The organism is Hyphomicrobium album (assembly GCF_009708035.1).
In the GTDB taxonomy this organism is placed as follows: Bacteria; Pseudomonadota; Alphaproteobacteria; order Rhizobiales; family Hyphomicrobiaceae; genus Hyphomicrobium_A; species Hyphomicrobium_A album.
The window spans coordinates 841949-895259 of sequence record NZ_WMBQ01000002.1; the positions used below are offsets into that span (position 1 = coordinate 841949).

Below are 53311 nucleotides of genomic sequence, written 5' to 3' on the forward strand. Positions count from 1 at the left end.
GGTGAGCTGGTGCGCATCGGCGTCGAACGTGGACGGGCGGTCAAGCCCGGATTGAAGGTCGGCATCTGCGGCGAGCATGGCGGCGATCCGAAATCGATCGCCTTCTTCGACAGCGTCGGCCTCGACTATGTCTCGTGCTCGCCCTATCGCGTACCGATCGCTCGGCTTGCCGCGGCGCAGGCGTCTATCGAAGCGCGCACCGGCAGCACGACCGCAGCTCGCGACTAGGACGCTAAAGGAGTCCGCTCTCTTCGCCGGCGTCGAGGCGCGGCTGGCGCGGGCGCACGCCCTGATAGCGCGGCAGCAGCAACAGGATCAACACGAGCGGCGGCAGCACGAAGCACCACGCCATCCACGACGAGTAGTCGCGGTTCTTCACGCCGGCGAGAATGCCACCGACCGCTCCGGAAGCGAGCGCGACGCCGCCCCAGATCACGATGCCACGTACGACGTCCATGGAAGTCCTCCCCTTGAGGACACGCCTCAGCTACGCAAGTGATTTGCGCAGCAACTGTGGCGAAATCAAGCGTCCAGCATATGACGCTAGGTCTGCGGGTGGAAGTCGAGCCCGATATCCAGCACCGGCGCTGAGTGGGTCAACGCGCCGACAGATATGTGATCGACCCCGGTTTCAGCGATGGCGCGCACCGTTTCCAGGTTTACGCCACCCGATGCTTCCGTGACGACACGCCCGGCGACCTCGGCCACTGCCGCGTTCAGCATCTCCAGGGGCATATTGTCGAGGAGAACGGCATCCGGATCGAGTTGCAGGGCATCGCCGAGCTCGTCTAGCGACGTCACCTCGATCTCGACCTTCACCGTGTGCCCGGCGTGGGCGCGCGCGCGTTGGAGTGCCGCGCCGACGCCTCCGGCGGCAACGATGTGGTTATCCTTGATAAGCACCGCATCGAACAATCCGAACCGGTGGTTAACCCCGCCGCCGCAGCGCACGGCAAATTTCTCAAGCGCCCGTTGGCCGGGCGTCGTCTTGCGCGTGTCGACGATGCAGGCGCGTGTGCCGGCAATGGCCGATACGTAGCGAGCGGTGAGGGTCGCGATGCCGCTCAGGCGGCCGAGGAAGTTGAGCGCGGTGCGCTCGGCCGTGAGGAGCGCCCGGGCGTCGCCGGCCACGCGCGCGATGATGCCGCCCGCCTCGACGCGGTCCCCGTCGCCGACGACCACCTCGAACTCGACGAACGGATCGATCGCCTTGAACGCCGCTGCGGCAAGCTGGACGCCGGCCACGGTGCCCGGCTTGCGGGCAGCAATGACGCTCGAAGCGCGCGTGCCGGCAGGGACGGTCGCCTCGGTGGTGATGTCGCCGCCCATGCCAAGGTCCTCGGCCAGCGCTTCGGCGACGGCCTTGTCGACGAGAGAGCCCGGGAGACGCAGCTCGTGCGCCGGGACGCTCATCGGGCGGCCCCGGCCTGCCATTCCCACGAACTCGGCGCGATGACCGATGCGCGCGCGCCGATATCGTCGATGTCGTCGAGGGTAAGGAATGTGCGTGCGGCGAATGACGCTTCCCCAGCCGGGAAGTCGCTACGGGCGTGCGCGCCGCGGCTTTCCTCGCGCAGCAGCGCGCCGACTGCAATAAAGCGTGCGGCAAGCGCCATATTGGCGAGCACTCGGTCGGCCCCCGCTTGGCGCTCGATGTCGCGCAACGTGGCGATCGCCTTCTTGAGGCCGGCGGCGGTGCGAACTACGCCGACGTGCTCGCTCATCGTACGGCGCAGGCGAGCGACGGCCGCCCCGCGCGCCACTGCATGATCAGCGGTGATGTCGCCGACGCGCTGCAGGTCGGTGCGCGGCGAGTGGCGGGTGCCGCGCTCCAGCTGGCGAACATCTGCCGCGGCGCGGGCGCCGAACACCAGCGCCTCGAGCAATGAATTCGAGGCGAGGCGGTTGGCGCCGTGCAAGCCCGTGGCGGTCACCTCGCCGACTGCCCACAGGCCCGGCACGCTCGAGCGACCGCGTGCATCGGTGGCGATGCCGCCCATGTGGTAGTGGGCCGCCGGAGCGACGGGGATCAGCTCGCGCGACGGATCGATACCCGCCTTCTGACAGAGCGCGTAGACCGTGGGAAACGCCGAGGCGAAGCGCGCGCCGATCGCTTCGCGGCAATCGAGGAAGGCGCCGCGGCCGGCCGCGATCTCAGTGAACACGGCTCGCGCCACAACATCGCGCGGCGCCAGTTCTGCGCGCGGGTCGATGTTCAGCATGAACCGCTCGCCGCTCGCATTGACGAGCGTCGCGCCTTCACCGCGCAGCGCCTCGGTTGCCAGCGGCGCCGGATCAAGCCCGACGTCAATTGCGGTCGGGTGGAACTGCACGAATTCTGGGTCGCCGATGACGGCACCGGCACGCGCGGCCATGGCGATCGCCTCGCCGCGCGCATACGTCGGGTTGGTCGTCACCGCATAGAGGGCGCCGACACCGCCCGTCGCCAGCACCAGGGCGCAGGCGGGGAAGTATTCGTAGACCTCCTTGCCGTGCGCAGCGGTGCGTACCAGGCGCACGCCTTCGACGCGGCCATCGGCCATGATCAGCTCGTCGGCCTCGTAGCCTTCCAGCACTCGAATAGACGGCGTCGCACGCACCCGGGCGATCAGCGCGTCGAGGATCGCCGCGCCGGTGCGGTCGCCTGAGACGTGCACGACGCGGCGGCGCGAATGCGCCGCCTCCTGGCTCAGCGCGAACGCACCGCCAGCATCGCGGTCGAACGGAACGCCATAGGCGACGAGATCGGCAATCCGCTCCGGCCCCTCGGCGGCAACGAAGCGAGCCACATTCGGATCGACGATCCCGGCACCGGCGGCCACGGTGTCGTCGGCATGCAGCGCGGGATCGTCATTGGAACCGACCGCCGCCGCAATGCCCCCCTGTGCCCAACCGGTCGATGATCCCTGGCCGAGCGGGGCCGCGGCCACGAGCGTGACGGGGATCGGCGCCAGCTTGAGCGCCGTGAACAGTCCGGCAAGCCCCGCGCCGATGATGACGACATCGCCGTCGGCGCCGAGCCGCTCATCGCGAGCAGGGCGGAAGGGTGTTGCGCCGGTAGGGAAGAATTCCTGTGCCATCGACATTCCCAGAGGGGTGGAATGTGGCGCCGGCGCGTGTGCCGGCGCTCAATCAGTTGGTGAGGTTGACCATGCGCTCTACGGCGCGGCGCGCCTTGGCAGCGACGATCGGGTCGACGTCGACCTCGTACTTCATGTCGCGCAGGGCCTCGTAGATGTTCTCGAGGCTGATGCGCTTCATGTGAGGGCACAGGTTGCACGGCCGAATGAACTCGACGTCCGGCGCTTGCACGGCAACGTTCGACGCCATCGAGCACTCGGTGATGAGCGCCACCTTGCGTGGCCGCTTGCTGGTCACGTAGTTGATCATGGCCGCGGTCGAGCCGGTGAAGTCCGCCACCGCGATTACCTCGGGCGGGCACTCGGGGTGTGCGATCACCTTCAGGCCCGGGTCTGCGGCGCGCATCGCCGCGATGTCGTCGGCGGTGAAGCGCTCGTGCACTTCGCAGTGGCCCTTCCAGGCGATGATCTCGACTTTCGTCTGCGTCTGCACGTACTTGGCGAGGTACTCGTCGGGAATGAGCAGCACGCGAGGCACGCCGAGGCTCTCGACGACTTTCACGGCGTTCGATGAGGTGCAGCAGATATCGCATTCGGCCTTCACCGCGGCCGAGGTGTTGACGTAGGTGACGATCGGCACCCCCGGGTACACCTCGCGCAGCATGCGCACGTCTTCTGCCGTGATCGATTCGGCGAGCGAGCAGCCGGCCAGCGGATCGGGGATCAGCACCGTCTTGTCGGGGCTCAGCAGCTTCGAAGTCTCGGCCATGAAATGCACGCCGGCCTGCACGATCACGTCGGCCTCGACGCGCGCGGCTTCCTTCGCCAGCTGCAGGCTGTCGCCGCGGAAGTCGCCGACGCAGTTGAAGATCTCTGGCGTCATGTAGTTGTGCGCGAGGATGACCGCGTTGCGCTTCTTCTTGAGGTCATTGATCGCCTTGATGAGCGGCGCGTAGGCTGGCCACTCCATTGGCGTGACGACGTGCTGGACGCGCGCATAGAGCGGCGCCATCTCGGCAGCGAGCTCGGGGGTGAAGGGCGGCAGTGCATGCGGCTCGCTCAGCGCGTGGGAGCGCTGGCGGCGGCCGGGCACGGTGCAGACGTCTAGGGTATCCATCGCTTGCCTCCATAGTCCGCTATTGCTCAAAGTGAGTATAAGCGGGCCATCAAACGAGCCGGCCCCAGGGCCGGTTACCTTCCATATAATGCTCTTTTTGAGCACTCCAAGGGTTGCAGAAAGATTACTCCATCTAGCTCGCCCTTGCCAGATAAGAGTAGGCCGGGACTAGCGAATCTGTTCCCCGGCCCATGCAACTTGCCTATGCGTTCGGCACCTTGATCAAACCTTGCCGGGCTTTACCCGCACACCCGGTGCCGGGCGTTCGAGTAAAACTTCACGGCGGAAGCGATAAAGTTTCGCCGGCCGGCCGCCCGTGCGCATCTTCACCTCACCGGTCGGCTCCACCAAGCCGGCACCCTCCACCAAGCGGCGGAAGTTTTGCTTGTGCAGATGCGGGCCCAGGATGGCCTCGACGGTCCGCTGCAGCTCGAACAGCGTGAAATCGTCCGGCATGAGCTCGAAGATCACAGGACGGTATTTGATCTTGGCGCGCACGCGGCCGATGGCGGTGGCGAGGATGCGGCGATGGTCGAAACGCATCGGCACGCCGAGGCGGGAACGGTCGCTCCATTGACGCGTAGCTTCGCGTCCGTCGCGGGCGGCTTCTTCCACTAGGCCCGCTTCGTAGAGCAACTCGTAGCGCTCGAGAACCTTCTCTTCGTCCCAAGCGGCGCCGTCGAGGCCGAAGCAGATGCGCACGCGCTCGTCACGGCTGATCGGCTGGGCCGCGGATGCCGAACGCTGCGCCTGAGTCCATTCTCGCAGGCGCGGCTCGATCGCGCTTTCCAGGATGTCCGGCCGTCCACGGCGCCAGTCCTCCCATGGGAAGTAGTGATACCAACTGCGCCACGCGCTGTGCTGTGTGTCAGAGACAGGCTTGGCCTGTGTCAGCGCCAGATAACCAATGGAGACGATATGCGGTCCGACGTCGCCCGCCTGAGCGTGGCGACCGCGGTCACCGAACGTATAGAGCTGCTCGGCGTATCCCAGCTCGAGGCCCGTCTGCCGCTGCACCCAGGCGCGTAGGCCGCCCTCGAAGGTGCGATGCTGTAGCGGGGAGAAGGGGCCGAAGGGCAGTCCGTCGCTCGCTCCGGCAGAGTCCGCCTCGCTACGGATAATGAGGACGACCGGTTCGTTGTCGGCAACGGCAACAATCGCCGCATTGAGGCCGATCTCAACCCCAGCGGTGGCGGCAGCGGACCCCGGATCAGGCACTTGGCCGTTCTCGACTTTCACCCGAGGCGTCGACTCCCTGAGCTGGCTATACGACATGGTTCCTCCAAGTGGTGTTGGAGACCCCCGCGATGGAGGCTTGTTTCGACCGTGGCGCTATCCCAACGCTTGGCGGCCCTACTCGTTCGCCTGGTCACAACGTTCAATGCTCAGAAACGTTCAATCAGAAGATTAAAGCGATTGAGAAAATCCCGCTGGGCGGCGTCTGCGGGCACCGGCGCAAGGGCGGCCAGCTTGGCCGTCAGTTCTGGTGCTAAGCCTTTGGGCTGCCCAAAATAAATAGTCGCCTCCGGCTCGCTGAAACCCGCCAATCTTGTCGCTTCGAAGTAGGCGGCAATGCGGTCGGCATTTTTGATCTGTGCCTGAACGTCGGTCGGCAATTCGGCAGGCAGGCCGTAGCGGGCGTGGATTGCGGCCAGTAGACGCAACTCGAACGCTTTGTAGTCGAGGCCGATGGCCGTCTTGAACGGGCTGATGAGGTCGCCGACGACGTACTCCGGGGCGTCGTGCAAGAGCGCTGCAAGCCGCCAAATTGCAGGCATTTGCGCGTCCGTTGCAGAGCCGATTGCAGAAAAGATGTCCTCGACGACCAAAGCGTGCTGGGCGACCGAGAAGGCATGCGCGCCAATCGTCTGTCCGTTCCAGCGCGCGACCCGGGCAAGGCCATGGGCAATGTCGTCGATTTCGATGTCGGCAGGCGAGGGGTTGAGCAAATCGAGACGGCGCCCCGACAGCATGCGCTGCCACGCACGCGTCGGGCGCGGCTGTTCATGACCCATCGGTACGCGCCGCGCGGCGCGGCTTGATCAGCAGCATCATCGGTTCAGCGATAGTAGCGAATGGTTCCGTACATCAGCTTCGGCGCCAGCGTGAAGTATTTTCCACGCATCTGCTGCGCGTCATCGGCGAAGTAGGAGAGTATGAAGTAGCCGACGACTTTTTCCGAGAGGTAGATCGTATATTCGGCCCGCAACTTTCCATCAACACAGGCTTGCGCCCAATCGCTTTCCCAATGGGCTTCGAGCTTCTGGCTCTGCCCTTGAACAACAGTGCACGTTCGCGTGCCATCGAACCTGACGCGCTCGCCCTGCATGGAAAGCGTGCACTCTCCAAAGTGCCGGTAGCCGGTATCGTCGTTACTCGATACCTCATAGCGCCACTGCCCAAGCATCGTCTTGGGATTGAATTCGCCCGAGCCGGCGGCCTTCTTTGCGACCACGGAGTTGCTCGCAAAGTCGGCTAGGGCCTTCTCCTTGACCCTCTGCTCGTAAACAACCCTGCGCTTGGCCAGTAGGTGCGTCCCGATGATCGTCATCGTTGCGGCGGTGATCGTCGCCATTGCGCCCATAGCGGCGGTGAACGGATCAAGCATCGAGCCCCCAAGATACAAACGGAGACATCGAGGGTTCGTACCCAAGATTGTCGAATGGGCTTACTAATACCAATGGTTGCGGTCATCGAGAACCGAGAAATTGCTTTTGCAGCTTGGCGCACTCCCCATAGCGGAAGCAGTCGACGAGATGATCGTTGACCATGCCCGAGGACTGCATGAAGGCGTAGACGGTCGTCGGCCCGACGAAGCGGAAGCCTTCCGCCTTCAACGCCTTCGAGATGCGCTTCGACAGTTCCGTCTCGGCGGGGATGTCGCGCATGGAGCGCACGCGGTTCTGTACCGGCCCGTCCTTGCCGAGGTGGTCCCACAGGAGTTTCCGCAGGGATGTGCGCTCGCGCAAGCGAAGGTACGCTTGCGCATTGTCGATCGTCGCCTCGATCTTGGCGCGGTTGCGCACGATGCCCGCGTCCGCCATCAGCCGGGCTATATCCTTCGCGCCATAGCGCGCGATGCGCTCGGGTTCGAACTTGTCGAAGGCGCGCCGGAAGTTCTCGCGCTTGCGCAGGATGGTGATCCACGACAGGCCGGCCTGGAAGCCTTCGAGCACCAGTTTCTCGAAGATGGCGATGTCGGTCTTCAGCGGAACGCCCCACTCCTCGTCGTGATAGCGCTGATACTCGGCATCGTTGCCGGCCCAGGTGCAGCGGAGCAGCGCTTTCGGGGCGGAGCTCATGCGGCCGAGCCCGCCGGTTTGGTATCGAGCGCAAAGCGCGCCCACGCCGGCAAGTCGATGCGCACCGCGACGTTGCCGGCGCGCAGGCCCTCGCCCTTCTGTAGCAACTCGGCGGCGCGATCGATCCGGATCTCCGCCAGGCCGCGCGTGCCGGACGTCGAGCCGAGGGTGCCGATCTCTACGTCGCCGGCGATGATCGCAGCACCGGTCGCCGGAAGCAGCGCTTCACCGACGAGAGGTACGATGCGCCGGCGCGCCGTGCCACGGTTCTGCATGCGCGACACGACCTCTTGCCCGACATAGCAGCCCTTTTCGAACGACACGCCGTTCAACTGATCGAACAGCGCCTCGTGCGGGAACGCGTCGCCGAACGCGTAATCTTTGCCGCCCTCAGGCACGCCGAGGCCGATGCGATGCGCGTGGTAGTCGTCTTGCGTCGCGCTCACCGCATCCTCGTCGCCGAGCGCCCAGTCGGAGCGCAGCGTCGTCAATTCGCGAAATCCCAGTCCCGCCAGGCGCGGATCGGGAAAGCGCAGCGGCGTATCGCCGAGCGGGCGGGATCTCTGCTCGCCGCCCGGCCAGATGGCGGCCACGGTGTAGTCGGACGAAACGTCCTCGATGTCGACCTGCGCCCGCAGCTTGTACAGCTTCAGCCGCTCGGCCAGCTCGGCCGCCTTGGCGCGCGCCGTCTCGAGGCAGAAGCCATCCGGGCAGGCCACCACGAAGAAATCGAACAGGATCTTCCCTTGGGGGCTCAACAAGCCGGCGTGCAACGCCGGCTGCGTGTCGATCAGGTCCATGTCGTTGGTGATCACGCCCTGCAGCAGCTTGCGGGCATCCTCGCCCGTAACGTTGACGACCCCGCGATCGGGCAGCAGCGCTATCTTCGTCTCAGCCATCTTTCCCCGCTCCGGTTGCAACCGGCGTCCGATTTACGTATGCGGGGCGCGGGCCGGAGGCAAGCCGCGGGTCGAGACATGAGCGCCACGTACGATGTCCTGGTGAAAGGTGGCACAGTCGTCAACCAAGACGGCGTGGGCGTGCGCGACGTGGGTGTCCGGGGTGGCCGCATTGCTGCTATCGGCAACTTGAGCGCCGCGACGGCGGGCGAGGTGATCGAGGCCAGCGGTCTGCACGTGCTGCCGGGCGTCATCGACAGCCAGGTGCACTTCCGCGAGCCGGGGCTCGAGCACAAGGAAGATCTCGAGTCGGGCTCGCGCGGCGCCGTGCTCGGTGGCGTCACCGCCGTGTTCGAGATGCCGAACACCAAGCCGCTGACGACGACCGAGGCGACCCTTGCCGACAAGGTGCGCCGCGCCCGCAACCGCATGTTCTGCGATTTCGCCTTCTACGTCGGCGGCACGCGCGAGAACATCGACGACATTCCGATGCTGGAGAAGCTGGAAGGCTCGGCCGGCATCAAGGTGTTCATGGGCTCGTCCACCGGCGATCTGCTGGTCGACGACGAGAGCTCGCTCGATCGCATCATCGCGCGCCTCGGCCGCCGTGCTGCATTCCATTCCGAGGACGAGGCACGCCTCATCGAGCGCATGAGCGTGCGCCGCGCCGGCGACGCCTCTTCGCATCCAGAATGGCGCGACGAGGAAGCGGCGATCATCTCGACGCGGCGGCTCGTGGGCCTCGCCGAGAAGCACAAGCGGCGGGCACACGTGCTGCACGTTTCAACGGCGGCGGAGATGGAGTTTCTCGCCGCGCACAAGGACTGGGCAAGCGTCGAGGTGACGCCGCACCACCTCACGCTGGTCGCGCCCGATTGCTACGAGCGGCTCGGCACCTACGCGCAGATGAATCCGCCGGTGCGCGACGAGCGGCATCGGCAGGCGATCTGGGCCGCGCTCGCGAGCGGCGTCGTCGACGTGCTCGGCTCCGACCACGCGCCGCACACGCGCGAGGAGAAGGATCACGCCTATCCCGCCTCGCACTCCGGCATGACCGGCGTGCAGACGCTGGTGCCGATCATGCTCGATCACGTGAATGCGGGGCGCCTGTCGATAGAGCGCTTCGTCGACCTGACGAGCCACGGCCCGCAGCGGCTGTTCGGCATTCGTGGAAAAGGGCGCATCGCCGCCGGCTATGACGCCGACCTCACCATCGTCGACCTGAAGCGGGAAGAGACGATCACCCACGCGCAGGTCGCGAGCCGCGCCGGGTGGACGCCCTATGACGGCAAGCGTGTCAAAGGCTGGCCGGTCGGCACCGTCGTGCGTGGCCGGCGCGTGATGTGGGACGGCGAGATCATCGGTGCCGCGCACGGCGCGCCCGTCGCCTTCTTCGAAGGCTTCTGACCGCTGACCCGACGCTACGCGTTCTCTGCGCTGCGATGTCCCCTCCTGACCCAAAGCTGACGTTGCGGTCATCGACAACAGCGTCAGCTGCTGTGCCCAAAGCGGACTTTCGTGGCGTCATGCCCGTTTCGAGCTCGCCGGCTACCGGTACCTCGCGGCGTGCCCGCGCCCGCTACCGGGTCCTCGAGTGACCGAGGCCTCCCCTGAGGCCGTCTATCGCTGCACCTCGCTACTCGCGGTCTGCCAAAAATTTATCATCAACTTCACACCAGACAGCGCTCGAAGTTGACCTTGACGGCAACGTGGTCGAGGCCTTCCATGCCACGAAACCTTGCCGCGGTTGGCGGCAATTCCTTTTTGCCTGTGCAGATCAAGTGCCATGACAGGTGCCCACGAAAAGAGCGTTCACCGCCTAGCCGGGCGCAAGGGCTACCGGCTCGACAAGGTGGGCAAAGGCCAACATCGGTTCGCAATGATTGACCTCGCCACCGGTGGCAAAGTCCCATCAGGTGTTGCTGGCCACGATTACTCCTTCACGCTCGAAGAAGCTGAAAGTTGGCTGGGCGGCCGCAACGACAAAGGCAACGCGTAGCGATTAGAACGTGCCGCTTACAGGAACTTTCGTGCCCACAAGATACTACCACGTGGTCGATACCGCGAAGGATTGGCACAAGACTCTGGAGGCACCATGCAAGAAGCTCGGATCGAACTCCTGCAACGCATGCCTATCTTCGGAGGAATTCACGCCGACACCCTCCAATTTTTGCTGACCTTCTGCCCGATAGTGTCGGTTGCAGCTAACGACTTCTTTTTCCGTGAACATGACCAAGGGGATTCAATGTTCGTCCTCGAACTGGGCAAGGCCACGGTGCTGAAATCATGGCGCGGTGAGGACTGTCTCCTGCAAACCCTGAAAGAGGGTGACTGCTTTGGAGAGATGGCTGTAATCGACCACTGCTCACGGAGCGCCACCGTCCGTGCGGTTGATGATTGCAGTGCAATCCGAATTTCAGCTGCCGACCTTCACCGAGTGTACGCGCGGGACCTCAAGCAGTTTGCGCTGATCCAAATGAATATGGGGAGGGAAGTTTGCCGTCGGCTCCGAGAAGCAAATGGCCGCCTGTTCAGCGCGAAGATGGGGATACCTTACACGGACGGAGATTTGTTCCTGGCCGCATGAAAGCACCTTCGGCCACCGCAGCTAAGGTGAGAGTGGTTCGGCAGCGGGCGGCGGATTGTCCGGGTCGATCGGTCCCGGCTCCTGGCTGACGATGATCGTGATGACAGCCAGCACAATCAGTGCGGAAATGGCGACGATAGCAGCTTTGAACGCTCCAAGCGTGATCTCCAAAGGTCGGGTAGCGGCCGGTGATAACCTAACTCGTCGGGTGTCCGGTCGGTCATAGGCCCAGCGTAGTCTGTTGTTCTCGTCAACCGCCGGTACTGTCTCAGTTTGCAATCTGAGACGCAAAAGGCCCCAGGGCTGTCGGCTGGGGCCTTGCGCGCCTTGCGGCGTTCCGATGGACGAAGGGGTAGGTTCATCGGCTGACCATCTACGCTGGCCTGAGTCTATTAATGCGGCGTAAACGGAATATGCGGCTCCGGAGCTTCAGCGGCTTCCCGCTCAGCCAAGTGTCGTGCCGGATCAGTCAACTCAACTCCCGGATGTCCGCTACTGGCGCTATGCGGACCTCGGCCAGCGCAGCCTTTGCGTTGGAGGTGAACGCGCGCGTGACCGTCGCCCGCCACGCGCTGCCTCAGTCCGACTGCTTGAACGTGTGACGGCTACAGCGGGTCGCCGTAGCGGTCCAGGCGCTCGTCCCGGTCATACGGTTCATAGAGGCGCGGATCCTCGTAGTCCGGCGGGAGATCGCGACCCGGCGCCTCACGCGCAAACGGTTCTTCTTCCGGCGCAGCCTCGACGACCGGCGGCCTCGACGGCCGCGCCGCAACCATCTGGTTCGGCAACTGCTTCACCACCGTCACGGGGGTGCCGACCTTGGCGAGGCTCGCCAAGTGCAGCACGTTCTCGTTCATCATGCGGAAGCAGCCCGACGACGCAGCCCGGCCGATGCTCTGCGGCTCGTTGGTGCCGTGAATGCGGTAGAGCGTGTTGCCGAGATAGAGCGCCAGGGCGCCGAGCGGGTTCTTCACGCCTCCGGTCATCTTGTCGGGGAGACGCGGATCGCGCGCGATCATCTCTTTCGGCGGATGCCAGTCGGGCCACGCCTGCTGACGGCTGATGACCTCGGTTCCCGTCCACGAGAAGCCCTCGCGGCCCACAGAGATTGGATACTGGTAGGCTTCCGTCGCCGACAGCACGAAGTAGAGCGCGCGCCCGCCGCTATCGATGACGATGGAGTTCGGCGCGAAGTTGCTGTGGAACGCGACCTTGGGCGGCGCGATGGGGGAGATCGCGGGGCGGGCGCCGCCGCTACGAGTGATCGGCTCGCGGCGATAGTCGCCGTCATAGCCCCAGTCATCGTCATAGTCGTTGCGCCACTGCTGGCGATTGCGGGGCCGCTGCTCCCAGAACGGGCCGCGGCCATAATTCTCGTAGCCGTAGAATTGCGCCTGGGCCGGGGCTGCGTCCGCCAACGTTACGACGGTCGCCGCCGCCAGAGCTGCTCGCCACATCATGGAGGATCCCCCCGGGGCTAGAGGTGGTACGCGATAGATCTGGGAACGCCCCGACATCATGCAACCCGTCGCGGCAAAATTTATTGGCGCCGCCGCTACTTATCGCCTCACTCGGCCTTCTTGAAGGAGTGCCACGTACCGTCTGCGCCGATGGTCAGCCGCCACCACGTCCACTTCTTCTTGTCGCGCATCGCCTTCGCTTCGGCCGGACCGACGAGCTGCAAGAGCTCGACCTCCTGCGCGGGCGTCAACTTGCCGAGATCCATTTCGGCGAGATACGGCCAGACGTAGATGATGTTGTTCTCGAGATCCTTGCCGAGCGGCAGCTCCGCCGCCCGCATGGGGAGTATCTCGGCCAGCACTGCGAGTATTTCTCTGCCGTTCCCGTCGCCCGACGTCTTCTTCCAGTGGGCGATGGGGTCTTCACCGGCAGCCGCCGCCACCTCGGGCTTCATCTCGTTCCAGTCGAGCGGCTCGCGCAAATCCTCGATGTCGCCCGAATGCGCGGCGGCGAGAATGGCCTGTCGCATCTCCTCGACGGGCCCGGGAAGGGGTCCAATATCCTCGCCCGGCTTGTGCAGCTGCTTGGCAAACTTCGAAGCCGCGCCCACCGTCTTGGGCGCATCATTCGCGGCGCGCCCTTCCCGGGAGGCGGAGGGCGCCGCATAGACAATGCTGACTACCGCCAGTACCAATACCGGCAAGCCTACCCAACGTCCCTCGACGATAAACCGCATCATCGGACTCCGGCGCTGCGCGGGTGGATCATCGGCAACTTCCGGCGCGCCCCGCGTGCCGGCAAAGGAAGGTGCATGGATTTTCTGCCCAATCCGCTCATTATCCCCGTTGGCATCATCATCGGAATTCTTGTCGCCGCGCCCGTTGGCCCCGTCAACGTGCTGTGCATCCAGCGCGCCATCGAGCGCGGATTTTGGGGAGGCATTGCGGCGGGCCTCGGCGCCATGCTGGGCGATGGCCTGATCGCGCTGTGCGCGGCGCTGGGCGTCGGCGCGATTTCGGGAGCTGTGAAAGATCACCGCAGCGTCATCCAAGTCGTCGGAGGCCTGGTTCTGGTGGCCTTCGGCTTGAAGCTCTACTTCAGCCAGCCGCGTCTCGTGCCCGTGACGCCGGTTCCCGGCAGCCGCGAGACGTTGCGCGATTTCGTCTGGGACATCCCGCAGACGTTTCTGCTGACGATCACCAATCCCGGCGCCGTGCTGGGCCTCTTCGCCATCTTCGGCGGCGTGTCGACCTTCGTCGAGGTGGAGAGCTACGTCGACGCTCTGACCATCGTCGCGGCGGTGATGGGCGGCAGCCTTGCCTGGTGGCTGGCGCTGTCGCATCTCATCTCGCGCTTCCGCCATCGCCTGAGCCTGACGCGGCTGCAGGTGATCAATCAGGTCGCCGGCTTGCTCTTGGTCGGCTTCGGTCTGCTGCTCATCGGCGAGATCGTCGCCAAGCGCCTGTGTCTGCTCTGAGGCAGCCTACTGGCGCGTGCGATGCAGCGTGAATTCCCCGACGCGGATACGGCGCTCGAGACCGTTGGCGAGGTCGACGACCGCCTCCTCGCCGAACTGCGACACGAGGTCGGTCAGCGCCGTGAACAGCGCCGCATAGGCCATCTGCTCGTTGGGTACGCCACTCTCCGTCCCCTCGTCCCACGCTTCGAGGATCAGCGACAGAGCCCGGTATGTGGAATCGTCGGCACCGAAGCCATCGAACAACTGCATGTCTTCCCCCTTTCGACCCGATTACGCCCCCCGGCGTCGGTCGCGGGTCGATAGTTCCGACTGCGCGCGCACGCGTATGCCGTCAGCGTGCATAGCACGCGAACGCGCATCACCAAGGGCGTGTCGAGTTCACAGTAAACGGCGGATCGCCGCACGCTTCAGGCGTGGATCAGGGGACCGAGCGCACGAGCGTATCGGCAATGGTCGCGCCCTCGGCGAGGAAGCGGTTGATGGCGTTCTGCGCCGACGGACTGCAGGTGTTATAAGTGCGGCTGTAGCTTTGATAACCTTTATTGAAGCTGCGTGTCAGTTTGGCTTTGCGCAACGCCGACGTGCCTTCCGACTGCACGAGATCGGCCATCCGCTCGCGCCACTGCTGCCCTTCCTCCGCGCCGCACAGCTCGCGCAGGTAGTGCACGGCGCCGAGTATCTCCGACAGGCGGAACAAGCGATCGTCGTACGGCTTGCTGTCGGGCGCGGCGGCAGCCGGCATCGCGGCGAGCGCGCATAGCGCGGCGCAGATAAGCGCCGGCACCAGGGGCCGCGATCGGCTGGGAAAAGTGTGCTTCATCGGGAGAACATTAGCATCGATTCTGGACGTTAGGGTGGCGTCCGATCGGCGCTGGCGGCAAGCAATTGCCAGGCGGCTTCGACCACGTGGCGGGTGCCATCCGTCATCGGCAGATCCTTGAGGCGGTCGAGCGCGAAAAAGCGCGCCTCGCGGGCGTCGCCAGCTGGGCGCGGCTCGCCGTCGTCGGCGCGTCCGAAGTAGCTGGCGATGACATAGTGCAGCACCACCGTGCCGGCCTCGTCGCGGTCGATGACGTCGTAGACGCCGGCCAGGCCCTCGATGTGGGGGAAGAGGCCGGTTTCCTCCTTCACCTCACGCCGCGCCGCGTCCTCGGCCGTCTCGCCCGCCTCGATCGCGCCGCCGGGGAGGCTCCACAAACCTTCGGCCGGCGGCTCGTCGCGCTGGACCAGCAGGACCGCCTCGCCGCGGAACAGCACGGCGCTGGCGGCGGCGCGCGGCCAGGGGCCGTGCATGCGATCGGCTCTGTCGTCGAGGTTGGGCATGCGACTTCTCTCCGCCGCGGGGAAGCACTACGTTCAGACGCATGTGCTCGCGCTACACCCTTACCTCACCGCCCGAGGCGGTGCGCGCCTATTTTCGTTACGCGAACGAGGCGGAGTTTCCGCCCCGCTACAACATCGCGCCCTCGCAGCCGGTGGCGATCGTGCGCGATACGCCGCGCGGCGGGCGCGAGATGGCGCTGGTGCGCTGGGGGCTTATCCCGTCCTGGGTGAAGGACCCGCGCGCCTTCAAGATGCTTGTCAACGCGCGCTCCGAAAGCGCGGTCGATAAGCCCTCGTTCCGTGCCGGGCTGCGCCACAAGCGCTGCCTCGTGCCGGCCGACGGCTTTTACGAGTGGACCGGCAATGCCGGCGCCAAGCGCCCACATCTCGTCCGCCCGCGCCAGGGCGGACCCATGGGGCTCGCGGCGATCTACGAGAACTGGCTCGGGGCCGACGGCAGCGAGATCGAGACCATGGCCATCCTGACCACGGGCGCCAATGCGGCCATGGCCGCGCTGCACGACCGCATGCCGGTCATCATCCCGCCTGAGCATTTCGACCTGTGGCTCGACTGCCGGCCGGGCACAACGGCCGACATCGCCCACCTGCTGGCGTCCCCGCCGGAGGACCTCCTCGACATCGTCGAGGTCAGCCGCAAATTGAACAATCCGCGCAACGAGGGGCCCGAGGTGCAGGAGCCGGTCGGCACCCTCACGCTCCTTTGATCTCGACGCCCCTCGAAGCCCTTGAAATTACGCTTGGTTGACGCGAACGCCGCCCCTCGCCGCGGTCAACTTTCGGGGGTAAGGTGCCGCCAGCTTGTGAGGAGTGGTGCGCATGGACTATCGGGGGCCTGACCTTGATCTGAGGACGTCGCGCTGGAGCGCCGCCTCGACCGACCCCAGCAGCTGGCGCGAGGCGAACGCCGCGCCGGCGCCACAGCCTGCGCCTGTTCCCGCGCGGCAGGTCGGCCAGCGCTCAAGCCCGATCTGGGTGGACGAGACGCTGCTCGCCTGCGCCAATCACGCCTACGACGTGGCACTCGCCTACCGCTCGGCCGAGGTGCGGCTGGAGCATCTCTTGCTCGCCATGACGCGGGTGGAGCCCGCTGGCGTCGCGCTGGAGGCGCGCGGCGTGCGCGTCGCCTCGCTGCGCCGTGACTGTGCCGTCGCCATCGCCGGCGATCCGCCGGCACCGGGCGCCGAGGGCGCCACCCCGCGCCGCTCGCCCGAGCTGGAAGACGTGCTGCGCCTCGCCGCCTCGCGCGCCGCCCACGCCGGTCGTGCGGCCGGTGTCGACGACGTCGTGCAGGCGCTGGGCGAGGTGGGTGGCGATCTTCCCGGGGCCGATCTCGTCGTGCGGCATTTCCCGCGCTCGCGGGATTTCTGGGGCTCGCTCGGACCCTCGCGTGCCGACGGCGATCGCCCCCTGTCAATTAGCGGCGCACCGATGCAGGGCCCGGGTGTCGACCAGGCCGTCGTGCAGCGCCTGTTCGAACGTCTCTCCGACATGGAACGCGGCTTCGCCGACCGTCTCGCCGCGCTCGAGGCGGCGCTGGCGCGCCAGCACGTGCCGGCGCACACCGATCTGTCGCCGCTCGACAGCCGCCTCTCGGCCATCGAGAGCGCGCTGCACGCGCGCGTGAACGGCGACGCGGGGCTCGCTTTCGACGCCGGATTCGCCGACCGCCTGGCGACGATCGAGGCGGCGATCGCCACCGAGCGTTCGGAGCGCGCCAGCGCCATCACCGCATTGTCGGACGAAATTTCCGGGGTGCGCAGCGCCGTTCGGCTTGCCGCGCAGAACAGCGAGGCGGCGCAATCGGCGCTCACCGAGCAATTGCAGCAGATCGCCGCCACGCTCGATCAGCAGCGCTTCGATCTCGGCGGCGGCACCGGCGATCGGGTGGCGGCCATCGAGCAGGCGCTCGAGGCGCAAAGCCAGCGGCTGACGGAGGCGCAGGCCGTCTACAGCGCCGAGCTCGCGGAGGTGCACGAGGCGCTGATGAAGATCGGCGCCAACCACCAGACGCTCGCCGGCGCCATCGACAACTGGCGCAGCAACGACTCCGGCGAGATCCACCTCATCAACGCGCGCATCGGCGCGGTGCACGAGGACGGCGGCAAGCGATTGGCGGCGATCGAGAAGCTGTGCGCCGACGTCGAGACGCTGTCGCACTTGGTGCTCGACGATCGCACGCGCCAGCGGGGCAGCTTCAAGCGCTGGCTGCTCGGCACCGAGGACTGGGTGAAGGCGAGCTGGCGTCCACCGGCCATTCCGCGGCCGTCTCGGCCAAAATGGACGCGCGTCGGATGGCGGCTGCCGTTCAGCAAGCGGCGCAACGGCATCAGCACCAACGGCTAGCCCCGGATTCGGGTTCACCCCCTCACCCGGAAGCTCATTTGCATTCGCTTCCGACCTCTCCCCATGGGAGAGGTTAAGGGTTGCGCTACACTAACCTCTCCCCGCTGGGGAGAGGTCGCCGCGGCATGCAGAGCATGCGCGGCGGGTGAGGGGGCACTAGCCGGACTCTTAGAGAAGCTTGCCGGGATTGAGGATGCCGTGCGGATCGAGCGCCGCCTTGATCTTGCGCATCAGCGCGATCTCGAGCGGGCTCTTGAAGCGCAACAGCTCGCGCCGCTTCAGCTGGCCAATGCCGTGCTCGGCCGAGATCGAGCCCGATAGCGCGCCGACCACGTCGTGCACCGCTCCCGCCATCTCGCTCCACAGCGCGAGGAACGCGGCTTTATCCATGCCGGCGGGCTGCGTGACATTGAAATGCACGTTGCCGTCGCCGAAGTGGCCGAACGCCACCGGCCGCGCGCCGGGGCACACGCGCTCGACCGTCGCGGATGCCGCGGCGATGAACTCGGGGATGCGCGCTACCGGCACCGACACGTCGTGCTTGATGCTGCCACCCTCGTGCCGCTGCGCTTCCGACGCGGTCTCGCGCAGCCGCCACAACGCCTGCGCCTGCGCCAGACTGGCGGCGACGACGGCGTCGGTGACGAGGCCCTGCTCGCTCGCCTCCGTAAGTAGGCGCTGCAGCGTCGCATCGGCGAGGCCGCCGGTCTCGGGGCTGGAGATTTCGAGCAGCACGTACCACGCCGCAGGCGTGCGCAGCGGCAGCTTGCTGTTCGGAATGTGTCGCGTGACGAGCTCGAGCGTGACGCGGCTCATGAACTCGAATGCCGTCAGCCCAGCGTGCCCGCGCGCCTCGGCGAGGCGGAAGAGTCTGGCGACCGCGTCGATGTCGGGGAGGGCGGCGAGGGCGACGGCGGTTTCGGCCGGCCGCGGATAGAGTTTCAGCGCCGCGGCGGTGATGACGCCGAGCGTGCCTTCCGAGCCGACGAACAGGTCGCGCAAATCGTAGCCGGTGTTGTCCTTCTTCAGCGTGCGCAGGCCGTCCCACACCTGCCCGTCGGCCGTCACCACTTCCACACCGAGCGTCAGCGCGCGCGCGTTGCCGTAGGCGAGCACACCCGTGCCGCCGGCGTTGGTCGCCAGCGCGCCGCCGATCTGGCAGCTCGCTTCCGACGCAAGGCTCAGCGGAAAGAGGCGGTCGACGCGGGCTGCGGCTTCCTGCGCCGCGGCGAGCGTCACGCCGGCCTCGACGATCATCGTGCCGCCTTGCGCATCGACGGCGCGCACGCGGTCGAGGCGCGACAGCGACAGAACGATTTCGCTGCCGTCCGGTGACGGCGTCTGTCCGCCGACCAGGCCGGTGTTGCCGCCCTGCGGGACGACGCCGATGCGCGCCTCGTTGGCGATCGCCAGGATCTCCGCCACCTCGCGCGTCGAGGCGGGCCGCAGGACCAGCGGCGTCTTGCCGACGTAGAGGCCGCGCAACTCGTGCAGGTAGGGTGATTGGGCGTCGGGGTCGGCGATGGCGTGCGCGCTGCCGACGATCTCGACCATGCGCGCCAACGCCCGCTCGCGGATGCTCGCGGCGGTCGTGGTCTGCCTGTCGTCGGTGCGCGTGTTGGACAAGGGGGTTGGCTTTGGGTTGCGATTTTCAACAACTGAACTGTTGCCGGAAATGGCCAATTCCAGCAACTCGCCCGTGAAAAATCGTCTCCTAAACGTGTGCGCCAGGTCGAGACTGCTTCCCCCCTCACCCGGAAGCGATCGTTTGATCGCTTCCGACCTCTCCCCAATTGGGAGAGGTTAGGGGGGTGCTCACCACGGCCACGGAGCCCGCCTCTCCCGAGTGGGGAGAGGCCGACGCGATATGCGCGAGCATGAGCGGCGGGTGAGGGGGCTCACTCTGATCGGTGACTAGCGCGGGGCGGCGGCGCGGCGCAGGCGGTCGTTGATGGCTTCGCCGAGCCCGTCCTGCGGAATCGGCATCACGGCGATAGCGGTGGCGCCGGCCGCATCGAGCGCGCGCAACGCCGCGAACAGGTTGGCCGCCGCCTCTGTGAGGTCGCCCGCCGGGCTCAAGTTGATCACCGGGCCGCCGGCCGCCGGGAGGGGTTCACCGAAGGCCAGCAGCGCCTCGCCGGGGCGCACGTGGTGCACGTCGAGGCGGACGTGCGCCTGGGGCGCGTAGTGGCTGGCGAGCTGGCCGGGGGCGCTCGGCCGCGCGTCGTCCTCCACGTGCGCACGCACCACCTCGTCGCCGAGCACAGCCGCGATCGTCTCGACCGCGATCGCGCCCGGACGCAGCAGAATCGGCAAATCACCGCGCGCATCGATGATGGTCGACTCCAGCCCGTACGCGGTGGGGCCGCCGTCGAGGATCATCGCCACCTTGTCGCCGAGGTCGGCGGCGACGTGCGCCGCCTGCGTCGGGCTGACGTGGCCGGAGCGGTTGGCGGAGGGTGCGGCGAGCGGCCGGCCGACCTCCTTCAGCAGCGCCCGCGCCACCGGATGATCGGGCGCGCGCACGGCGAGCGTGTCGAGCCCCCCGGTGACGAGATCGGAAAGCTCGCAGTTGGGCAGCTTGTCGAGCACCAGCGTCAGCGGCCCCGGCCAGAAGGCGTCGATCAGCCGCCTCGCCAGGGTCGTGAGAACCGCATGCCGGCCGGCGCCGCCGAGGTCGAGCACGTGCACGATGAGCGGATTGAAGCCCGGGCGGCCCTTGGCGGCGAAGACCTGCGCCACGGCCTGGCCGTTGGTGGCGTCGGCGCCCAGCCCGTAGACGGTCTCGGTGGGGAAGGCGACGAGCTTACCCGCGCGCAGCAACGCGGCTGCGCGGGCGATGGTGTCGTCGGTGGCTTTCGCTATGGGCATGTGCTCGGCCTCGATCGGCGGAGCACTCTTACTCGCTCGGACCGAAGCGTGGCGAGCGAAACGCGTCCAAGTCCACGAATTCCGCTTTTTTTTGGGGCTCCGGTCGGCCCTTCTAACTACCGCCCCGGACCGCCGGGACCGAGTGCGCGGAATCTGAGGGGCGGAACGACGCGGCGGCCAGGCCGCCGCGTCGCTGTCTCGCCGCTAGTTCGTCACCGCGTCGAGGTGCCGGCGGATGCCGTCACTCGCCTGGCCGATCGCGGCCTCGGTCGAGGGCACATGGCGCAGCGCGTTGAGCAGCACAAAATCGTGGATCGTGCCGTTGTAGCGAATCGCCTCGACATTCACGCCCGCCTCTTTCAGCTTGCGGGCGTAGGCCTCGCCCTCGTCGCGGAGCGGATCGTTCTCCGCGGTGATGACGAGCGCCGGGGGCAGGTTCCCGAGCTGGTCGATGCCAGCCCGCAACGGCGACACGTACGGATTGTCGCGAGTCTTAGCGTCGGGGGCATACAGGTCCCAGCCATACTTCATGAAAGCACGGGCGAGGAAGCGGCCCGAGCCATACTCCTTGTACGACCTCGTATCGACGCTGGCGTCGGTCGCCGGAATGAACAGCACCTGGTAGCTTATCTTGGGTCCTTGGCGGTCCTTGCTCATCAAGGCGAGCGCGGCGGCCATGTTACCGCCGACCGAATTTCCCGCGACAGCAAGACGGGTGCCGTCGGCGCCAATCTCGTCGGCATGCTCGGCAACCCACTTGAGCGCCGCATAGGACTCTTCAAGCTGCGTTGGAAACTTCGCTTCCGGGAGCGGGGTGTATTCGACGAATACCCCAATCTGTCCCGATCCGACGACGAGATCGCGCAGCAGGCGCTGATGGTTGGCGAAATTGCCGACGATCCAAACGCCTCCGTGGATGAACAGCAGCACGCCCGGTTTGCCGGTCACTCGCTCGGGCTTCATGATGTACAGCTTCACGCTGTGGCCATCCTGGCTGACGGTCCGCTCGGTCACCGTCACGCCCGACATGTCGACCTTCGTCTGCGACTGCAGCCCGGTAATGACGTCCTGGGGCTTCGGTTGCGGCAGCTGCCAGAACGGGCTGCTGTCCTTGTTGATCTTGGCTAAGAATGACCGCACCTCGGGGTCGATGCGCTGGTCGGTGGCGGCGTCCGGTGACGCTGAGGCAATCTGAGTCATCATGTTGGCTCCAAGGAATATGGCGATAAGTTTTGCAAGGCGGTTCATCGAACTCTCCAGTGCGGGGCCCATGGTCGGACTGGGCGGCTAACGCGCTGATTTTGTTCGCGGCGAGAAATAGAAAAAGCTTGCGGCGCTGAACGAGCTGTTTGGCGGCAACGAACTAAGCGCGTGGCGGCGACTCGTCGTGTTCCCGGGCTGAATTCTGTCCAAAGGGCGTGTAAAGTCGGGGTCCGGAAGCGGGGACCCGACATGCGCCTCTCTTTAGCGTTCCAACATGGCCTGATGCGCGCTGCATGCGCGGCGCTGCTGCTGGCGGCTGCCGTGCCGGCCGCCCACGCCAACTGGCTGTCGCGCCTCGCCCGGGTCGGCGGCGAGGCCGGCGAAGTTGGGGCGGTAGGCGCGAAGACGGCGCGCATCGGTGTCGTCGAGCTGGAGCGGGCGGCGACGCACATCAAGACGCTGCCGGCGAGCGGCAAGGGCGCAGCGGTGCTCGCCGCGCACGCGACGCCCGAGGGCCACTGGAAGTTCGTCAACCGCGACGGCGAGGTGTTCACCGCCGCGACGCCGGAGGAATTGCAGCGCGTCGTGCCGACGCTGCTGCCCGAGGCCGGCTCCGGCGGCAAGCTCGGCATCTATCTCTCCGAGGACACGCTCTATCGCGACCGGGCGATGCTGAAGGACCTGCCGCCCGACGCCGACCTGCACGTCGTGGTCGGCCGCGACAGCTATCGCCTCATCGCCCGGGCCGAGGCCGGGACGAGCACGCTGTTCGCCGCGGTGCGTCCGCACCTCATGCTCGACGTGCGCGAGCGCGCGCTGTTCGACGAGGCGATCGCCCAGCTCGAGCGGCCGCTGTCGCGCTCGCAAATCCGAACGCTGGCGCTGGAGCCGGGCGGGCCGGGCACGCTGTCGTCCTATCCGCGGCTCGATGCGGAGACGAAGGCGGCGCTGGTCGATGCCGTCGATCCGGCGTCGCTTGCCGCATCGTTGCCATCCATTCGCGGGCAGACCGTGCTCGTCACCGGACGCATCGACGACAACCTTCTCTATTTCCGGCCTACGTCGGGAGCGGAGCAGAGCCTGAAGCTCTCCGACCTCACGCGCGCGGCGGCCGACAACGATGTCAACCTCGTCATCCTGCAGACGGACGCGCCGCGCCAGCCGGGCGGACGCAACTGGTTCTGGCAGCGCATCGCCGTCGACGGGCTCGACGACGCGCTGAAGCGCGCCAAGTTCGGCGACTTCCTCGACGCGCTCGGGGCGGCGAACGGCGAGTTCCGCGTCAGCGTGCAGCGGGAAGGGTCGGGGCGCGTGGCGCTGCGCGCCGTGCCGGCCGAAGGCAACGCGCAGCCGATCACGGGCATCGTCGGCGACCTGTGGACGAGCACCGTTTCCAGCATTACCGGCAACGTGGTGACGACGGCGGTGGAGGTGCACGCGCGCGACGAGGAGCGGCAGCAGGAGCTCGACCGCCGCATCGTGCCGGGCATTTCGTCCTGGTTTCAGCTTTCCTATCTCTACGGGCTCGTCACCGGTGTGCTCGGCTGGCCCGTGGCGAGCAGCTGGTTCGCGCGCCTGTGGCCCAAAGAGCAGCGTGAGGAGTACGCCGGCGCCGCCGGCTATCGTGCGGCGCAGGCGGCTCGGTTTCTAGCGTTCCTGTTCGTGTTTCTGCCGATTGTCGGGACGGCCGCCTTCGTCGTCTTGCTGCTCCAGCAGATGTGGGCGCTCATCACGTGGCCGATCCGCGCCGTGCGCTGGCTGTTCGCGCGCGCCGAAGCGCCTGCCGGCTGACCTATGGCGGACCTTGCGGGCAAGACGCTGTTCATCACCGGCGCCAGCCGCGGCATCGGCCTCGCCATCGCCAAGCGCGCGGCGCGCGACGGCGCCAACGTCGCCATCGTCGCCAAGACGCAGGAGCCGCATCCGAAGCTCGAAGGGACCATCGAGACGGCGGCGGAGGAGGTGCGCGCCGCCGGCGGCAAGGCGCTGGCGCTGGCGTGCGACATCCGCAACGAGGAGGAGATCGCGACCGCGGTGGCGGCGACCGTCGAGACGTTCGGCGGCATCGACATCTGCGTCAACAACGCCAGCGCGCTGTCGCTCAGCGCTATCGAGGCGACGACAGCGAAGCGCATTGACTTGATGCTGGGCGTCAACACGCGCGGCACGCTGCTCGTCACCAAGGCGTGCGTGCCGCATTTGCGCAAGGCACCGAACCCGCACGTGCTGACGCTGTCGCCGCCCCTGACCTTGAAGCCCGAATGGTTCGCGCATCGCGTCGCCTACGCCATCGCCAAGTACGGCATGAGCCTCGCGGTGCTGGGATTGGCGGAGGAATTGAAGGCCGACGGCATCGCCGTGAACGCGCTGTGGCCGCGTACGACCATCGCCACCGCGGCGATCCGCAACGTGCTCGGCGGCGACGCGGTGGTGCGCATGAGCCGGACGCCGGACATCGTCGCCGACGCGGCGCATCTGGTGTTCTGCCAGCCGGCCAAGAGCTTCTCCGGCCGCTTCCTCATCGACGACAGCTTTCTGTACGAGACCGGCGGCGTCACCGACTTCAGGCACTACAGCGTCGTGCCCGGCACCCCGCTGGCTCCCGATTTCTTCGTTCCGGGTGAGCCGCCCCCGCCGCCCGGCGTTAAGATCGCTGCGCTGTCCATCGCCGACCTGAAGCTTTAACGCTGCCCCGCGTTGCCCTTTCGGGCGCGTGCGCTAGCATGGTCGCGGCAGAACCCGAACAGACGCTGAAAGCGCAAGCATGGCGACGCTCCTCCTCACGCATCCCTCCTTCGTCGAGCACGACACCGGCGTCGGGCACCCCGAGCGCCCCGATCGCATGCGCGCCATCGACAAGGTGCTGGCGCACGAGATTTTTTCCGGGCTCGTGCGCGAGGAAGCGCCGCTGCGCGACGACGTCGAGGAGCAGATCCTGCTGGCGCACCCGAAGGCGCACCTCGAAAAGATGCGCGCGATCGCCGCCCGTCCGCTCGCGCATCCGACCCATATCGACGGCGACACGGTCGTCTCCGCCGGCACCTGGGAGGCGGCGCGACGCGCCGTCGGCGCCGGGCTGGCGGCGGTCGACGCCGTCATCGAGGGCAAGGCCGCCAACGCCTTCTGCCAGGTGCGCCCGCCGGGCCATCACGCCGAGTCCGATCGCGCCATGGGCTTCTGCCTGTTCTCGAACGCCGCCATCGCCGGGCTCTATGCGCGCGCCAAGCACGGGGCCGAGCGCGTCGCGGTCGTCGATTTCGACGTGCATCACGGCAACGGCACGCAGGACATCTTCTGGTCCGACAAGGACTTGTTCTACGCTTCCACCCACGAGATGCCCCTGTTTCCGGGCACCGGCGCGGTGAACGAGCGTGGCGTCGGCAACATCCACAATGCGCCTCTCCGGGCACGGGACGGTGGCGAGCAGTTCCGCGAGGCGGTCGAATCGCGCATCCTTCCGGCACTGCACAACTTCGGCCCGGACATCCTCATCGTCTCGGCCGGGTTCGACGCCCATCAGGCCGACCCGCTGGCGAATTTGCGGCTGGTCGAGGCCGACTATCTGTGGGTGACGGAGAAGCTCGCTGGCATCGCGCAGCGGCACTCTAATGGCCGCATTGTCTCGATGCTCGAAGGTGGCTACGACCTCAATGCGCTGGCGCGCTCGACGGCCGTTCACGTCAAAGCGCTCATGGACGCCGGATCGTAGCTTCGCAACGGCAGGGCATTGGACGCAGCATGGAAAACGTCGTGACGAAGACGCAGGCCAAGCACGCGGACATCAAGGACATGAGCTTCGAGCGCGCCTTGAAGGAGCTCGAGAGCATCGTCACGCGGCTCGAGAAGGGCGACGTGGAGCTCGAGGAGTCGATCGCCATCTACGAGCGCGGCGAGGTCCTGAAGGAGCACTGCGACCGGCTACTGCGCCAGGCCGAGGCGAAGGTCGAGAAGCTCACCTTCGCCGCCGACGGCTCGCCCAAGGGCACCGAGCCCCTAGACCCGTAGTCAGCGCGCATCATCAAATCTTGCGGCTGTCGTAGGCCCAGTGCAGCAGCGCCTGGCGCTGACGGCGGCGGCAATGAATGTCGCCTTGCTCGCAGTTCTTCTCGACCTGGCGAACGTGGCGCCTGATCTGCTTCCAGCGCTTGATCTGGCGCGCGTCCTCGCTGGGTATGCGCCGGCCCATGTAATAGCGGCAGTACCACTGGAACCAGCCGCGCGGGTCGTCCTCGTGCAGCCAGCCCTTGCGTTTCCACTCGGATAGCGGCTGGCTAGCATTCACGCCGAAAAAATTGAGCTTGCAGTCGCGTCCGCGCCGGCCTTTGGCGAGCTTGGCGCTCTTGAACCAGCTCTTCGGAAACTCGGCGGTCGTGTCCGTCATGTAGCGGCCGCAGAAAACGCCAAGGCGCAGCATCTCCGCGGGCGTCAGATGGGGTTTGAACTCCGGATCGAAATCGCGCCCGACACGAGCGACGCGCTCGTAGCGGTAGCCCTTCTGCATCCGGTCGTTGACGGTCACCCAGCGGCGCCCCATATCGCTTTCGCCTCCGCAATCTCCGCTGAGGCTAGGCGCGAATGATCGACGGTCAATCGCGCGAAAGGCGAAGGCGGCGGCGCCGCAAGCGCGTCGCGCGCACCGTTTACCTGCGGCGTATGGTCGTCGGAACCATTTCCCGGCGTGAGAATATCGTTATCTGCGGGAGCTTTACAGCATCGCGGGTCTAAGGGTCCCCGTTTTGCCCGCCAATCGGCCTCCGAGGCCCCTAGCATCTGACAAATTAGCTGGTTAGGGTGCGCCCGGCTCGACGACCGGGAGGCGAACTTTTTGTCCTTTTGATCCGTGAGTTTGGGCCTTGCGTTCATAAAAGGGGAGAAGACCCAAATGAAGACTCTGATGGCCCTCGCCGTGATGCTGAGCAGCCTTGCCGTGGTTGGCGTCGCCACCACCTCGCCGGCTGAAGCCCACTTCAAGAAGCGCCACCATCACGCCAAGTTCTACAAGGCGAAGAAGTGCCACAAGCACCGCCACTGGTTCCGTGCCCACCGCTGCCACAAGCACCGGTAAGCTTCGGGTCACCAAGCACTACCGATAGCGCGGCTCCCCCCGGAGCCGCGCTTTTTCTTTGCCTGCCGAGGGTTGCCGCGGCGATTGCTCTCTTGCGGGGGCGCGACAGTGTGACATAACAAGTCCCTACCACAGCACGGGATGGCTCGGTGGACAGCGCTCCGAAGACGCCGCTTCTCGATCGCGTGAAGACGCCCGAGGACCTGCGCAAACTCGAAGAATCCGAACTTCCGCAGCTCGCGGCCGAGCTACGCCAGGAGACGGTCGATGCCGTCTCGGTCACGGGCGGCCACCTCGGCGCCGGCCTCGGCGTGGTCGAACTCACGGTTGCTCTGCACTGGGTGTTCGATACCCCGCGCGACCGGCTGGTATGGGACGTCGGCCACCAGACCTATCCGCACAAAATCATCACCGGGCGCCGCGACCGAATCCGCACGCTGCGTGCGCCGGGCGGCTTGTCCGGCTTCACGCGCCGCGTCGAGAGCGAGTACGACGCGTTCGGCGCCGCCCATTCCTCCACCTCGATCTCCGCCGGTCTCGGCATGGCGGTGGCGCGCGATCTCGACAAGCGCGACAACAATGTCGTGTGCGTGATCGGCGACGGCGCGATGAGCGCCGGCATGGCGTATGAGGCGCTCAATAACGCCGGCGCCCGCGACGAGCGCCTGATCGTTGTGCTGAACGACAACGACATGTCGATCGCGCCGCCGACGGGCGCGCTGAGCTCTTATCTCGCGCGCATCACCTCGAGCGGCACCTACCTCTATCTGCGCGACATCGCCAAGCAGCTCGCCAAGCAATTGCCGAAGAGCTGGGAGCGCCGTGCGGCGCGCGTCGAGGAGTACACGCGACATCTCTGGCAGGGCGGCGCTTGGTTCGAGGAGCTGGGCTTCTACTACGTCGGCCCCATCGACGGGCACAACTTCGATCACTTGCTGCCCGTCCTCAAGAATGTGCGCGACGCGCGTCAGGGACCGATCCTCGTCCACGTCGTGACCAAGAAGGGCAAGGGCTACGCGCCCGCCGAGGCCTCCGACGACAAGTATCACGGCGTTTCGAAGTTCAACGTCGTCACCGGCGCGCAGGTCGTCGCCAAGCCGAAGGCGCCGACCTATACGCGCGTGTTCGCCGACGCGCTGATCGCCGAGGCCAAGAAGGACGACAAGATCGTCGCCATCACGGCGGCCATGCCCGACGGTACGGGTCTCGACCGGTTCGCCAAGGCGTTCCCGGAGCGTACCTTCGACGTCGGCATCGCCGAGCAGCACGCGGTGACGTTCGCGGCGGGCCTGGCGACCGAGGGCATAAAGCCGTTCGCCGCCATCTATTCCACGTTCCTGCAGCGCGCCTACGACCAGGTCGTGCACGATGTGGCGATCCAGCGCCTGCCGGTGCGCTTCGCCATCGACCGCGCCGGTTTGGTCGGCGCCGACGGCCCGACGCACGCTGGCTCATTCGACTTGGCCTACCTGTCTTGTCTGCCGGGGTTCGTCGTCATGGCCGCCGCCGACGAGGCGGAGCTGGTGCACATGGTCGCCACCGCCGCGGCGATCGACGATCGCCCGTCCGCCTTCCGCTATCCGCGCGGCGAGGGCTTTGGCGTACCGCTGCCCGCCGAGGGCATCCCGCTCGAGATCGGCAAGGGCCGTATCCTGCGCGAAGGTTCGGCCGTCGCGCTCTTGTCGCTTGGAACGCGCGCCTACGAATGCCTCAAGGCCGCCGACCAGCTGGCTGCGTTCGGTCTGTCGGCGACGGTAGCCGACGCGCGCTTCGCCAAGCCTCTCGACGAAGACCTGATCCGCCGTCTCGCCCAGAACCACGAGGTTCTGGTGACGGTGGAGGAAGGCTCCATCGGCGGCTTCGGCAGCCACGTGCTGCAGTACCTCGCTGAGAGCGGCCTGCTCGACCGCGGGCTGAAGGTGCGCAGCATGGTGCTGCCCGACACGTTCATCGACCACGGCAAGCCCGAGGTCATGTACGAGCTGGCAGGCTTGAGCGCGCAAGGCATCGTAACCACCGTGCTCGCCGCCCTCGGCCGCGAGACGCTCGGCGACGCCGCCAGCCGCGCTTAGCGAGCAGCACGCCCTTGCGCCGATTGAGTGCGTGAAATCTCCTGCAACCTTTGGTTGTAGGAGATTTTCAATGCGCGTGTTTTTAGCGAGCTTGCTTTTGTCAGTTCCCGGATTGGTGCAGGCCCAAGTCAATTGCGGGGCTGCACCCAATCCGCAGGCTCGAGCTCACTGCTATCAGCAGATGGAACAGATCTATCGGCAGCAACAGCAGTTCCATGAGAACGAAGCGCGGCGCCAGTATCAGCTCCACGAGGATACGGGGCGAGTGCTGAGAAGGGCGCCGGGGGGCCAATACTTTGCTCCGGCGTGGAATGCCCCGCGCTACTACTACGACCGCCGGTACGGTCAGCCCTAGGATAACGGGGGGGCCCCACGCCGGATTTCAGATCGTGAGCTTGCCGGCCTTGGCGGCGGCGTAGCGCTCGCCGATCGCCTTCCAGTTCACTACGTCCCACCACGCCTTGAGATATTCCGGCCGGCGGTTCTGGTACTTCAGGTAATAGGCGTGCTCCCACACGTCGTTGCCGAAGAGAACGCGTCCGCCCTCCATCACCGGCGTGTCCTGATTGGGCTTGGAAACGAGCGCGAGCTTGCCCTCCGGCGTGACCGAGACGAACACCCAGCCCGAGCCGAACACCTTCTCGCCCTTGGAGTTGAACGCCTGCTTCAGCTTGTCGAGGCCGCCGAGGTCGGAATCGATCGCCGCCTTGAGGTCGCCATCCGGCGCGCCGCCGCCGTTGCCCATGATCTGCCAGAACATCGAATGGTTGGCGTGACCGCCGCCGTTGTTGCGCACGGCGGTGCGGATGTCCTCGGGCAGCTCCGGCAGCTTGGCGAGGATCTCTTCAATCGGCATCGCCGCGACCTTGGAATGGTCTTTCACCGCCTCGTTGAGCTTCTTCACGTACGCGGCGTGATGCTTGTCGTGGTGAAGTTCCATGGTCTGCGCGTCGATCGATGGCTCGAGCGCCGCGAAGTCGTAGGGCAGCGGCGGCAACTTGAACGGGCCGGCCTCCTCCGCTGACCAGACGACCCTCGGGTTCACGGTCGCCGCGAGCGCCGCGGCGGCGGCGCCTTTGAGCAAGGTGCGGCGTTCGATCGACGGCATTGGGCCTCTCCTCGATGGCGGCGGCCGGGCGCGGCGCGCCCGCACGGAAAAGATGCGGCCCTGCCAATGCAAACGGCCGCGGACGATTAAGTCCGCGGCCGCGCGTTGGTTCCCTGCTTGTCGGGCTTGGTTACTCGACAGTAATGGTGATCACGTCGGACTGCACCGGCGGCTCGTGCGGGATGTGGTTCTTGTCGGCGAATACGTCCTGCAGGGTGTGCTTGCCGGGCGAAAGCTCGATTGTGCCCTCGGTCTGCGCTTTGCCGTAGTGGATGTGCTGCGCGTCGGCCGGGATAGGCGCGTTGTAATCCTCGATCTTGGTGTCGATCAGCAGGTGGTGGTGTCCGCTGTCGGGCTCGTCGGTCCCGGCGGGCACGAGCTTCATGCCTTCGACGCCGAACTGTACGGTTATCGGGTTCTTGACCGTGGCCCCGTCCTTGGGCTCGACGATCCATACCTTGGCGCCCGGCGGGGAGGGCGAGCGGCCGCTTGCGTCGGCCGCTGGGGCGCCTTCCTTGTGCACGTGGTCGTTCGAGGGCGTGCTGCTGTCCCCGCAGGCGGCAAGCGACAGGACCATCAAGGTGGCGACGAAGGCGCGGCGCATGTATGTCTCCGGTGAAATTGCTGACCAAACGGTTGCACGCTGGCCGTGACGATATAGTAAATCTGAGACCATGCGAATGCGATTGGATGTTGCCCTCGTCGAGCGTGGCCTGGCGCCGACGCGCTCGCGCGCCCGCGATCTCATTCGATCGGGGTTGGTGCGCGTGGGGGCCGATGTGTGCACCAAGGCGGGTGCCGAGATCGCGCCGACGGCTGACCTCAGCCTCGACGGTGATGTGGCGCGCGCGGTCTCGCGCGGCGCACAGAAGCTTGCCGCCGCACTCGACGCTTTCGCTTTTGATCCCGAGGGTTGCGTAGCGCTCGACGTGGGCGCCTCGACCGGCGGATTCACCCAGGTGCTGCTCGAGCGAGGCGCGCGCAAGGTCTATGCGGTCGACGTCGGCCACGGGCAATTGCACGCGAGCCTAGCTGCCGATCCGCGCGTCGTGTCGCTGGAAGGCTTCGACGCGCGGAAACTCACGCGCAACGTCGTCGCCGAGCCGGTTGATGTCATCACCGCCGACGTGAGTTTCATCTCGCTTGCCAAGGCGCTGGGTCCAGCGCTGGAGTTCGCCGCCGCCGGCTGCCTGCTCGTCGCGCTCGTGAAACCGCAGTTCGAGGTCGGGCCAGACCGGGTCGGCAAGGGCGGCATCGTCCGCGACGAGGCGGCGCGTGCGGACGCGCTGCAAGCGGTCGGCGCGTGGATCGCCGCGCAGCCGGGCTGGCGCCTCGGCGGTTCGATCGAGTCGCCCATCAAAGGCGGCTCCGGCAACGTCGAATATCTCATCGGTGCGCGCCGCGATGGGTGACACGCAGGCCCTAGATATAGCGCGCCTCGGCGCACAGGGTGACGGCGTCGCCGATACGCCCTCCGGTCCCGTGTTCGTGCCGTATGCGCTTTCCGGCGAGCGCGTGCAGGCGGACGTGCACGGCGAGCGGGCGCGGCTCATCGCCGTGATGACGCCGAGCCCCGACCGCATCGCGCCGGTGTGCCGGCACTTCACCCATTGCGGCGGCTGCGCCGTGCAGCACTTGCGCTCGCATGCCTATCTCGCCTGGAAGCGCGAGATGGTCATTGCGGCGTTTGCGTCGCGTGGCATCGACGCGCCGGTGGCACCCGTGGCGAGCGTTGGCCTTGGCGCGCGGCGGCGCGCTGCGTTCTCGGCGCGGCGCACCGGGCGTAGCGTCGTGCTCGGCTTCCACGAGGCGAAAGGCGTCGAGATCGTCGACCTGCAAGAGTGTCCGGTGACCGCGTCGGCTATCGTGCGCGTGCTGCCCGGTCTGCGCCGTCTCGTCGAGCCGCTGATGTCGCGCCGGGCGCCGGGACGCGTTATCGTCACGCTGGCAGCCAATGGTCTCGACGTCGCGGTGGAGGACGTGCCGGGTGACCCGCCGCCCGACGTGCGCGAGTTCCTGGCGCGCGAGGCGACGGCGCTCGGTCTTGCCCGCCTGACGCTGGCGGGCGACACGCTTTATCAGGCGACGGTGCCGGCCGTGCGCTTCGGCACCGCCAACGTGGTGCTGCCGGCACGTTCGTTTCTGCAGGCAGCACCCGTGGCGGAAGCGGAGATGGTGCGGCTCGTCACGCAGGCGGTGGTGGGTGCGAAACGCGTCGCCGACCTGTTCTGCGGCATGGGGACGTTTACGTTTCCGCTGGCGCAGAGTGCCTCCGTGCTTGCCGTTGACGGCGACAAGCAGGCGATCGCGGCGCTGCAAAACGCGGCGAAGCGCACGCCGGGCCTGAAGCCCATCGAGGTGAAGGTGCGCGACCTTTTCCGCGAGCCGCTGTCGGCGCGCGAGCTGCAGGGCTTCGACGCCGCCGTGTTCGATCCGCCGCGTGCCGGTGCGGCGACGCAGGCGCAATCGCTGGTCGATTCTCCGATCAATGTGGTGGTGGCGGTGTCGTGCAATCCGGCGACGCTGGCACGCGACGCGCGCATCCTCATCGACGGCGGCTTCAAGCTCGAGCGCGTCACGCCGATCGACCAGTTCCTCTACTCGGCGCACGTCGAGGCGGTGGCCATCCTCCGCCGCGCGTAGTCGGCAAATCTTGCCGAGCATTCTCTACAATTGGATGCACCACGTTCACCGGGCGCTTAGCCGCGCACGCTATAAGCGATCTCACATCGTCCAAAGCGTCGGAGTTGCATCATGGCTCGAGTAAAGCTGATTGGCGGCGCACTGGCCGCCACCGTGTTGAGCGTTGTCGCAGCGCCGTCGATCGAGGCGTGTACGCGCGCCGTTTATCTTGGCTCCGACGGCCTCGTCATCACCGGGCGCAACATGGACTGGGTCGAGGACATGCGATCCAACCTGTGGGTGTTCCCGCGCGGCATGCAGCGCGACGGCGCGGCCGGTCCCCAGTCGGTGAAGTGGACGTCGAAATATGGCAGCGCCACCATCGCCAGCTACGACGCGGCAACGGGCGACGGTATGAACGAGAAGGGTCTCGTGGCCAACCTGCTGTATCTCGCGGGCACGGATTTTGGCAAGCCCGACGGCAGCAAGCCAACACTGTCCGTCACGTCCTGGGCGCAGTACGTTCTCGACAACTACGCGACCGTCGCCGAGGCGGTCGAGGTCCTGGGCAAGGATCCGTTTGCCATGGTCGCGCCGACCCTGCCGAACGGTTTTCCCGCAAACCTACATTTGTCGATCTCGGATGCGAGCGGCGACTCGGCCATCTTCGAGTACAACGTCGGCAAGCTCTCCGTCTATCACGGCAAGCAGTATCAGGTGATGACCAACGAACCGCCGATGGATCAGCAGGCCGCCCTCAACGCCTACTGGAAGACGATCGGTGGCCAGACGTTCCTCCCCGGCACCATCAAGCCGGAGGATCGCTTCGTGCGCGCCAGCTACTTCATCAATGCCGTGCCGAAGACGGCCGAGAAGGAGATCGTGACGGCCGTGCCGGGCGGCAGCTACGCCAACCAGGCGGTGGCCAGCGTCATGAGCGTCATGCGCACGACCAGCACGCCCTATGGCATGCACATCGAAGGTGAGCCCAACAACTCCTCGACCTTGTGGCGCACGGTCTCCGACCAGAAGGATCTCGTGTATTTCTTCGACAGCGCCACGAGCCCCAACGCGTTCTGGGTGGATTTCGCCGACCTCGACTTCAAGGAGGGTGCGCCGGTGAAGAAGCTCACCATGGAGGGCGGCAAGGTGTACGCCGGCAACGTGGCCAAGAGCCTCGAGCCAGCAAAGCCCTACCAGTTCATGCAGGCGACGCCCTCGTCCTGAATCGGCTGATATGAGCGATCATCCCGGGCATCCTCCCGGGATGATTTTTTCTAGGCACTCGCGCTCAAGATCCGGTCGACGAAGGCCGGTACGATTTGCGTCGCGGGACCGTGGATCGCCTCGTCGAAGAGATGCGCGCCTTCCGACGGCTCGAGGTTCAGCTCCACCGTACGCGCACCGGCTTCGCGCGTCGCCGCGACGAAGCCCGCCGCCGGATAGACGTTGCCGCTGGTGCCAATGGAAATGAACAGGTCGGCACCGATCAGCGCTTCATAGATGCGTTCCATCTCGTAGGGCATCTCGCCGAACCAGACGACATCGGGGCGCATGCCGCCCTTCTTGGCGCAGCTGGGGCAGGCGGTCTTCAGGTCGAGATCGTCGCTCCACACGTTGCGCTCGCCACACAGCGCACACAGCGCCTTCAACAGCTCGCCATGCATGTGGATGGGGTTCTTCGAGCCCGCCGCCTCATGCAGCGCATCGATGTTCTGGGTGACGACGGTGACGCTGCCCGCATGCTCACGCTCGAGCTTGGCCAGCGCGAAGTGCGCCGCGTTCGGCTTGACGCCGGCGTGCCCCCGCCGCCGGTCGTTGTAGAACTGGTGCACGAGAACCGGGTTGCGGCGGAAGGCGTCCGGCGTCGCCACATCCTCGATGTCAAACCTCGACCAGATGCCGCCTTTGTCCCTGAACGTAGCGATGCCGGACTCGGCGGAGAGCCCGGCACCAGTCAGAACGACGATGTTGCGATACGTCGGCATCGCACCGCTGTTGTTCTAGAGCAGCTTGCCCATGGCGACGGCGGTGTCGAGCATGCGGTTCGAGAAGCCCCACTCGTTGTCGTACCACGACATGACGCGCACCAGCTTGCCGTCGACCACCTGCGTTTGCGTAGAATCGAAGCTCGACGAGAACGGCGAGTGGTTGAAGTCGATGGAGACGAGCTCGTCGGTGACGTAGTCGAGCACGCCCTTCAACTGCTGCGCGGCGGCGTGCTGCATCGCCTTGTTGATCTCCTCGGCCGTCGTCTCGCGGCCGGGGATGAACTTCAGATCGATGACGGAGACGTTCGGCGTCGGCACGCGGATCGATGTGCCGTCCAGCTTGCCCTTCAACTCCGGCAGCACGAGGCCGACCGCCACCGCCGCACCGGTCGAGGTGGGGATCATCGACAGCGCGGCGGCGCGCGCGCGGCGCATGTCCTTGTGCGCCTGGTCGAGGATGCGCTGGTCGTTGGTGTAGGAGTGGATCGTCGTCATGTAGCCCGACTGGATGCCGACGAGGTCGTTCAGCACCTTGGCGACCGGGGCGAGGCAGTTCGTCGTGCACGAGGCGTTCGACACGACCTTATGGTCGGCCGACAGCTTGTCGTGGTTGACGCCGTAGACCACCGTGAGGTCGGCCCCCTTCGAGGGGGCCGAGACGAGCACGCGCTTGGCGCCCGCGTCGAGGTGCACCTTCGCCTTGTCCTTGTCGGTGAAGATGCCCGTGCATTCCATGACGATGTCGATGCCGAGGTCCTTCCACGGCAGCTTGGAGGGGTCCTTTTCGGCGAGAACCTTGATCGGCGCGCCCAAGCCGACATCGATGGTGTCGCCCACGACTTTCACGTCGCCGGGAAACGTGCCGTGTACGCTGTCGTACTTGAAGAGGTGCGCGTTATCCTTCGTGGGCACGAGGTCGTTGATCGCGACGAACTGCAGGTCGGTGCGCTTGGCCTCGGCGGCGGCGCGCAGCACGTTTCTCCCGATGCGGCCGAATCCCGAGATCGCAACCTTCACTGTCATCGTTCGTCGCCTCCTTCGCGCGGTCTTGTCTTTACGGGCACATAGCCAATGCCCAATGCGCGGCCATTAACTGGACGTGGGCCACCACTGTCAATGCGGCATCCCTGGGGCGCACTGAACACGGTCAACAGCGAAGTAGAAATTGTGTGACACGAGATTTCTGTTGGGTGTGCGTCGCTTCCCACGTTGCCTTGTTGACGCCTTCGAAGAGGGACAAATAAGGTCATGACACGGGAAGGCAGCCGTTGATCGCCAGGGGGCAGCTGGGCGCATCTCGGAGGGCAGGACCTAGATGGGTGAGCGGGTATCGCGAAAGGGCAAGCGGCAAGCGGCGCCGCCTAGCCAGCGAGGCGGGCGGAGCCGCGTCGAGACCAAGAGCAGCACAGTCGGGCGCGTGGAAGCGCTGGAACGCGAGCGCGACCAACTGCGCGCGAAGCTGGTGGCCGCCGAAGCCGCTATCTCCAAGCTCCAGCAAGCCCGAGACGAGGCGGTCAACCGCATTGATTGGGCCATAGACTCGCTGCATAACTTGCTGGAAAGCGACGCCTGAGCAACTCGAATGGGCGCGCTAGCGAGCGGTGTGGGCGATGGGACAAGTCGCGATCACTGTGAATGGACGCTCCTACCGCTTCGAATGCGGGGACGGTGAGGAAGCGCGTCTCAAAGAGCTCGTGGCATACGTCAAGAGCCGCATGGACGGCCTCACACGCGAACACGGCAACATCGGCGAGGAGCGCCTGCTGCTCATGACCGCGCTGTTGATTGCCGACGACCTCTGGGACGCCACCGCCGGCGACCAGCCGGCCTCCGCCGCCTGAGAATTCTCATACCAAGGTGCGCGGTTAAGGCGTGTGCAGTGCCGTTGTTGGCCGCTGGAAAATTTCTCTCCGTTCGACTACATTCGTCTGGCTGCGGGGTGCGTTAGAAGCACATATGTTCCCCGGGGCCTATAAGATCCGCAAGGGAGCTGTCCCTGGCCGAGACCGTGGTCTCGGACACACGGCGCCCACCTACTCTCGTAGGGACCAACGCGGGATCATCCGCTTCGACGGCCACCGCGGCATTTTTATTTCATGCAGACGGGCGAGAAGAAACGGGCAGCAAGAACCCGGGCGCTCGCTCGTCGCGCGGCGGCCTTCGCCGCGCACGGCGCCGTAGCCGGCGCACGCATTGCCGAGCATGGATTGAGCTTCCTGCTACTCGCGCCGGGCAGGGTCGTCTCCGGCTTTTCCGCCATTCGCGACGAGATCGATCCCGCCGCGCTGCTGCAGCGGCTGCAGGGCGAGGGGCACCACCTTTGCCTGCCGGTGATGCAGGGCAAAGGCCTGCCGCTCGTCTTCCGCGCCTGGAGCCCGGGGGACGAAATGGGCAAGGTGCAATGGGGTATCTCCGAGCCGCTGCCCGACAAGCCGGTGCTAGAGCCCGATGTTGTGCTCGTGCCGCTCCTCGCCTTCGATGCCCAGGGTTTCCGCCTTGGGTACGGCGGCGGTTTCTACGACCGCACGCTGGCGCGCCTGCGCGCCATTAAGCCCGTGGTAGCCGTGGGCATCGCCTACGACGAGCTGAAGGTCGACGCCGTGCCGCATCGGAGCTATGACGAGCGGCTCGATTGGGTACTGACGCCGTCAGGCCCGCAGCGCTGCTCTGGACCCTGAATGCGTCTTTTGTTTCTTGGAGATATCGTCGGCCGTAGCGGCCGCAAGGCCGTGGTCGATGCACTTCCCGGTCTGCGGCGCCGCTACGCGCTCGACTTCGTCATCATCAACGGCGAGAACTCGGCCGGTGGCTTCGGCATCACCGAGGCGATCCTCGATGAGCTAATCGAGGCGGGCGCCGACGCGGTGACGCTCGGCAATCACGCCTTCGATCAGAAGGACGCGCTGGTCTTCATCGAGCGCTACCCGCAGCTGATCCGCCCCATCAACTATCCCAAGGGGACGCCGGGGCGCGGCGCGTCGCTGCTCAAGACGCAGGCCGGCGCCGACGTGCTCGTGATCAATGCCATGGGCCGCATCTTCATGCCGGAGATGGACGATCCGTTCCGCGCCATCGATGCCGAGCTCACAGCTTGCCGCTTGAAGCAGGGCGCCGACGCCATCTTCATCGACTTCCACGCCGAGGCGACGAGCGAGAAGCAGGCGCTGGGCTACTTCGTCGATGGGCGCGCCACCGCCGTCGTCGGCACGCATACGCACGTGCCGACCGCGGACGACCGGGTGCTGCCCAACGGCACGGCCTACATCTCCGATGCGGGCATGTGCGGCGACTACAATTCCGTGCTCGGCATGGAGATCGACGAGCCGCTCAACCGCTTCATCACCAAGATCCCGCGCCAGCGCTTCGAGCCGGCGACCGGGCCGGCAACGATCTCCGGCCTTGCCGTCGATATCGACGACAAGACGGGGCTCGCTACCAACTGCGGGGCGCTGCGCATTGGCCCACATCTCGAGCCCGCCGCCCCGGCATTCTGGGAGGGGTGAGGCCGCGGGCTTGACCTCAAGGGGGCGGCTCGCGCAATAAATCCGGCAAAACGAGACAGCGCGAGCAGAGCAGCCATGGCCGGCCATTCAGCATTCAAGAACATCATGCACAAGAAGGGTCGCGCCGACGCGGCCCGCGCTAAGATGTTCGCCAAGCTCGGGCGCGAGATCACGGTGGCGGCCAAGATGGGCACGCCGGATCCCGCCATGAACCCGCGCCTGCGCCTCGTCATCCAGGCGGCACGCGCCGAGAACATGCCCAAGGACAACATCGAGCGTGCCATCAAAAAGGCCGCGGGCGGCGATGCCGATACCTACGAGGCGATCCGCTACGAGGGCTATGCGCCGGGCGGCGTCGCCGTCATCGCCGAGGCGCTGACCGACAACCGCAACCGCACGGGCGGCGCAGTGCGTGCTGTGTTCACCAAGTACGGCGGCAACCTCGGCGCGACAGGGTCGGTGTCGCACATGTTCAATCACGTCGGCGAGATCACCTATCCGGCCGGCGCCGGATCGGCGGATGCGGTGCTCGAAGCGGCGATCGACGCCGGCGCCGACGACGTCGTCTCGGATGCGGACGGCCACGTCATCGCCTGCTCGTTCGAGAGCCTCGGCACGGTGGCGGGGGCGCTCGAGGACAAGCTCGGCGCGCCGACGGGCGTCAAAGCGATCTGGAAGCCGAACCTGTCGACGCTGGTCGACGACGAGAAGGCGGAGACGATCATGAAGATGATCGCCGCGCTCGAGGACGACGACGACGTGCAGAACGTCTACGCCAACTTCGAGATTTCCGACGAGCTCCTGAAGAAGCTCACCGCCGCCTGAAGCTAGGCCGAGTGGCGCAGGTCGTGCGCACGGTTATGCGCCGCCGGAGGCCGACGGGGGTGTGCGCCATCGCGCTTCGGTGCCAGCTCGTGCATCACGGCGCGGAACACGGGCGGCGCGAACAGCACGTTGCGATGGCCGAGACCGTCGAAGGCCATGAGCCGCGCCGACGGCCGCGCCGCGGCAATGTCCTCGGCATTGCGGAACGTCACTTCGTCGTCGTCGCGCCCGTGGATGATGAGCACCGGCGCATCCGTGCCGCTGAGCAGCTCGGCGGCGGAGAACGTTGCCACCGGCCGGTGACCGACACGCTCCAGGTGCGTCTCGTAGGCGCGCTGCGCTGCCGGCCCGAGCTTCAGCGCCCGGCCGAAGTTGCGCGTCACCTCGGACAGACGGTTGGGACAGGCGATGAGCACGAAGCGGCCGATCGGATGCGCGTGGTTGAGCGGCGGGCCGCCCTCGGCGACCAGCAGCGACACGAAGCCGCCGAACGAGTGGGCGACGACGGCATCGATCGGGCCGTAATGGTCACACAGCGTCAGCATGGCGCGCGCGCAGTCGGCGAGGTTGGTGCGGCGTCCTTCGCTCGAGCCGTGCGCGGGGAAGTCGAAGGCGACGACGCGCATGCCGGAGCGGCGCAACGGCTCCATGAAGGCGGTCATGAAGGAGGCTTCGCTCGTCCAGCCGTGCACGATCATGACCGTGCCGCGTGGCTTGCCGTCGGGCTCGAAGACGTAGGTCTGCACGGTGCCGGCGGGCGTCGGGATGCGCTCCCACCGCGCATGCCGCAGGTGGAACCGGGCGCGGGCGGTGAGTTCCTCATGGTCGTGGCTGCGATGCTGCGACAGCTCGGGCGTGCAGAAGATGCGGAAGGCGACGTCCCCCGCCAGCGCCGGCGGCAGCTGGTCAAGAATCGTCGCTGCGCGCGGATGCGGGCAGCGCAGCGCCAAGTGACGCTTCTCGTGTCGTTCTCTAGTCACGGCGTACGCGCTCTGCTGTGCGCGGCTGGAAATTTCCGGACAACCCGCCCGGTGAGCCGCGCCGACTGCAATCAGCGACGAATAATTTAAAACCATAAACGTCCCGTGAAATTACGCCCGCAGATGCAGTCGATCAACGCCTCCCGCCGGTCATGGTTGCCTGCGGCAGGGAGTCCCAGAAAGCGCGGCAATTCTCTGAAGACAGAGGAAAATCCGTGTCCGGTGCCAGGCGGGCACGGCATCGAATCACGTTCGTGATATGGGTGCCCCCATGGGGGCCGCCGTTACACGCATCATCGGCATCGATCCGGGACTGCGCCGCACCGGCTGGGGCGTCGTCGACAGCGACGGTGTGCGCTTGAGCTACGTGGCGAGCGGCATCATCACCTCGGCGTCGGACGAGGACCTCGCCTATCGCTTGCGCGAGCTGTTCGAGGGCATCGCCGGCGTCATCGCCAGCTTCATGCCGCAGGAAGCGGCGGTGGAGGAGACCTTCGTCAACGATAACGCGCGCTCCACCCTGAAGCTCGGGCAGGCACGCGGCATGGCGCTGCTGGCGCCGGCAATGCGCGGGCTCCTCGTCGCCGAGTACCCGCCGAACCTGATCAAGAAGTCGGTGACCGGCGCGGGCCACGCCGAGAAGCGGCAGATCGAGGCGATGATCGGCTTCCTGCTACCGAAGGCGCGGGTGCAGAGCGCTGACGAGGCCGACGCGCTTGCGATCGCCATCTGCCATGCCAATCATCGCCAGGCGCGGGCCCGGCTGGCAGTCATGAGCCGGCTGTAGTCAACCGCGCATAAGCGGTCCATCACTGCGGGGAATTCTATGATCGGCAAGCTCAGAGGCAAGGTCGACGCCATCGGCGAGAGCTTCCTCATCGTCGACGTCAACGGCGTCGGCTACGAGGTGCAGGCTTCGTCGCGCACGCTGCGCAACCTGAAGCAGGGCGATGAGGTTTCGCTCACCATCGACACGCACGTGCGCGAGGACGCCATCCGCCTCTTCGGCTTCGCGAGCGAGGTGGAGCGTGCCTGGTTCCGCACCTTGCAGAACGTGCAGGGCGTCGGCTCGAAGGTGGCGCTGGCGCTGCTCGGCACGCTGTCCCCGCAGGATCTCGCCAACGCCATCGCACTCGGAGATTGGGCGAGCGTCGAGCAGGCGCCGGGGATCGGCAAGAAATTGGCGCAGCGCATCGTAGCGGAGCTGAAGGACAAGGCGCCGGCTTTGACCGCCGCCGGGCTGCAGTTGCCGGGCGCCTCCGCGAGCGGCGGGCCACCGCAAGGCAATGCTACCGCGGAAGCCATGTCGGCCCTGTCGAACCTCGGGTACCAGCCGGCGCAGGCCTCCGCCGCCATTGCCGTGGCAATAAAGGAGCTGGGCGACGGCGCCGATACCGCTAAGCTCATCCGCCGTGGCTTGAAGGAACTGGCGCGGTAGGCGCCCCAAGAACCGCCGAGAGGACTGATGGTTGCAAACGGCCAACGCGCCCTGTGGACGTTCCTCATTTATGCGCTGGCGGGTCCGTTCTTTGCGGCGCTGGCGCTGCTGATCGTCATCGCGCTCGCGGGCGTCTTCGGGCTGTCCGGCCTGCTGCCCGTCGAGGTGACGGGGTTCGGCGAGGCCGCGCTCGCGGCGTTTGTCTGGTCGGCGGTGCCGGCGGTGATCACCGGGCTCATCCTCGGGGGGGTCGTCTGGCGCACGGGCGGATTGACCTGGATGGTGGCCGCGGCCGTCGCCGTAATCGCCTTTGCCGGCGCGGCGATGCTGCTACCACTCGACCTGCACGACGCCCGGCCCTATCTTGCATTCCTGGCCGGGCTCGTTTCTGTCGCCGTGCGCCAAGTCCTCATTCAGGCCGACATCATCGTCGACTGAGGCTCCCCCCCGGCCAGCAACCAAATCTCGCTGCTGAGCGTTTCTCACTCGCGAAATTCAAATGGAGGCTTCCATGCGCTGGGCCATAGCAGCCACGCTCGGCCTGCTGGCGCTGCCAGCTTTGGCCGCCATGCAGACCGATGTCGGCGTGCTCACCTGCACGCTGGCGGACCACGGAGAGAAGGACACCAACCCCGACAGCCAGACGCGCGCCATCCACTGCGCCTTCAAGCCCAAGGGCGGCCCTGAGGAGGTTTACGTCGGCGAGATCAAGAAGGTCGGGTCCCAGACCGAGCTCAACGGCACGCAGGTGCTCATCTGGGCGGTGATGGGACCGTCTGATCGCAAGCTGAAGCCGGCGGTGCTCGAGCAGACCTACGTCGGCGACGCGGCCGGCGATGGGTTGTCGGCTGACGGCAAGCCGCCCAAGCAGCTCGTCGGCGAGACCGACAAGGCTTACGCGCTACAGCCGATTGCCGACGAAAGCAAAGAGCGCAACGCCACCGACAGCGTCACCGTGATCCAGCTGCGCCTCAAGTCGACACCGACCTAGCGGTCAGGCGCCTTGGGTGAAGTGCAAGTCGCGTTGACGCGCAGGCTAGGTCTGACTACCGATAAGATGTTATTGCCCGCGCTCATCGAGAGTGGCTAAGCGCGGTAGCCACGGATATTTTCTGTATTGCGAGAGGTCATATGTCGAAGAGAATACTTTTCTGCGCTGCCATTCTGGCCGCTGGTCTTGCCGCCTCTCCTGCACCGAGTATCGCTGCGCCGATCACCGAGGTCGTCGAGGCCGGGATTGAAGGATGTGGACAGACGCCCGATGATTTTGGTCCGCAGTTCTGGCACGACGTCGATAAGGCGTGCACGAACAAGACGTCATGCAAAGTTCGCCTGACCGACAGCTACCCGCTTGCAACGCTTCAACAATATGAGTGCAAGAGCTTCTTCGTGAACTTCATCTGCACCGGCGCGACCAAGGAAGTGAGCGGACCCGACCTCACATCGGAAGTCACGCTGCAGTGTAACTAGGCGCCGTCGGCAAGGACAGCTATCGCCCTGTCGAGCTGCGGGTCCTTGCCGGCCGCATAGCGGATGTCGAACGGCACCTCGATGGACGGCGGAACACCCTTGCCTTCGATGCGCTCGCCGTCGACGGCCGCATCCTCCACGGCAAGGATCAACAGGCTGCCGTCGGAAAGCAGGAACGCCGTGCCGGCGAGGAGCGCGCCGGCCGTTCGTTCACCGATCACCTTGCCGAACCCGTTCTTCTTGAAGCCGTAGGCCAGTACTTCCTTGCCGGAGCGCGTCCCGCCGTTGACGAGCATGGCGACGGGCTTGCCCCACCTATAGCCGACGAGATTGGTGGTGCCGTTGCGCCCCGTGAGCGCCAGCGTCGGGCCGTAGGTATTGAACACGCTCAAATAGCGCGGATGCGCGCCGCCCCAGCCGTCGCGCAGGTCCCATATGAGCGCGTCGGCATCCTTGAGCTTGCCGTCGCTCAACACGTCCTCGAGCTGCTGCTGGTACTCGTTGCCGGCGTACGACCACACCCGGATGTAGCCGATGCGCTTGCCGTTCGCCTCGATGATGCGGGCGCTGTTGCGCAGCGCCCCCTCGAAGGTCTCGCCGGGTTCGATCCATTCCGGCTCGACGGCGACGGCCTTCACTTCGCCGCCGGCGTCGCGGCGTACCGACAGCTTCACCTTTTCGCCGTTCTTGCCGCGGAACGAGCCCACGGGCGCGAACGGCTTGCCGTCGGCGGAGACGATCTCGTCGCCGGCCAGCAATCCGGCGCGCGCCGCGGGCCGGTCAGGAAATACGGCAGAGACGAACGTCTTCCCGTCGAGCACCTTGGTGAACATGCCGATGCCGGCGTAGCGCACCTTGCCGCCGTCGAAGTGCTTCGGGATGTCCCGGCGCAGCGGATAGGAGAAGATGTCGACCAGCTCGTAATAGCCGGTCTCGTCCTTCGTGTAGTGATGCGTGTGCGAGGAATCGAGCTCCGCGAGCAGGGCGTTGATCGCGGCGGAGCGCTCCGCATCGGTATCGGCCGCGGCGTAGGCGGCGCGGTGCTTGGCTCCGGTCGCGTCCCAGTCGAGGCCCTTCAATTTCGGATCGTAGAACTTGTCACGGACGAGGCGCCACACTTCCTCGTAGCCCGCGGTCGAGGCATCGGGCTTGCGCTCGTAGGCGCGCGCCTCGCCGACGAGCATCGGCAGCACCTGGGCGCCGGCCACCGCAACGGCCAGACCTCCGGACCGAACCAAAGCGAGCGCGCGCATATCTCCTCCTCGTGCAGGACACTAGCTGCGTGCAAATGTAGGAACCGAATTGGACGATGCGAGGAGGATAGCGCGGTGCAGACGGCTGTGCCGCCTTACAAATCAGCAATCTTTGAACATGGAGGAGACGCACAGCCACGTGTCGTGCACGTTGCGCCGCGCGACTTCGAAAGCGCCTTCCTGGTAGGTCGACTCGCCGGCGTTGCCCGCCACGCGCTGGAAGTCGGCGAGAGTGACCGTCTTTGCCGTACCCGCACACTGGCCGCCATCGGGTACCGGGGTGACTTGGCACTTCTGATGCTGCCCCTGCTTGGCCAGAACCTTCGTGCAAATCTCCTGCTCGACGTCGCCGCCTAGCTTGTACTTTTCCGACGGCTGCTCGACGACACAGCGATACGAGGCCGAGGGCGCATCGCAGGTGAGGCAGACCTCTCCGGCTTTGGCGGCGAGCGTACCGGCGGCGACGAGGAACGCGAGCGTGGCGAGGCGATGCATACTGTTACTCTCGATGGTGTTTCCCCCGGGCCCCGCGCGACCCGCTCGCTGGACGCTAGCCCCAACGTGTAAGCCTGTGAAGAGGCTAGGTTTTGGCGCGCAACATTGCGGCGGCGCAACATCAAGTGATCCGGCGCCTTGACGCCCGCCGCGAAGCAGCTCACCAGCAGCTTATGAGCCTCGCGAAGCAAACCCACGAGACTTACGGGTCGGAACGTCTCGTCGCCTTCACCGACGCGGTCATGGCGGTGGCCATCACCCTCCTGGTGCTGGACCTGAAGCTCCCCGAGGGCATTCGCGACGACGAGCTCTACAACGCCGTTCCGAACCTCTCGCACGCACTGTGGTGCTACGCGCTGAGCTTCGTCGTCATCGGCGTCCTATGGATGGTCCACCACAACCAGTTTCACTCGATCCCGCGCGTCGATGGGGTCATGCTGTGGCTCAACCTTTTTTTCCTCATGTCGGTGGCGCTGATCCCCTTCGTCACCAGCGTGCTGAGCGATCACGCGACCCCATTGCCGACGATGGTCTACGCGGCCGTGCTTATGGCGAACTGCACGATGACCGCCGCCATGTGGTGGTATGCCAGCCACACGCCCGGGCTCATGTCGCCGGACGTCCCGGCGCAACAGCGACGCGCGGGGCTGATCACGCCACTGATCGTTGCCGGCGTGTTCGCGGCCTCGATCGGTGTCGCCTACTGGGCTGGCTCCTCGGCCGGCCAATGGACATGGCTCCTGGCGGCCGCGGCAGGCCCCATCGGCGACCGGCTGTCCCGCCTCTGATGCACGGTTCGCCTTGACGGCGCCGCCAAAGCAGATCAGGAACAAACCATGACCGAGCGGCTCGTCACCGGTGCCAAGCGCGATACCGATTCCACGGAGGCGTCGCTGCGCCCGCAGGCGCTCGGCGAGTTCATCGGCCAGGAGCAGGCGCGCGCCAACCTCCGGGTGTTCATCCAGGCCGCCCGCGATCGCGGCGAGGCGTTGGACCACGTCCTGTTCGCTGGGCCGCCCGGCCTCGGCAAGACGACGCTGGCGCAGATCATGGCCAAGGAGCTGGGCGTCGGCTTTCGCGCCACCTCAGGCCCGGTCATCGCCAAGGCTGGCGATCTCGCGGCGCTGCTGACGAACCTCGAAGACCGCGACGTTCTTTTCATCGACGAGATCCATCGCTTGAGCCCCGCGGTGGAGGAGATCCTCTACCCGGCACTGGAAGACTTCCAGCTCGACCTCATCATCGGCGAAGGGCCGGCGGCGCGCTCGGTGCGCATCGATTTGGCGAAGTTCACGCTGGTCGGCGCCACGACCCGATTGGGACTATTGACCACGCCGCTGCGTGACCGCTTCGGCATCCCCATCCGCCTCAACTTCTACACCGTCGAGGAGCTGGAGCGCGTGGTGACACGCGGCGCCCGCGTGCTCGGCGCCGCCATCGGTGCCGACGGTGCGCATGAGATCGCCCGGCGCGCGCGCGGTACGCCGCGCATCGCCGGCCGGCTCCTGCGCCGCGTGCGCGATTTCGGGGCCGTGGCCGGCATCCCCATCATCGATAAGACGCTCGCCGACAAGGCGCTCACCGCCTTGGAGGTCGATGCCGAGGGCCTGGACTTGCTCGACCGCCGCTACCTCGCCTGCATCGCCAAGACGCACGACGGCGGTCCGGTCGGCATCGAAACCCTTGCCGCGGCGCTGTCCGAGCCGCGCGACGCGCTCGAGGAGATCGTCGAGCCGTACCTCTTGCAGCAGGGCTTCATCAGCCGCACGCCGCGCGGGCGTATCACGACGCTGAAGGCCTACAAGCATCTGGGCATGTCGGGGCCGCTGCGGTCGTCCAGCCCTCAAGCCGCCCTGTTCGACGTGCTGGATGAGGACAATGGCGGCGACGGCGAGGGTCAGTCCGGGACTGGATGATCGGCGGCGCCCGCGGTGGCCCGGCTTCTATGCCGCAGCCAGCGTCAACTTCTGGCACACCTTTTGCGTCCAAATGGCTGCAACGACATTCCTCCGCAGGGCATTTTCGGCAGCGCAAGTGATCACCCGCAGACAATTGTTCCAGGGCATAGGGGCGGCTGCCGTAGGCGGCGTCGGTTTCGGCGGCTACGCGCTGGCCGAGCCGTTCGGCACGTCGGTCACGCCGTATCGCCTGTCGCCGCCCGGGTGGCCAGCTGGACTTTCCCTGAAGCTCGCCGTCATCGCCGATCTGCACGCCTGCAAGCCGTGGATGGACGTCGAGCGCATCGAGGGCATCGTCGCGCACGTCAATTCGCTGAGCCCCGACTGCGTGCTGCTGCTCGGCGACTATGTCGCCGGCGTGCGCATCTCCCGCTATTCCGAGCCGGTCACGCACGCCGAATGGTCCGGCGCCCTCGGCGGCCTCAAGGCGCCGCTCGGCGTGCATGCCGTGCTCGGCAATCATGACTGGTGGGAGGATCAAGAGGCGCAGGATCGCGGTTGCGGTCCGACGCGCGCCGGCCTCGCGCTCGAGCGCGCCGGCATCCGCGTGTACGAAAACGCATGCGTCAAGCTGAGCAAGGATGGCCAGCCGTTCTGGCTCGCCGGTCTCGGCGATCAATGGGCGTTCTACAAGCACCGGCGCGGCTCGAAATCGTACGTGGGTGTCGACGATCTCGCCGCGACGCTCGCGCCCGTCACCGACGACGCGCCGATCGTGCTGATGGTGCATGAGCCCGACATCTTTCCCAAGGTGCCGGCACGTGTCTCGCTCACCGTCGCGGGCCACACGCACGGTGGCCAGGTCCGCCTGTTGGGCTATGCGCCGATCGTGCCGTCGAGGTACGGCGCGCGTTACGTCTACGGCCACATCGTCGAGCGGGAACGCAATCTCATCGTCTCCGGAGGCCTCGGCTGTAGTGGCATTCCGGTGCGTTTCGGCTCGCCCCCCGAGGTCGTGATGATCGAGCTCGGCGCGTGACGACGCCACGCGTGACAAAGCCGCCGCGATCGGTTTTCTTCACGCTATGACCAGCACGCCTTCCGCAGAAAACGACTGGCCCGACCTCGCCGGCCGGCTGATCGACATCGACGGCACGCGCAGCCATGTGCTGCCGGTGCGCGTCTATTTCGAGGACACGGACTTCTCCGGTCTCGTCTATCACGCCAGCTACGTGCGCTGGTGCGAGCGCGGGCGATCCGATTTCCTCCGCCTGCTGGGCGGCGACCATCGGCGGCTGATCGACGGTTCGGGTGGCAGCGAGCCCGCCGCGTTCGTCGTGCGCCGCATGACCTTCGACTTCCTGAAGCCATCGCGCATCGACGAGCTACTCGAGGTCGTGACCTGCGTGAAGGCCATCGGCGCGGCGAGCCTCACGCTCCTGCAGACGGTTAAGCGCGGGGAAACCACGTTGGTCGAAGCCGAGGTAACGGTCGTTCTGATCTCGGTATCGGGTAAGCCGCTGCGCATCTCGAGCGCCCTGCGCGAGGCCTTCGGCGCCTAGCGATCGGGCCGGCACCGCCCCCCGAACGGGTCGGCTGTTGTGCACGGATGTGCAAAAAACGCTTGATTTTGGCCCTTATCCCGCATATTCGCGCTCGGCCGACGGCACATTGTGCGTGCATCCTGTGTAATATCCCTCCGGCTGAACGATTCTCTCAAGGAAACAACCGATGGCTGAAAAACCCGCTCCGAAGATCAATACTGTCACGCTCCGCCAGCTCGGGGCTTCTCTCTCGGAAGCGCACGACATCCCGAAGAAGCAGGCCGCCGCGGTGCTCGAGGACCTGGTGACGATGATCACCAAGCACCTGAAGAAGGGCGACAAGATCCGCATCGGCGGTCTCGGCGTACTGCAGGTCCGCAAGCGTCCGGCGCGCATGGGCCGCAACCCGGCGACCGGCGAGGCGATCAAGATCAAGGCGTCGAAGAAGGTCGCCTTCCGCGCCGCCAAGGAGCTGAAGGAATCGATCTGAGCGTAAGCTTGGGCGGTTCCTCTCGCGAAGGTTTCGCTGCGCGCCGGTGCATCCCGCATCGGCGCGCAGTTGCGTGTGGGGTCGGCCGCGCCGTGCCGCCGGCCGCGCATTGCGACCAAACTGTTGCCATCAGCGCGCCTTAACCTGCGAATCGGCTACCTTCGATGAAATTCGCAGACGACGGAGGCGACATGTCTGAAAAGACCATCCTCGTGGTCCCCGGCAAGAAGATGACTGTGCCGCGGCCGCTGAAGCGCAGCCTGCAGATCGCCGCCGCGGTTGCACTGACCGCCGGCGTGGCGCTGGCCATTCTGGTGGGCAATGGCCTGCTGGTCCCGCGCGGCCACCTGCTGCAGGGCTGGGACGTGTGGGTGACCTTCATCAACCGCACCGACATCCTGGCCACCATGGTGCTGACGGCGCTGGTGACGGTGCTGTTCGTCTACTGGCAGCGCGATCACGAGCGCGGCAAGTAACGCCCGCGCGCTAAGCCTTGAAACAATTGCACCCCGGGTCGCGACGACCCGGGGTGTTTTCGTTCGTGGGATGAAAACGGGAAAGCCCGCGCAATCGCGGGCGGAATTCAAGCGCTTCTGTAAATGCAAGGGAGGACGCGGCTAATGCCGCGTCCTCCGCTTGTCAGCAAAGATCTGCTTTGCCGATTAGCGGCAGCAGCAGCGCTTGCGATAGTGCTTGATGGCCGAAACGGTGCGGTAAGCGCGAACGCGCTCATACGTCACCTTCTTCACAACCGACACGGTCGGCTGCTGGACGGCGACGGAGCGATAGAACTTACGGCAGCCGCAACGATCGCGGTACAGCTTCTTCACCCAAACGGTGCGGTAGCTGCGGACGCGCTCGTACGAGACGCGGGGAACCAGCTTTTCAACCGGCTGGCGATAGTAGACCTTCTTGGCGACGGTGCAGCAGCCGCCACGGTCAAACAAGTGCGCTTCCGCAGAAGTCGTCATAGCCATGCTCGTACCGGCCATCACGCCTGCGGCAACCAGAACTCCGAGAAGCCCACGCATATTAGAAAACTCCCAAATTCACCCACGGTGGATTTTCAGTGTTTAGCTTTCGGCAATAAACCGAATAAGCCAAACGGCACGCGAAATGGATAACACGCACCCTTTGTAAAAATCGGTTAGCCCGAAAAACAAACAGAATGCATTTCCAGTTATGGTTAATGAACGGCATCAAAGGGGCGCTAGGGCGTATCAAAACGACAAGGGAAACAGACAATAATCGTTTGTTTGTGGGTTAAAAGGCGCCTCGCCGCTGCAACTATTCATTTCGGGGCAAAAGATAATAAACCGAATGGCGATAGTGATAACGATTAGAAACGCAATGACGGCGCGCGGGTAAATGCAAAACAAGAATTGGTCGCGCCGATTTCTGTCGGCGGTCAACCGGCCATTAGCCTGTGTGGCGGAGGGAAGTCTTTGCGGGGCGAATTGCCGTTACACGGCGCCTAGCGGCAGCGCTCGGTGTGCTCGGCGTCCTTCTTGATGACCTGCCCGATGGGGTCGACCGAGCCCGTGGTGATGGGCAGCGGATCGGTGCAGCGCCAGGCCGAGAGCACCTTCGGCTGGCCCGGGTTCGGCTGGCCGGTGGCGGCGCTCTTTGCCACCGGCAGCTCCGGCGCCCCGGCGGTCTCGACCGGCGGCAGCTTCGCCGGCAGCCTGGCCGGGACCGGCTTCGGCGCGATCGGGGTCATGTCGGCCTCGGCCTTGGCGAAACAGCGGTCGAGGTTGACGCAACGGCGCTTGGCGGACGGGTGCGTGTCCGTTTCCGGCGCGCCCTCGAAGCTGTCGCAGACCTCGGCCAGGCCTTTGCGGTCGAGCCAGCCGTCCTTGACGCCGCGATTGACGGCAAAGCAGTCGGCATCGAGCTCGCTGTCGCCGACGGTGATGTGCCCGCATTCGTGGGTGAACACGAAGAGGCGCACGGTCGGCGGCTGCTGGTTGAGCATGTTGGGGTTGAGGATGAGCACGGTCTCGCCCGCCCCGCCTTCGCTCGGCAGGCTGCGGTCGATCATGATGTCGGTCTTACCGCAATTCATCTTGCGGCCGGCAAGCGTCACCGAGCGCCCGACCAGCTCTTCGGCATGCACCGAGACAGTCGGGGGCACGACGGCAGCAAGGCTGAGAGCAGCCGCCGGCAGCAGACGCAGGATACGCAACTTGACCATTGACCAGGCTCGCTCGGCCCCCCGGCTCCCCTCGGCAGCCGGGAATTAAGTGGCTGATTTAGCCCGAATTAGGACGCCCTCGTGCGGCGCCCCGTCGGATGGTCGCGAGTTTATGGGCAAGGCAGCGAACAAATGATGAGGAAGCCCGTGGATGCGCGCTTTGGCACGTGGCATCGACAACCCCTCGCCCGCTAACCATGATGCGCGAAGGCCAGTTTGAGGGTGGGGGGAAGGAACGTGACCAACGAGAAGGACGCCCGGGGCGTCGATTTGGACATCAAGGATGCGGTGGAGGGGCACCAGCGGTTCCGCCAGCAGTTCGAGCAAGACCGGTCGTTCTACCAAAGCCTTGCCACCAAGACGCAGAAGCCGCGCCTCCTCTGGATCGGCTGCGCCGATAGCCGTGTCGTACCGGCGACCATTACCGGCTCCGATCCGGGTGAGCTCTTCGAGATCCGCAACATCGCCAACGTCGTGCCCCCGGCGCACGCCGACGACGATTCGGTCGGCGCGGCCATCGAATACGGCGTCGGGCACCTGGGGATCGACGACATTGTGGTCTGCGGCCACACCGGCTGCGGCGGCATCGCCGCCTTGCTGGAGCCCATACCGCCCGACAGCGAGGCGCATCTGGGCCGCTGGGTGGAGTTCACCAAGCCGGCCCACCAGTTGATTGATGCGGCGCGCGTGCCGGAGGAGGAGCGCCTCACGGCCACCATCAAGGCGCACGTTCAGTTCCAGATCGACAACCTGATGACGTACCCGATCGTGCGCGAGGGCGTCGCCGCCGGGCGCCTCAACGTGCACGGCTGGATCTACGACATGGAGCAGGGGACGCTGTCGGCTTACGACCCGCAATCCGGGGAGTGGCGCGGGCTCCTGGAGCTGGCCGGCGCCTAGCGAACCCCGGCGGGAACGGCCCCTCAGCCGGAGCTTGCGCGATGCGGTAAGATGCGGCCACGGGCCGAGTCGCCAATTGGCCACGGCGCCGCCGTTTGGTCATATTGCGAGGCAACATGCCGTCTTGGGGATGTGGGCGAAGCACGTCACACTCGAGCTTCGGGTGCGCACGGCCGGCTACTCATGCCGGATGGCGCCGACATTGCGAGCGCCCGCGCCCCGGGCTCATCCCACGTCACGGATAAAAATATGAATCCCACCGATCTCGCCCAGGAAGCCATCGGTCCCGCACCGGTGGCCGGCTTCTCGTTCCTCGAGCTGTTTCTGCATGCCCACATCGTCGTACAGCTCGTGATGGGTGGCTTGCTCATCGCGTCGATTTGGTCGTGGGCAATCGTCGTCGAAAAATTCTTCGCCTTCCGCCGCGCCCGCATCGAGTCCGACCGCTTCGAACACATGTTCTGGTCCGGCCAGTCGCTCGACGAGCTCTACACGGCGCTGTCGCGGACCAAGCCGATCACCATGGCCGCCTTGTTCGTTGCCGCGATGCGCGAGTGGAAGCGCTCCGTCGAAGGCAACATCCGCGCGCTCGGCGGCATCCAGCTGCGCGTCGAAAAGGTTATGGACGTCACCATCAGCCGCGAGATGGAGCGGCTCGACCGGCGCCTGCTGTTCCTCGCGACCGTCGGTGCAACGGCACCCTTCGTCGGCCTGTTCGGTACGGTGTGGGGCATCATGACCAGCTTCCAGGCGATCGCGGTGTCGAAGAATACCAACCTCGCGGTCGTGGCGCCGGGTATCGCCGAAGCCTTGTTCGCGACCGCGCTCGGCCTTCTCGCCGCCATTCCGGCGGTTATTTTCTATAATAAGTATTCGGCAGATAGCGCGCAGATCAGCCATCGGCTGGAAGCGTTCGCCGACGAGTTCGCAGCCATCGTTTCGCGGCAGATCGACGTCAGGACCTAAGTCGAACGGCAAAGTGGGGAAGCTAGGCAATGGGCGCCAGCATCAGGATGAACTCCGGCGGCGGCGGCAAGCGCCGCCGCCGTCAGCGCGCGGCGCCGATGAGCGAGATCAACGTCACGCCGTTCGTCGACGTGATGCTCGTGCTCCTGATCATCTTCATGGTGGCCGCGCCGCTGTTGCAGGTCGGCGTGCCGATCGAGCTGCCGCAGGCGAAGGGCAAGCAGCTTGAATCGAACAAGGAGCCGCTCGCGATCAGCGTGAAGGCCGACGGCAGCGTCTTTATCGGCGAGACGGCGGTCTCGCTCGACGAGATCGCGCCGAAGCTGAAGGCCATCGCCAAGAACGGCTACGAAGAGCAGATCTTCGTGCGCGGCGACAAGGGCGTCGCCTACGGCACGGTGATGCGGGTGATGGGCCGCATCAGCGCCGGAGGGTTCCGTAAGGTGTCGCTGGTCACGGAAGTGGAGGATGGAGGCTAGTGCGATGATCGCGAAATTCGCCATCATTCTCGGCAGGGTAGCGAGCGAATTCCGCGATCTGAATCGCACTAGCAAATCGATGCTTCTAGTGTCCCTTATGATGCCGAAGTTCGCTCCGGTCCCAGCAGCGAACCCTGGCGAACTTCGGCATCGGGACACTAGTGCGATGATCGCGAAATTCGCCATCATTCTCGGCAGGGTAGCGAGCGAATTCCGCGATCTGAATCGCACTAGCAAATCGATGCTTCTAGTGTCCCTTATGATGCCGAAGTTCGCTCTCGGCCTCAGCAGCGAACTTTGGCGAACTTCGACATCGGGACACTAGCGTGAC

The 53311-nt window shown here is 66.1% G+C and carries 64 protein-coding genes and 1 other RNA gene (2 of these 65 cut by a window edge); 37 read left to right on the top strand and 28 right to left on the bottom strand.

The genetic code is table 11. From position 1 onward, the window contains the following. Positions 1 to 228: the 3' end of a pyruvate, phosphate dikinase gene (gene ppdK / locus GIW81_RS16205; RefSeq protein ID WP_154740368.1), read on the top strand. The gene continues 2496 nt to the left of window position 1, outside the view; the window shows 228 of its 2724 coding nt (coding positions 2497-2724); its start codon lies beyond the left edge, outside the window; its stop codon occupies positions 226 to 228. Between the two features lie 4 nt (positions 229 to 232). Here ppdK and GIW81_RS16210 read toward each other — a convergent pair whose 3' ends face one another. The 9 genes from GIW81_RS16210 to ygfZ all read right to left on the bottom strand — a co-directional run bounded on the left by GIW81_RS16210 (position 233) and on the right by ygfZ (position 8398). Further along, a complete protein-coding gene (locus tag GIW81_RS16210; RefSeq protein ID WP_154740369.1) occupies positions 233 to 457 on the bottom strand; it encodes a hypothetical protein in 225 nt (74 codons plus the stop codon). An 86-nt stretch (positions 458 to 543) separates the two neighbouring features. Continuing rightward, positions 544 to 1413 (bottom strand): carboxylating nicotinate-nucleotide diphosphorylase, encoded by an 870-nt coding sequence (gene nadC, locus GIW81_RS16215; protein ID WP_154740370.1) that lies wholly within the window; start codon positions 1411 to 1413, stop codon positions 544 to 546. Next, entirely contained in the window at positions 1410 to 3080 is a 1671-nt protein-coding gene (locus tag GIW81_RS16220; RefSeq protein WP_210251953.1) for an L-aspartate oxidase, read from the bottom strand. Before GIW81_RS16220 ends, nadC begins: the two co-directional genes overlap by 4 nt. Positions 3081 to 3132: 52 nt before the next feature. After that, complete coding sequence (nadA, locus tag GIW81_RS16225; protein WP_154740372.1) at positions 3133 to 4197, bottom strand: quinolinate synthase NadA; 1065 nt, start codon at positions 4195 to 4197, stop codon at positions 3133 to 3135. A gap of 222 nt (positions 4198 to 4419) precedes the next feature. Further along, the gene (locus tag GIW81_RS16230) at positions 4420 to 5472 is read right to left on the bottom strand and encodes an NUDIX hydrolase (protein WP_229309365.1); all 1053 of its coding nucleotides are present in this window, start codon (positions 5470 to 5472) and stop codon (positions 4420 to 4422) included. Between the two features lie 110 nt (positions 5473 to 5582). Beyond that, positions 5583 to 6212 carry an HD domain-containing protein gene (locus tag GIW81_RS16235; protein ID WP_154740373.1) on the bottom strand — a complete coding sequence of 210 codons (630 nt, stop codon included), beginning with the start codon at positions 6210 to 6212 and terminating at the stop codon, positions 5583 to 5585. 44 nt (positions 6213 to 6256) lie between these two features. Beyond that, the gene (locus GIW81_RS16240) at positions 6257 to 6805 is read right to left on the bottom strand and encodes a hypothetical protein (protein ID WP_154740374.1); all 549 of its coding nucleotides are present in this window, start codon (positions 6803 to 6805) and stop codon (positions 6257 to 6259) included. An 82-nt stretch (positions 6806 to 6887) separates the two neighbouring features. Beyond that, positions 6888 to 7499 carry a DNA-3-methyladenine glycosylase I gene (locus GIW81_RS16245; RefSeq protein WP_154740375.1) on the bottom strand — a complete coding sequence of 204 codons (612 nt, stop codon included), beginning with the start codon at positions 7497 to 7499 and terminating at the stop codon, positions 6888 to 6890. Continuing rightward, positions 7496 to 8398, bottom strand: a complete 903-nt coding sequence (ygfZ, locus tag GIW81_RS16250) for a CAF17-like 4Fe-4S cluster assembly/insertion protein YgfZ (protein ID WP_154740376.1) — start codon at positions 8396 to 8398, stop codon at positions 7496 to 7498. The genes GIW81_RS16245 and ygfZ overlap by 4 nt, the downstream gene beginning before the upstream one ends. A 78-nt stretch (positions 8399 to 8476) precedes the next feature. Here ygfZ and GIW81_RS16255 point away from each other — a divergent pair, with 78 nt between their 5' ends. The 3 genes from GIW81_RS16255 (at position 8477) to GIW81_RS16265 (ending at position 10985) form a co-directional block, all read left to right on the top strand. Further along, positions 8477 to 9805 carry a dihydroorotase gene (locus GIW81_RS16255; protein ID WP_154740377.1) on the top strand — a complete coding sequence of 443 codons (1329 nt, stop codon included), beginning with the start codon at positions 8477 to 8479 and terminating at the stop codon, positions 9803 to 9805. Positions 9806 to 10184: 379 nt separating this feature from the next. Then, positions 10185 to 10397 carry a hypothetical protein gene (locus GIW81_RS16260; protein WP_154740378.1) on the top strand — a complete coding sequence of 71 codons (213 nt, stop codon included), beginning with the start codon at positions 10185 to 10187 and terminating at the stop codon, positions 10395 to 10397. Between the two features lie 96 nt (positions 10398 to 10493). Next, positions 10494 to 10985, top strand: coding sequence for a Crp/Fnr family transcriptional regulator (locus GIW81_RS16265; protein ID WP_154740379.1), 492 nt, complete (start codon positions 10494 to 10496; stop codon positions 10983 to 10985). Positions 10986 to 11006: 21 nt separating this feature from the next. Here the strand turns inward: GIW81_RS16265 and GIW81_RS16270 are convergent, their stop codons facing one another. The 3 genes from GIW81_RS16270 to GIW81_RS16280 form a co-directional block, all read right to left on the bottom strand. After that, positions 11007 to 11156, bottom strand: a complete 150-nt coding sequence (locus GIW81_RS16270) for a hypothetical protein (RefSeq protein ID WP_154740380.1) — start codon at positions 11154 to 11156, stop codon at positions 11007 to 11009. Positions 11157 to 11590: 434 nt separating this feature from the next. Continuing rightward, positions 11591 to 12445 (bottom strand): L,D-transpeptidase, encoded by an 855-nt coding sequence (locus tag GIW81_RS16275; protein ID WP_229309367.1) that lies wholly within the window; start codon positions 12443 to 12445, stop codon positions 11591 to 11593. A 107-nt stretch (positions 12446 to 12552) separates the two neighbouring features. Further along, complete coding sequence (locus tag GIW81_RS16280; protein ID WP_154740381.1) at positions 12553 to 13182, bottom strand: hypothetical protein; 630 nt, start codon at positions 13180 to 13182, stop codon at positions 12553 to 12555. A gap of 75 nt (positions 13183 to 13257) precedes the next feature. On the opposite strand from GIW81_RS16280, the gene GIW81_RS16285 reads away from it, so the two are divergent. Continuing rightward, on the top strand, positions 13258 to 13923 hold the full coding sequence (locus GIW81_RS16285; protein ID WP_154740382.1) for a LysE family translocator: 666 nt from the start codon (positions 13258 to 13260) through the stop codon (positions 13921 to 13923). 6 nt (positions 13924 to 13929) lie between these two features. On the opposite strand, the gene GIW81_RS16290 is transcribed toward GIW81_RS16285, so the two are convergent. The 3 genes from GIW81_RS16290 to GIW81_RS16300 form a co-directional block, all read right to left on the bottom strand. Further along, positions 13930 to 14175, bottom strand: a complete 246-nt coding sequence (locus GIW81_RS16290; RefSeq protein WP_154740383.1) for a hypothetical protein — start codon at positions 14173 to 14175, stop codon at positions 13930 to 13932. 169 nt (positions 14176 to 14344) lie between these two features. Next, a complete protein-coding gene (locus tag GIW81_RS16295) occupies positions 14345 to 14710 on the bottom strand; it encodes a TIGR02301 family protein (RefSeq protein ID WP_324615073.1) in 366 nt (121 codons plus the stop codon). Between the two features lie 65 nt (positions 14711 to 14775). Beyond that, a complete protein-coding gene (locus tag GIW81_RS16300) occupies positions 14776 to 15249 on the bottom strand; it encodes an NUDIX hydrolase (RefSeq protein ID WP_154740385.1) in 474 nt (157 codons plus the stop codon). A 41-nt stretch (positions 15250 to 15290) separates the two neighbouring features. Between GIW81_RS16300 and GIW81_RS16305 the strand changes: the two genes are divergently transcribed. Together GIW81_RS16305 and GIW81_RS16310 are read left to right on the top strand one after the other, a co-directional pair. Continuing rightward, positions 15291 to 15974, top strand: a complete 684-nt coding sequence (locus tag GIW81_RS16305) for an SOS response-associated peptidase (RefSeq protein WP_154740386.1) — start codon at positions 15291 to 15293, stop codon at positions 15972 to 15974. 112 nt (positions 15975 to 16086) lie between these two features. Then, positions 16087 to 17613, top strand: a complete 1527-nt coding sequence (locus GIW81_RS16310; RefSeq protein WP_154740387.1) for a Clp protease N-terminal domain-containing protein — start codon at positions 16087 to 16089, stop codon at positions 17611 to 17613. Positions 17614 to 17781: 168 nt separating this feature from the next. Here the strand turns inward: GIW81_RS16310 and GIW81_RS16315 are convergent, their stop codons facing one another. From GIW81_RS16315 to GIW81_RS16325, 3 genes are all read right to left on the bottom strand, one after another. Beyond that, positions 17782 to 19239: an FAD-binding oxidoreductase gene (locus GIW81_RS16315; protein WP_229309369.1), complete on the bottom strand. Its 1458-nt coding sequence runs from the start codon at positions 19237 to 19239 to the stop codon at positions 17782 to 17784. 288 nt (positions 19240 to 19527) lie between these two features. Beyond that, the gene (locus tag GIW81_RS16320; RefSeq protein ID WP_154740388.1) at positions 19528 to 20484 is read right to left on the bottom strand and encodes an L-threonylcarbamoyladenylate synthase; all 957 of its coding nucleotides are present in this window, start codon (positions 20482 to 20484) and stop codon (positions 19528 to 19530) included. Between the two features lie 204 nt (positions 20485 to 20688). Next, positions 20689 to 21732 (bottom strand): alpha/beta hydrolase, encoded by a 1044-nt coding sequence (locus tag GIW81_RS16325; protein WP_154740389.1) that lies wholly within the window; start codon positions 21730 to 21732, stop codon positions 20689 to 20691. Between the two features lie 237 nt (positions 21733 to 21969). Here GIW81_RS16325 and GIW81_RS16330 point away from each other — a divergent pair, with 237 nt between their 5' ends. The 4 genes from GIW81_RS16330 (at position 21970) to GIW81_RS16345 (ending at position 25692) form a co-directional block, all read left to right on the top strand. Then, on the top strand, positions 21970 to 23478 hold the full coding sequence (locus tag GIW81_RS16330) for a hypothetical protein (RefSeq protein WP_154740390.1): 1509 nt from the start codon (positions 21970 to 21972) through the stop codon (positions 23476 to 23478). A 3-nt stretch (positions 23479 to 23481) separates the two neighbouring features. Then, a complete protein-coding gene (locus GIW81_RS16335; RefSeq protein ID WP_154740391.1) occupies positions 23482 to 24372 on the top strand; it encodes an SDR family oxidoreductase in 891 nt (296 codons plus the stop codon). Between the two features lie 79 nt (positions 24373 to 24451). Beyond that, a complete protein-coding gene (locus GIW81_RS16340; protein WP_154740392.1) occupies positions 24452 to 25396 on the top strand; it encodes a histone deacetylase family protein in 945 nt (314 codons plus the stop codon). Between the two features lie 41 nt (positions 25397 to 25437). Then, entirely contained in the window at positions 25438 to 25692 is a 255-nt protein-coding gene (locus GIW81_RS16345) for an exodeoxyribonuclease VII small subunit (RefSeq protein ID WP_324615074.1), read from the top strand. 13 nt (positions 25693 to 25705) lie between these two features. Here the strand turns inward: GIW81_RS16345 and GIW81_RS16350 are convergent, their stop codons facing one another. Beyond that, on the bottom strand, positions 25706 to 26221 hold the full coding sequence (locus GIW81_RS16350; RefSeq protein ID WP_154740394.1) for a hypothetical protein: 516 nt from the start codon (positions 26219 to 26221) through the stop codon (positions 25706 to 25708). A 348-nt stretch (positions 26222 to 26569) separates the two neighbouring features. Between GIW81_RS16350 and GIW81_RS16355 the strand changes: the two genes are divergently transcribed. Both GIW81_RS16355 and dxs read left to right on the top strand, forming a co-directional pair. Then, a complete protein-coding gene (locus GIW81_RS16355) occupies positions 26570 to 26752 on the top strand; it encodes a hypothetical protein (RefSeq protein WP_154740395.1) in 183 nt (60 codons plus the stop codon). A 149-nt stretch (positions 26753 to 26901) separates the two neighbouring features. Further along, positions 26902 to 28824 carry a 1-deoxy-D-xylulose-5-phosphate synthase gene (gene dxs / locus GIW81_RS16360; RefSeq protein ID WP_324615075.1) on the top strand — a complete coding sequence of 641 codons (1923 nt, stop codon included), beginning with the start codon at positions 26902 to 26904 and terminating at the stop codon, positions 28822 to 28824. Between the two features lie 382 nt (positions 28825 to 29206). Here dxs and GIW81_RS16365 read toward each other — a convergent pair whose 3' ends face one another. Then, positions 29207 to 29932, bottom strand: coding sequence for a superoxide dismutase (locus GIW81_RS16365; protein ID WP_154740396.1), 726 nt, complete (start codon positions 29930 to 29932; stop codon positions 29207 to 29209). 130 nt (positions 29933 to 30062) lie between these two features. Continuing rightward, a complete protein-coding gene (locus GIW81_RS16370; protein WP_154740397.1) occupies positions 30063 to 30536 on the bottom strand; it encodes a DUF4399 domain-containing protein in 474 nt (157 codons plus the stop codon). Positions 30537 to 30612: 76 nt separating this feature from the next. Between GIW81_RS16370 and GIW81_RS16375 the strand changes: the two genes are divergently transcribed. The 3 genes from GIW81_RS16375 (at position 30613) to GIW81_RS16385 (ending at position 33781) form a co-directional block, all read left to right on the top strand. Further along, positions 30613 to 31344 carry a TlyA family RNA methyltransferase gene (locus GIW81_RS16375; RefSeq protein WP_154740398.1) on the top strand — a complete coding sequence of 244 codons (732 nt, stop codon included), beginning with the start codon at positions 30613 to 30615 and terminating at the stop codon, positions 31342 to 31344. Beyond that, positions 31337 to 32575 carry a class I SAM-dependent RNA methyltransferase gene (locus GIW81_RS16380; protein WP_154740399.1) on the top strand — a complete coding sequence of 413 codons (1239 nt, stop codon included), beginning with the start codon at positions 31337 to 31339 and terminating at the stop codon, positions 32573 to 32575. Before GIW81_RS16375 ends, GIW81_RS16380 begins: the two co-directional genes overlap by 8 nt. 111 nt (positions 32576 to 32686) lie before the next feature. Beyond that, positions 32687 to 33781 carry a linear amide C-N hydrolase gene (locus tag GIW81_RS16385; protein ID WP_154740400.1) on the top strand — a complete coding sequence of 365 codons (1095 nt, stop codon included), beginning with the start codon at positions 32687 to 32689 and terminating at the stop codon, positions 33779 to 33781. 50 nt (positions 33782 to 33831) lie between these two features. On the opposite strand, the gene GIW81_RS16390 is transcribed toward GIW81_RS16385, so the two are convergent. Beyond that, positions 33832 to 34542 carry an NAD-dependent deacylase gene (locus GIW81_RS16390; protein ID WP_154740401.1) on the bottom strand — a complete coding sequence of 237 codons (711 nt, stop codon included), beginning with the start codon at positions 34540 to 34542 and terminating at the stop codon, positions 33832 to 33834. A 15-nt stretch (positions 34543 to 34557) separates the two neighbouring features. Further along, a complete protein-coding gene (gene gap / locus GIW81_RS16395; RefSeq protein ID WP_154740402.1) occupies positions 34558 to 35568 on the bottom strand; it encodes a type I glyceraldehyde-3-phosphate dehydrogenase in 1011 nt (336 codons plus the stop codon). A gap of 292 nt (positions 35569 to 35860) precedes the next feature. Here gap and GIW81_RS16400 point away from each other — a divergent pair, with 292 nt between their 5' ends. The 6 genes from GIW81_RS16400 to GIW81_RS16425 all read left to right on the top strand — a co-directional run bounded on the left by GIW81_RS16400 (position 35861) and on the right by GIW81_RS16425 (position 38873). Further along, positions 35861 to 36118 (top strand): hypothetical protein, encoded by a 258-nt coding sequence (locus tag GIW81_RS16400; protein WP_154740403.1) that lies wholly within the window; start codon positions 35861 to 35863, stop codon positions 36116 to 36118. Between the two features lie 37 nt (positions 36119 to 36155). Continuing rightward, positions 36156 to 36386: a cell division protein ZapA gene (locus GIW81_RS16405; protein WP_154740404.1), complete on the top strand. Its 231-nt coding sequence runs from the start codon at positions 36156 to 36158 to the stop codon at positions 36384 to 36386. Between the two features lie 85 nt (positions 36387 to 36471). Continuing rightward, a non-coding RNA gene (gene ssrS / locus GIW81_RS16410) (6S RNA) lies at positions 36472 to 36636 on the top strand. Between the two features lie 5 nt (positions 36637 to 36641). After that, positions 36642 to 37223, top strand: coding sequence for a 5-formyltetrahydrofolate cyclo-ligase (locus GIW81_RS16415; protein WP_154740405.1), 582 nt, complete (start codon positions 36642 to 36644; stop codon positions 37221 to 37223). Further along, complete coding sequence (locus tag GIW81_RS16420) at positions 37224 to 38048, top strand: TIGR00282 family metallophosphoesterase (protein ID WP_154740406.1); 825 nt, start codon at positions 37224 to 37226, stop codon at positions 38046 to 38048. A gap of 75 nt (positions 38049 to 38123) precedes the next feature. Next, the gene (locus GIW81_RS16425; protein ID WP_154740407.1) at positions 38124 to 38873 is read left to right on the top strand and encodes a YebC/PmpR family DNA-binding transcriptional regulator; all 750 of its coding nucleotides are present in this window, start codon (positions 38124 to 38126) and stop codon (positions 38871 to 38873) included. Between the two features lie 2 nt (positions 38874 to 38875). Here GIW81_RS16425 and GIW81_RS16430 read toward each other — a convergent pair whose 3' ends face one another. Then, positions 38876 to 39853 (bottom strand): alpha/beta fold hydrolase, encoded by a 978-nt coding sequence (locus tag GIW81_RS16430; protein ID WP_324615076.1) that lies wholly within the window; start codon positions 39851 to 39853, stop codon positions 38876 to 38878. A 271-nt stretch (positions 39854 to 40124) separates the two neighbouring features. On the opposite strand from GIW81_RS16430, the gene ruvC reads away from it, so the two are divergent. The 5 genes from ruvC (at position 40125) to GIW81_RS16455 (ending at position 42761) form a co-directional block, all read left to right on the top strand. Beyond that, positions 40125 to 40640, top strand: a complete 516-nt coding sequence (gene ruvC, locus GIW81_RS16435) for a crossover junction endodeoxyribonuclease RuvC (protein ID WP_154740409.1) — start codon at positions 40125 to 40127, stop codon at positions 40638 to 40640. A 39-nt stretch (positions 40641 to 40679) separates the two neighbouring features. After that, positions 40680 to 41291: a Holliday junction branch migration protein RuvA gene (ruvA, locus tag GIW81_RS16440; protein ID WP_154740410.1), complete on the top strand. Its 612-nt coding sequence runs from the start codon at positions 40680 to 40682 to the stop codon at positions 41289 to 41291. 27 nt (positions 41292 to 41318) lie between these two features. Next, the gene (locus GIW81_RS16445) at positions 41319 to 41729 is read left to right on the top strand and encodes a hypothetical protein (RefSeq protein ID WP_154740411.1); all 411 of its coding nucleotides are present in this window, start codon (positions 41319 to 41321) and stop codon (positions 41727 to 41729) included. A 73-nt stretch (positions 41730 to 41802) separates the two neighbouring features. Continuing rightward, a complete protein-coding gene (locus tag GIW81_RS16450) occupies positions 41803 to 42282 on the top strand; it encodes a DUF992 domain-containing protein (RefSeq protein WP_195930607.1) in 480 nt (159 codons plus the stop codon). Positions 42283 to 42422: 140 nt separating this feature from the next. Then, positions 42423 to 42761, top strand: a complete 339-nt coding sequence (locus GIW81_RS16455) for a hypothetical protein (protein ID WP_154740413.1) — start codon at positions 42423 to 42425, stop codon at positions 42759 to 42761. Here the strand turns inward: GIW81_RS16455 and GIW81_RS16460 are convergent. Next, positions 42758 to 44014 carry a S41 family peptidase gene (locus GIW81_RS16460; protein WP_154740414.1) on the bottom strand — a complete coding sequence of 419 codons (1257 nt, stop codon included), beginning with the start codon at positions 44012 to 44014 and terminating at the stop codon, positions 42758 to 42760. The genes GIW81_RS16455 and GIW81_RS16460 overlap by 4 nt on opposite strands. A gap of 102 nt (positions 44015 to 44116) precedes the next feature. After that, a complete protein-coding gene (locus GIW81_RS16465) occupies positions 44117 to 44509 on the bottom strand; it encodes a hypothetical protein (protein ID WP_154740415.1) in 393 nt (130 codons plus the stop codon). 173 nt (positions 44510 to 44682) lie between these two features. Here GIW81_RS16465 and GIW81_RS16470 point away from each other — a divergent pair, with 173 nt between their 5' ends. The 6 genes from GIW81_RS16470 (at position 44683) to GIW81_RS16495 (ending at position 48917) form a co-directional block, all read left to right on the top strand. Beyond that, positions 44683 to 45297 carry a TMEM175 family protein gene (locus GIW81_RS16470; RefSeq protein ID WP_154740416.1) on the top strand — a complete coding sequence of 205 codons (615 nt, stop codon included), beginning with the start codon at positions 44683 to 44685 and terminating at the stop codon, positions 45295 to 45297. A 48-nt stretch (positions 45298 to 45345) separates the two neighbouring features. Further along, entirely contained in the window at positions 45346 to 46425 is a 1080-nt protein-coding gene (gene ruvB, locus GIW81_RS16475; RefSeq protein ID WP_154740417.1) for a Holliday junction branch migration DNA helicase RuvB, read from the top strand. Positions 46426 to 46543: 118 nt separating this feature from the next. Next, a complete protein-coding gene (locus GIW81_RS16480; RefSeq protein WP_324615077.1) occupies positions 46544 to 47446 on the top strand; it encodes a metallophosphoesterase in 903 nt (300 codons plus the stop codon). Between the two features lie 46 nt (positions 47447 to 47492). Continuing rightward, a complete protein-coding gene (locus GIW81_RS16485) occupies positions 47493 to 47969 on the top strand; it encodes a YbgC/FadM family acyl-CoA thioesterase (protein ID WP_154740419.1) in 477 nt (158 codons plus the stop codon). A gap of 169 nt (positions 47970 to 48138) precedes the next feature. Next, a complete protein-coding gene (locus GIW81_RS16490) occupies positions 48139 to 48441 on the top strand; it encodes an HU family DNA-binding protein (RefSeq protein ID WP_154740420.1) in 303 nt (100 codons plus the stop codon). 191 nt (positions 48442 to 48632) lie between these two features. Then, positions 48633 to 48917, top strand: coding sequence for a hypothetical protein (locus tag GIW81_RS16495; RefSeq protein ID WP_154740421.1), 285 nt, complete (start codon positions 48633 to 48635; stop codon positions 48915 to 48917). A 186-nt stretch (positions 48918 to 49103) separates the two neighbouring features. On the opposite strand, the gene GIW81_RS16500 is transcribed toward GIW81_RS16495, so the two are convergent. Together GIW81_RS16500 and GIW81_RS16505 are read right to left on the bottom strand one after the other, a co-directional pair. Next, a complete protein-coding gene (locus tag GIW81_RS16500; protein WP_154740422.1) occupies positions 49104 to 49412 on the bottom strand; it encodes a hypothetical protein in 309 nt (102 codons plus the stop codon). A 503-nt stretch (positions 49413 to 49915) separates the two neighbouring features. Further along, positions 49916 to 50635, bottom strand: coding sequence for a hypothetical protein (locus GIW81_RS16505; protein WP_154740423.1), 720 nt, complete (start codon positions 50633 to 50635; stop codon positions 49916 to 49918). A 237-nt stretch (positions 50636 to 50872) separates the two neighbouring features. Here GIW81_RS16505 and GIW81_RS16510 point away from each other — a divergent pair, with 237 nt between their 5' ends. From GIW81_RS16510 to tolA, 4 genes are all read left to right on the top strand, one after another. Next, positions 50873 to 51535: a carbonic anhydrase gene (locus tag GIW81_RS16510; protein WP_195930608.1), complete on the top strand. Its 663-nt coding sequence runs from the start codon at positions 50873 to 50875 to the stop codon at positions 51533 to 51535. A 249-nt stretch (positions 51536 to 51784) separates the two neighbouring features. Next, positions 51785 to 52501: a protein TolQ gene (gene tolQ, locus GIW81_RS16515; protein WP_154740425.1), complete on the top strand. Its 717-nt coding sequence runs from the start codon at positions 51785 to 51787 to the stop codon at positions 52499 to 52501. Between the two features lie 29 nt (positions 52502 to 52530). Continuing rightward, positions 52531 to 52980 (top strand): protein TolR, encoded by a 450-nt coding sequence (tolR, locus tag GIW81_RS16520; RefSeq protein ID WP_154740426.1) that lies wholly within the window; start codon positions 52531 to 52533, stop codon positions 52978 to 52980. A 326-nt stretch (positions 52981 to 53306) separates the two neighbouring features. After that, positions 53307 to 53311, top strand: the 5' portion of a protein-coding gene (gene tolA, locus GIW81_RS16525) for a cell envelope integrity protein TolA (protein ID WP_324615078.1). It continues 1045 nt past the right edge of the window; the window shows 5 of its 1050 coding nt (coding positions 1-5); the start codon lies at positions 53307 to 53309; its stop codon lies beyond the right edge, outside the window.

Excerpts from the sequence above, each read along its gene's own strand:
- GIW81_RS16210 (WP_154740369.1), bottom strand. The coding sequence starts at position 457 with ATGGACGTCGTACGTGGCATCGTGATCTGGGGCGGCGTCGCGCTCGCT.
- nadC (WP_154740370.1), bottom strand. The coding sequence starts at position 1,413 with ATGAGCGTCCCGGCGCACGAGCTGCGTCTCCCGGGCTCTCTCGTCGAC.
- GIW81_RS16220 (WP_210251953.1), bottom strand. The coding sequence starts at position 3,080 with ATGGCACAGGAATTCTTCCCTACCGGCGCAACACCCTTCCGCCCTGCT.
- nadA (WP_154740372.1), bottom strand. The coding sequence starts at position 4,197 with ATGGATACCCTAGACGTCTGCACCGTGCCCGGCCGCCGCCAGCGCTCC.
- GIW81_RS16230 (WP_229309365.1), bottom strand. The coding sequence starts at position 5,472 with ATGTCGTATAGCCAGCTCAGGGAGTCGACGCCTCGGGTGAAAGTCGAG.
- GIW81_RS16235 (WP_154740373.1), bottom strand. The coding sequence starts at position 6,212 with ATGGGTCATGAACAGCCGCGCCCGACGCGTGCGTGGCAGCGCATGCTG.
- GIW81_RS16240 (WP_154740374.1), bottom strand. The coding sequence starts at position 6,805 with ATGCTTGATCCGTTCACCGCCGCTATGGGCGCAATGGCGACGATCACC.
- GIW81_RS16245 (WP_154740375.1), bottom strand. The coding sequence starts at position 7,499 with ATGAGCTCCGCCCCGAAAGCGCTGCTCCGCTGCACCTGGGCCGGCAAC.
- ygfZ (WP_154740376.1), bottom strand. The coding sequence starts at position 8,398 with ATGGCTGAGACGAAGATAGCGCTGCTGCCCGATCGCGGGGTCGTCAAC.
- GIW81_RS16255 (WP_154740377.1), top strand. The coding sequence starts at position 8,477 with ATGAGCGCCACGTACGATGTCCTGGTGAAAGGTGGCACAGTCGTCAAC.
- GIW81_RS16260 (WP_154740378.1), top strand. The coding sequence starts at position 10,185 with ATGACAGGTGCCCACGAAAAGAGCGTTCACCGCCTAGCCGGGCGCAAG.
- GIW81_RS16265 (WP_154740379.1), top strand. The coding sequence starts at position 10,494 with ATGCAAGAAGCTCGGATCGAACTCCTGCAACGCATGCCTATCTTCGGA.
- GIW81_RS16275 (WP_229309367.1), bottom strand. The coding sequence starts at position 12,445 with ATGATGTGGCGAGCAGCTCTGGCGGCGGCGACCGTCGTAACGTTGGCG.
- GIW81_RS16280 (WP_154740381.1), bottom strand. The coding sequence starts at position 13,182 with ATGCGGTTTATCGTCGAGGGACGTTGGGTAGGCTTGCCGGTATTGGTA.
- GIW81_RS16285 (WP_154740382.1), top strand. The coding sequence starts at position 13,258 with ATGGATTTTCTGCCCAATCCGCTCATTATCCCCGTTGGCATCATCATC.
- GIW81_RS16290 (WP_154740383.1), bottom strand. The coding sequence starts at position 14,175 with ATGCAGTTGTTCGATGGCTTCGGTGCCGACGATTCCACATACCGGGCT.
- GIW81_RS16300 (WP_154740385.1), bottom strand. The coding sequence starts at position 15,249 with ATGCCCAACCTCGACGACAGAGCCGATCGCATGCACGGCCCCTGGCCG.
- GIW81_RS16305 (WP_154740386.1), top strand. The coding sequence starts at position 15,291 with ATGTGCTCGCGCTACACCCTTACCTCACCGCCCGAGGCGGTGCGCGCC.
- GIW81_RS16310 (WP_154740387.1), top strand. The coding sequence starts at position 16,087 with ATGGACTATCGGGGGCCTGACCTTGATCTGAGGACGTCGCGCTGGAGC.
- GIW81_RS16320 (WP_154740388.1), bottom strand. The coding sequence starts at position 20,484 with ATGCCCATAGCGAAAGCCACCGACGACACCATCGCCCGCGCAGCCGCG.
- GIW81_RS16325 (WP_154740389.1), bottom strand. The coding sequence starts at position 21,732 with ATGAACCGCCTTGCAAAACTTATCGCCATATTCCTTGGAGCCAACATG.
- GIW81_RS16330 (WP_154740390.1), top strand. The coding sequence starts at position 21,970 with ATGCGCGCTGCATGCGCGGCGCTGCTGCTGGCGGCTGCCGTGCCGGCC.
- GIW81_RS16335 (WP_154740391.1), top strand. The coding sequence starts at position 23,482 with ATGGCGGACCTTGCGGGCAAGACGCTGTTCATCACCGGCGCCAGCCGC.
- GIW81_RS16340 (WP_154740392.1), top strand. The coding sequence starts at position 24,452 with ATGGCGACGCTCCTCCTCACGCATCCCTCCTTCGTCGAGCACGACACC.
- GIW81_RS16350 (WP_154740394.1), bottom strand. The coding sequence starts at position 26,221 with ATGGGGCGCCGCTGGGTGACCGTCAACGACCGGATGCAGAAGGGCTAC.
- GIW81_RS16355 (WP_154740395.1), top strand. The coding sequence starts at position 26,570 with ATGAAGACTCTGATGGCCCTCGCCGTGATGCTGAGCAGCCTTGCCGTG.
- GIW81_RS16365 (WP_154740396.1), bottom strand. The coding sequence starts at position 29,932 with ATGCCGTCGATCGAACGCCGCACCTTGCTCAAAGGCGCCGCCGCCGCG.
- GIW81_RS16370 (WP_154740397.1), bottom strand. The coding sequence starts at position 30,536 with ATGCGCCGCGCCTTCGTCGCCACCTTGATGGTCCTGTCGCTTGCCGCC.
- GIW81_RS16375 (WP_154740398.1), top strand. The coding sequence starts at position 30,613 with ATGCGATTGGATGTTGCCCTCGTCGAGCGTGGCCTGGCGCCGACGCGC.
- GIW81_RS16380 (WP_154740399.1), top strand. The coding sequence starts at position 31,337 with ATGGGTGACACGCAGGCCCTAGATATAGCGCGCCTCGGCGCACAGGGT.
- GIW81_RS16385 (WP_154740400.1), top strand. The coding sequence starts at position 32,687 with ATGGCTCGAGTAAAGCTGATTGGCGGCGCACTGGCCGCCACCGTGTTG.
- GIW81_RS16390 (WP_154740401.1), bottom strand. The coding sequence starts at position 34,542 with ATGCCGACGTATCGCAACATCGTCGTTCTGACTGGTGCCGGGCTCTCC.
- gap (WP_154740402.1), bottom strand. The coding sequence starts at position 35,568 with ATGACAGTGAAGGTTGCGATCTCGGGATTCGGCCGCATCGGGAGAAAC.
- GIW81_RS16400 (WP_154740403.1), top strand. The coding sequence starts at position 35,861 with ATGGGTGAGCGGGTATCGCGAAAGGGCAAGCGGCAAGCGGCGCCGCCT.
- GIW81_RS16405 (WP_154740404.1), top strand. The coding sequence starts at position 36,156 with ATGGGACAAGTCGCGATCACTGTGAATGGACGCTCCTACCGCTTCGAA.
- GIW81_RS16415 (WP_154740405.1), top strand. The coding sequence starts at position 36,642 with ATGCAGACGGGCGAGAAGAAACGGGCAGCAAGAACCCGGGCGCTCGCT.
- GIW81_RS16420 (WP_154740406.1), top strand. The coding sequence starts at position 37,224 with ATGCGTCTTTTGTTTCTTGGAGATATCGTCGGCCGTAGCGGCCGCAAG.
- GIW81_RS16425 (WP_154740407.1), top strand. The coding sequence starts at position 38,124 with ATGGCCGGCCATTCAGCATTCAAGAACATCATGCACAAGAAGGGTCGC.
- ruvC (WP_154740409.1), top strand. The coding sequence starts at position 40,125 with ATGGGGGCCGCCGTTACACGCATCATCGGCATCGATCCGGGACTGCGC.
- ruvA (WP_154740410.1), top strand. The coding sequence starts at position 40,680 with ATGATCGGCAAGCTCAGAGGCAAGGTCGACGCCATCGGCGAGAGCTTC.
- GIW81_RS16445 (WP_154740411.1), top strand. The coding sequence starts at position 41,319 with ATGGTTGCAAACGGCCAACGCGCCCTGTGGACGTTCCTCATTTATGCG.
- GIW81_RS16450 (WP_195930607.1), top strand. The coding sequence starts at position 41,803 with ATGCGCTGGGCCATAGCAGCCACGCTCGGCCTGCTGGCGCTGCCAGCT.
- GIW81_RS16455 (WP_154740413.1), top strand. The coding sequence starts at position 42,423 with ATGTCGAAGAGAATACTTTTCTGCGCTGCCATTCTGGCCGCTGGTCTT.
- GIW81_RS16460 (WP_154740414.1), bottom strand. The coding sequence starts at position 44,014 with ATGCGCGCGCTCGCTTTGGTTCGGTCCGGAGGTCTGGCCGTTGCGGTG.
- GIW81_RS16465 (WP_154740415.1), bottom strand. The coding sequence starts at position 44,509 with ATGCATCGCCTCGCCACGCTCGCGTTCCTCGTCGCCGCCGGTACGCTC.
- GIW81_RS16470 (WP_154740416.1), top strand. The coding sequence starts at position 44,683 with ATGAGCCTCGCGAAGCAAACCCACGAGACTTACGGGTCGGAACGTCTC.
- ruvB (WP_154740417.1), top strand. The coding sequence starts at position 45,346 with ATGACCGAGCGGCTCGTCACCGGTGCCAAGCGCGATACCGATTCCACG.
- GIW81_RS16485 (WP_154740419.1), top strand. The coding sequence starts at position 47,493 with ATGACCAGCACGCCTTCCGCAGAAAACGACTGGCCCGACCTCGCCGGC.
- GIW81_RS16490 (WP_154740420.1), top strand. The coding sequence starts at position 48,139 with ATGGCTGAAAAACCCGCTCCGAAGATCAATACTGTCACGCTCCGCCAG.
- GIW81_RS16495 (WP_154740421.1), top strand. The coding sequence starts at position 48,633 with ATGTCTGAAAAGACCATCCTCGTGGTCCCCGGCAAGAAGATGACTGTG.
- GIW81_RS16500 (WP_154740422.1), bottom strand. The coding sequence starts at position 49,412 with ATGACGACTTCTGCGGAAGCGCACTTGTTTGACCGTGGCGGCTGCTGC.
- GIW81_RS16505 (WP_154740423.1), bottom strand. The coding sequence starts at position 50,635 with ATGGTCAAGTTGCGTATCCTGCGTCTGCTGCCGGCGGCTGCTCTCAGC.
- tolQ (WP_154740425.1), top strand. The coding sequence starts at position 51,785 with ATGAATCCCACCGATCTCGCCCAGGAAGCCATCGGTCCCGCACCGGTG.
- tolR (WP_154740426.1), top strand. The coding sequence starts at position 52,531 with ATGGGCGCCAGCATCAGGATGAACTCCGGCGGCGGCGGCAAGCGCCGC.